We start from the raw sequence: 56,832 nt of genomic DNA on the forward strand, positions 1-56,832 counted from the left end.
CGTCCTTGTCAGCCTGCTTTGCCGCATGATAATCACGGAGGGGGGATGGACGCCATCTATTTAAAACTGGACGGTATTGAAGGCGAAAGCCGGATCAAAGGTTTTGAAAACCAAATAAAACTTATTGCTTACAACCACAACCCGACGAAACGGGAGTCCGGCGAAGCGAGAGGGACATATATTGGAGGGTTGACGCTGACAAAGCCTGTCGATCTTGCTACGCCTGGCCTCTATGAGCACTATTGTAACGGGAAAACGGTGAAAGAAGGCGTGCTGACATTATGCCGTCGTGATAAGGGCGCAATGCTGCCATTTATTATTTATACGCTCACCAATGTGCGAATTTCACGCATGAGCAATCATGGCGACGCCGAAGGCAGCGCCACGGAGACCGTGGATTTGGTTTATAGCCATATTCGCTGGGATATTCCCGCATTAGCGTCGAAAAGCAAAACACGGCGGCCCCTTCACCGACAGGCGCTGTGGCGATGAGAACAAAACAAGCTTGCGGACTCGCAGTGGGCGATGCTGTATAGCGAAATGGCATTTAGCGGCTTGCGAAGGCTGATGAGCGCTCATGTAACCAATCGATTGCCTGAAAAGGCGATAACGCATGGCCCTTACACCCGTTATGATTTTTACGCATAGCCGCTAATAAAACGGCATTTTTTATATACACATCAAGTTGATAGTGTGTTTCTGACCTTGACGTAAATAAGCGGGAAAAGCGATGAAACACACCATTGGGATACTGGGGGGGATGGGACCTGCGGCAACGGCGGATATGTTGGAAAAATTTGTTGAATTGCGACATGCCAGTTGTGATCAACAACACATCCCGCTCATTGTCAGCTCTATCCCTGATATTCCCGATCGTACAGCATGTCTGTTATCCGGCGGGCCTTCGCCATACCGTTATCTGGAGCGTTATCTGCATATGCTGGAAGACGCCGGGGCGGAGTGTATCGTTATCCCATGCAACACTGCGCATTATTGGTTTGATGATTTACAGAACGTCGCGAAAGCGCGAATGATCAGCATCCTGGACGCTACCCTGGGGGATATTCCGCCATCGGCGCGGCACGTTGGTCTGCTGGCGACCAATGCGACGCTGGCAACCGGGTTATATCAAAAGAAAGCGCTGGCGCGGGGGCTGACGTTAATTCAGCCAGAAGAAGCGGGGCAGGCGTTGGTAATGCAGGCTATTTATACGCTTAAACGTGGCGATAAAACTGCGGCGCAAGCGCTGCTGCTGCCGCAAATCGATAGCCTTATTGCCCGTGGCGCTCAGGCAATTATTATGGGGTGTACCGAAATTCCGCTTATTGTGGCCGGACATGAACGCGCGATAGCGTGCCCGATGATTGATTCCACCGCGTCGCTGGTGCGCGCGGCGATTCGTTGGTATGAGTCCTGGCCAGACACCCGCGCCTCTTTGACCGGGGAACAACGCCTTACCGCCTGAGGTGTTTACAGCGCGGCCTGAAGCCCACGCAGGTCGCGCCAAAATGTTTCGGCTACCTGACTCATGCGGGTATTCATGCGATAAGCATAAGCCTGGATCGGAATAACCAGTTCGTCGGCATCAAGCACTATCAGGCGTCCGTCGGTAATCTCCTGACGGATAGCATACTCGGGCAACCAGGCGATTCCGCAGCCGTCCATCGCAACCTGTTTTAACAATTCACTCATCGAAGAGACGAAAAATGTACTGAAACTCAGTTCAGCATGGCGAGTCAGAGTACGATTTATCAGCCGGCCCATATAGGAGTTCTGACTGTAATTAAGCAGGGGAAAGTGCGGCTGCTCAAGCGTATAGCGTGGCTCGCCCCGGCCATTGTTGGCGCAAACCGGAAACAGTCTCGACTCAAACAGGCGGATATTATCAAACGGCGCTTGTTGCAGGTTTTCATCGTGATAGGAAAAGATAAAATCGCTTTGCCCCTCACGTAACATATCCACCGCCTGGTCGACATCTATCGCCTCAACGGCGTAGGTAAACTGCGTCGGCATCTGCTTAACGATGGTCGGCAACAGGCCGAGGGAGAGCGAGTGGGCGGCGGCAATCTTGATTTTACGCAGCGTATAATCGCTGCCGCCGCGCAGTTCGGTCAGATTACTTTCCAGCTGCTGTAACAGGTGGCGAACCTGGGAGTGAAAGATTTTACCCTGTTCGGAAAGCTGTAGCGGCGAGACCTGTCGGTTAAACAGTTCAACGCCCACGGCATGTTCCAGGGCGCGAATCCGCCGGCTAAAAGCGGGTTGCGATACGTTGCGGATAATGGCGGCCTGAGAGAAATTGCGGCACTTTTCCAGTGTCAGAAAATCATATAGCCATTTTGTCTCAATATTGTGCAAACCTGCTCCAGTTACATCCATTTACCGTTATCCTGTCAGCCGCCCGAAGGGGCATTCTACGTCCATTCGGGCGGCTGACAACCGCTTATCCCGTCCTCTTTCAGGATGCCGCGATGGGGCAGCCTGAAACTAGCGGGAATTACGCCGGTTCAAAGGTACCTTTTACGCAGGCTTTCCCCTCATTGACCATGCGTTTGCCGCGCGCATACACCTGCTCAATACGTAAATCTGCGCTAAAGACGAGCAGATCCGCATCGTTACCGGGACGGATTTCGCCTTTGCCGTCCAGACTGAGGAAGGCGGCTACGCTGGTCGTCAGCGGACGCAGAGCATCGGTCAGGCTGAATCCGTAGTGATTAACCAGCGTCTGCAACGTCTCCAGCAAACTTTCGAAGCCCGCGACGCCGATGCCCGTCAGATTTCCGGCAGCGTCAAATAGCGGCTGGCTGCCGTTACCGTCTGAACTGAGCGTCACCCGGGAAAGCGGGACGCCGGCTTTTACCGCTCTGGCAATGCCCTCCGCCGGCGCGACGGGATCCGGGATACTGGTGGTAATGTCGATCACGCCGCCTTTAAGCGCAAACGCCAGCGCCTGCTCGAAAAGTGATTCGCTACGGTTGACGTGGGTAGGCAGCAGTTTACCGATCGGCACGTCGCTGTTTTCCAGGATGTCATACAGCGGCTGTAACCCTTTTTTGCTGCTGCCCATATGAAAAACGCTGACACCGGGTTTGCCGCCCAGCAGGCCGCCAACGCGTGATTCAGCGGCCATGCTGGCGAGTTGATTCCCGCTGGGCGCGGCGGAACGGTGGTCGGAGACTGCGCATTTCACGCCAATGACGCGATCGATCAGCGCGACGTCTTTTTCTACCGAGCCAGTAATGGTCGGCGACGGAACGTGATAAGCGCCCGTGAGCATCCAGGCGGTGATCCCCTCCTCATTTAGCGCTCGCGTTTTGGCTAACAGCGACGCGGGATGACGGCTGACGGAGTCGGTGCCAAGCAGGCCGACGACCGTTGTTATCCCGGCTTCCGTCAGGCGGCTCAGGGAGACTTCCGGCGTCCGCGTCGTCGGCCCCGCTTCGCCGCCGCCGCCGATCAGATGAACGTGTTGGTCGATAAAGCCCGGGCACAGCATACGACCGCTAAGATTAATCACCGCACAGTCCGGTACGATATCGCTGGGGATGTCAGCGCCGACGGCAATAATTTTGCCATTCGCGAGCAGAACATCGCAGATGCCCCGGTCTTCTGGCGCAAACAGGTGCGCACCCTGTAATAAGGTAAACTCCGCGGCGGATAAATCAGGCATGATAACTCCTTATTAAACAATAAGCTGCATGACCCAGATCGACAGCAGCGCATTGATGGCGCAGACTGCGATAATATGCGGGTAATATTTGGCGTTGACTTCGGCAGTACCGAGACAGCGGCCGACATTCTGTACCGGGTTTCCCATCAGGTAAATGGCTGGCAGTAGTACGGTAACATCGTGGCCGCTTAGCGCGCCGGCGGTAGCCAGACTGGCCGCCACGCCAACGGCGCCGCCCATACTCATCAGCGAAGCCAGAAGCACCGTAGCCGCTTCGCCAGGAAGCCCCCACAACGCCATCACGGGCTGGCAGATATGGCCTACCCAGTCGAGCAGACCGGTAATTTTCAGCGCCTGAATAATGACAAATGCCATGACCACATTGGGTAACAGGTTGGTCGTGGCGATGGTAAAACCGCGGCGTGCGCCATCGATAAACATATCCATGACATTCTTACGTACCTGAGTCGTCATGATTGGGCTCCTTGAGCAGGGTGACGGCGTTCTTCGATGTTAATCCAGACGCGCAAAAGGTTTGCGCCGATAAATTTGAATAGCAGAATGACCACCAGCGGAATGATGACTGACGTCCCCAGAAAGGCGAATACCGCAACGCCGGAGGAGAAATAGTTGGTGATAATAGCGCTGCCGCTGGTCTGCCAGGCGGCAAAAATCACTTTATCGCGTTCGGTGATTTCGCCTTCCTGCGCCAGTTCTTTGGTCATACCCGCCGCGGCGTCGGTATTTTGCAGGTTGGCGATCAGCGCCAGTGAGCAAATACCGGGAATGCCAAGCAACGGTTTCAGGATGGGCGTCATCAGTTGCTGTGCCGCCCGCAGACCGCCCAGTCCATCCGTAATCGCGATGATACCCAGAGAAAGGATAACCGACGGTGCCAGCTCCAGCGCAAAAAGGAAGCCATCTTTCGCGCCCGTTCCGCCCGCGCCGCGAAAGGTCTGCGTACCGGTCACATGACCGAATGACCCGTTGAGTACGGTAAAATCAAAAACGCGCCACCAGCCTTCGCTTCCGGAAAATACGCCGGAAAAGAAAATAATGGTGAGAAAAAACGCCAGGTATCCCTTTATCCCGACCTTTTCTGTATCAAGCGGCATGGCCGCCCCGTCCACTTGTTGCGCCATAGCGATCCCCGAATTTTTTTGATGATGTGTTGGTTGTAGCCACAGGCCAAAAAGCCCGAAACAGAAAGACCTTATCAGTCATGAGGGTAAGGGCAAAATGCAAGTATGTATCGTGCTATGCGTTTCTTGCATAGCAGCGCGAAAAATCACCATCTTCGCTACTGCCGGAGGCGCGGGGAACCGTGGACGGTATAACGCGAGGTAAAAAAGCAAAGAAACAGGTGTTGGCGCAGGCCGGAGTCGGGAGCAGGAAAAAGGGGAAATAAATTTGACGTTAGTCAATTTCACGCCACTTAATTATCGTTGTTAAAAAATAGAATTTTTTAACCTAAATTTTACTTTTTACTGTAATTTTTCACGCCTTAAGAGGAATTGTCACGGTCAGGTCAGTGGCCGCTGATGGGTCAGCTTGCGCCCTAAGAATCCTACGGGCAGGTAATAAAAAACGAATAATCGAATTAATTTCTTGATGTGATTTATTTATAATTGTGATGATTTGAGAGGAAGCGATAATCATCATAATGGAATATATAGCCAAAATAATTCGAGTTGCTTAAAGGCGGCAAGGGAGTGAGTCCCCAGGAGCATAGATAACGATGTGACTGGGGTGAGCAACGGCCCGTCAGGGCGAGGCCCATGGATGGGCCGGGTAATCCGTAGCCAACACATAATCCACTTGAAGTATGAAGGGTATATAAAATAATAGGCAGATTGATAACACTAAAAACCATAGAATAAGTATGGTTTTTAGTGGCATCTTTACCGTGAAATAACGTGTTGAGGATGTGCTATTAAAAACAGATCCGCATTGCGCCGCGAATAGCATTAAAGATACAACCCGGTGCGGATAGCGTGGATTTACTCTACCGCTTATTCACGTATCACAAACCGTTTTTGTTTTATCTGCTGCGCGGCGCTGATCAGCGCGGCAAAAAAGAGCGCCGCGGCGCCGCAAAGCGTGGCGTTGATAATTGTCGACGCGCCATTGCCTGACAGACTGGCGGCGAGCGGACCGAGAATTTGCCCAATACCATACGTTAGCGTCACCAGGCCTAACAAATTAATATTACCCGGCGCGCTGAGTTGTCGGGCAAGCGGCATCACCAGCGAGGTTGTGCCCATAAACGTGGCGCCAAAACCAATACTGCTCAGTATTAACAGCAACAATGAGTCGCTGGCGAGAGACAGCAGCACGCAGGCGCTCTGGATCAACAGGTTCGCGGTCAGGCATGGCAGGACGCCCCAATGTTTTGCCGCCCACAGCCAGCCGAAGCAGCCGGGAATGATCGCTAGGCCGACCAACGACCAAAGGTGCGCCGTGAGTAGTGGAGAGCCCGCGCTTTTCGCCATCAGCGGCAAATAGGTAGCGACAATGATGTAGCCGAATCCGGCGAAACCGTACAACAGCGCCAGTTGCCACCAGGGCATAGGCTGATTTTCGATTCTTGCTAAGGGCGCAGGCGGCAGCGCATGAGCGCGGGGGGGAATCAACATTGCCACGATTAATAGCAATATACCGGCGAGCGCTCCGGCCCCCAGCCATAGCGAATGGGCCGAAAGCGCATAATGTAAACCGCCAATGACATATTCGTTGCCCAGTGCAATCCCGGCCCCGACGCCGGAAAAGAGCGCGGCGATCACAAACGGATGGCGGGTATGATGCAACACAATCATTGATCCAAAAATCATCATTCCCGCGCTCGCGACACCTGCCAGTAAGCGCACCAACATGACGACCGCGGGCTGAGTAAATATCGCCATAGACAGAATAAGAATACCGGTGGCGACCGCCGAAGCCAGCAGCATGGGGCGTAGACGAGAGGGAAGATGAAAAAGGCCAAAGGAAAACAGTAAGCTTCCCGCCAGGTACCCTGCATAATTGGCGCTGGCAATCCAGGAGAGTTGGTTAAACGTTAGCTGCTTTTCCGCCAGCATTACTGGCAGCATGGGCGTATACAGAAAGCGGCCAACTCCCATCCCCAGCGTCAATACCATCATACCGAAAAGCGCCGTAAAAATGGGATGGCGAGGTGAAGCGCTCTGAGCATGAACCATGGTTTTTCTCTTTGCTAAAGTAAGGCAGGAATGCCGGATTGTTGTTGTAAATGATAATAAAAAGTAAAATTAATGTTTCAAATTTGCAAGAAAAGAAAGTGAAGCGCAGGCGAATAACGGATTGAGAAGAGGGGCATCGGTGGGAAATGGCATTAAATTAATGCCTCCCGCGTGCGGGGTTTGGCAGTTAATCTGAACGAGAATTGCGCCTTCCCCTTCTTAGATACTGAGCAGTGCCGGTATTTGCGACAGTAAATATAACACCAGACCGATAGCGCCGCCGACCAGCGTGCCGTTCACGCGGATAAACTGCAAATCTTTACCGATATTAAGCTCAATCTGCTGCGACATATCGCGCGCATCCCAGCCTTTTACGGTATCGCTGATGTGGCGCGTCAGGAAGGCGGCGAATTCCGGCGCGACGCGGTGCGCGGCCTGTTCCAGATGACCGTTAAGCGAAGCGCGTAATGCGTCGTCGGCGATAAGCGTCTCGCCAAACCATTGTCCGGCATGAGCGATGCGCTGCTTCACCTTCGAGTCTTCGGCGTTGATATCTGTTTTTAACCACTGGCGTAGATCCGCCCAGATCTCGCCGAGATAACGGTTAAACGCCTCATCTTCCTTCAGGTAACTTTTAATGTTTTCTGCCCGGGCAGCCATTTCCGGATCATGTTTAAGTTTATCGATCAGCTTATACGTCGCGCGATCGAAGGCATGACGAATCTGATGCGCGCGGTCGTGACTGATATCATCCAGCAGAGAATTTACCGCGTCGGAGACCAGTTCAGCGCTGTGTTCTCCCAGCCATTCGGTCGGCAGAATCTTCGCTTTTAACGGATGTTCGGTCTCTAGCCAGCGTATGATCTGTCTGGCGATAAATGTTCGGGAGCTGTCACGCTGTAACAGGGCGATAAGCTGGGCGATCAGCGTATCGAGTAACTCCTGGTGACGATCGTTTTTGGTCATGCTTTCCAGCATCAGGGCGCTGGTGCCGGAAAGATCCACTTTATCAATCGCCTTATGCACCGCTCGCTTGAGCAGCCGCTGAATACGGGCGTCATCGGTCAGTTCCAGAAAGCCGCTCATAATTTGCAGCAGATGCTGCCCGACCCGGCTGGCGTTGTCCGGCTGGCTGAACCAGTTTCCGATAAGCAGCGCGGGTTCATGGCGGCGGATTAGCGCGATCAGCGACTGCGTATCAAGGAACTTCTCCTGCACAAATTGCCCAAGATTTTCGCCGATTCGGTCTTTATTACGGGGAATAATCGCCGTATGTCGTGAAATAAACGGAATGGGAATGCGGCGAAACAGCGCCACCACGGCAAACCAGTCCGCCAGCGCGCCAACCATCGCCGCTTCGGCAATTGCTTTTACGCCCAGCACCCAAAAACTGGGCGGCAGGAAAAGCGTGGTCACAAACGTCGCGGCGGCTATCAGCAACAGTGAGAGCGCCAGGCGTTTGGCGCGTTTGAGTTCGGCGATTTTATTCATAGGGTTAAGGATAGAGCCAGACGGCAGGAACGTGCAAAAAACATCAGATTATCCTGTGCCGGATAAGCCTCTATCCGGCAGAGTATTTACTTCTCAGCGGCCAGTTCTGCCGCCTCATGCTGGCGCACGCGCTGTAATAGTGTCGCCAGAGTGAAGACCACAATCACCCCGGCCACCGCTGCCAGCAGGTGAAACGGCAGTCTCCCGCCGTGAAACCACAGCCAGCGGCCAACTTCGACCGACACCGCCATCACCGTCAGAATCACCATGTTCAGCGAGGCTGAAACCGTCCCTTTTGGCAAGTTGTTGGAGAAAAGCGTGAAGCGAAACAGCGTCGGGAAAATCATGCCAATGCCGAACGCGTACAGGCTGGTGCCCAGCACAGACCAAAGCCAGACGTGCGGCAGAAGAAGATTACCGAGAAGCAATGTTGCCAGCCCGCTTAACTGGATTGGTACGGCGCGCCAGATAAAACGCGGTCGGGTCGGATCTTTCACCAGGCGCACAACGATCATATTGGCCACGATCACCGCGCCGAATACGGGCACCTGCGCCCAGGCGAATTGCGAAGTACTCATCCCGCCGGCATCGATCAGGATCACCGGTGACACCGCCACCCAGCTCATCATCGGGATGTAGCTCAACGACAGCGTCGCCGCCCCGGTGAGAAAAATCGGGTTGCGAAACACATTACGAAAATCGCGCAGTACGCTCACCGCGCTGAACGGCACCGCGCCGCGTTGCACCGTTTCTGGCATCGCCAGCAGCAGGCCGCACAACGCCAACAGCCCCATCACCGCAATAATACCGAACAGTACCTTCCAGTGAACGAAGTGCATCAGCGCGGCGCCGGAGAGCGGGCCGATAACCGGAGCGACCAGCACAATGGAGGTAATAATCGCCATCAGCTTAATGGCTTTGGTTTGACCGAAGGCCTCCTGTACCGTGACGTAGCCGACCGTTGCGATAAAGCAAATGCTGGTGCCCTGCACAAAACGGGCAACCAGAAACTGCGTCATTGAGGTCGTCAACAGCGTTGCCGCGCAGGCGAGAGTAAAAATTAATGCCCCTGCAATCAGCACTGGCCGGCGGCCAATCCTGTCGGATAGCGGCCCCAGAAGCCATTGCAACGCCATTCCGCCCGCCAGATAGAGACTGACCGAGGCCGGCGCAAGACTGACGTCAGCATTAAAATCGCGCACGACGTTAATGATGCCAGGCTGAATCAGATCCGTCGTCAGATAGGCGGCAAAATCGTACAAAATCAGCGCCATCGGGAAAAATAACGTTGTGGCGCGTTGGGAGAAAAACTGAATAATCCGTTGCATAAAAAATGCGCTCCATGTCGGAGAACCCCATGATGGGACAGCGAAACTCAATACCGTCATCGTGACGTCAGGCAGGCGATGGAAACAGCGGCTGCGGATGTACTGAATTTCATGTAATCAAAAACGCTGCCGGTGAAAACACAGACAGGAAGAGACGCGTTCTGAATCTCGTCAGAACGTGTGGCGATTACAGATAACAATCAGCACATCACACCTCGGGAAATTTACGTTGCACGGAAAATATACACATTAAGTGTAATTAAATTTTGATGTTAATCAAAAGAGTTTGTCTGGTTTATAAAGATAAAGGCAGGGCGCGCAGGCTGGTATTTTGCGTGTTCAGTTCCGAAAATGCATGTGCATTACAGATAACAGGATTTATCTTTCGTCGCGCCTCGCAATGCTGAAAAGGTACGGATGAGAAAGGAATTTTCAGGAGGTAGAGTCGCAGCATCCTGGTTTGGGATGACGGAGCGCCATGAAAAAATCGACGACCTCAACACCGCATGATGCGGTGTTTAAAACCTTTTTGCGCCACCCGGAAACCGCCCGCGATTTTATGGAGATTCATCTGCCGGTGTCGTTACGCCAGCTTTGCGACCTGCGGACGCTAAAGCTGGAGCCCGGCAGTTTTATTGAAAAAAATCTGCGAGCCTATTATTCCGATGTGCTTTGGTCGCTGAAAACGCGCGAGGGCGACGGTTATATTTATGTCGTGATTGAACATCAGAGCACGCCGGATGCGCATATGGCGTTTCGGCTGATGCGGTATGCGATGGCGGCAATGCAACAGCATCTGGATGCGGGGCATAAGCATCTTCCGCTGGTGGTGCCGATGCTGTTTTATCACGGTGTTGATAGCCCGTATCCTTTTTCGCTGTGCTGGCTGGATGAGTTTGCGAACCCGGAAGTGGCAAGAAGACTCTATGCCGCTGCCTTTCCGCTGGTCGACATTACGGTGGTATCGGATGATGACATTATGCAGCACCGCCGCATTGCGCTGCTGGAGCTCATCCAAAAACATATCCGCCAGCGCGACCTGCTGGGACTGGTTGAACGAATTGCTTCGCTGTTAGTTACTGGTTGCGCTAATGACAGGCAGCTTAAAGCGCTGTTTAATTATCTTATGATTCAGCACGGACATACGCCTCGTTTCACCACGTTTATTCGTGATGTGGTAGGGCATGTCCCGCACACTAAGGAGAGACTGATGACGCTGATAGAGAGGATCCGCGCAGCGGATCGCAGAAAAGGGGAACGGCAAGGGAGACAGGTCGGTCTGGAGGAAGGATTAGAAAAAGGGCTGGAAAAAGGTCAGCATGTTGCCGCATTGCGTATCGCCAGACAGATGCTGGCGGACGGACTTGACCGCGAGACTGTCCAGCGGTTCACCGGCCTTACTGCTGAAGAGCTTCAGGATGTTAGTCACTAACGCGGCTCCAGTCTGAATGTTGCAGGCCCGGTGCCCGCCGGGCAACGCTCTCTATAATTATCGTTGATAACCGCACGAATATACCGAACTTTACCGATAGCGCCAGCCATCTCTACTACCCTTATTGTTCTGAGCGGCATTTACGGCTGCCTTAATGACGATAACAAGGAGACATGTGATATGGCTTACCAGACAGTGAATCCTGCCAATAATCAGCTCATTAAAGAGTACCCCCCGCACACGGACGCGGATATTGAAGCCGCGCTGCAAAAAGCTGACGCGCTCTATCACTCCGACTGGTCCAAAGGAGAGATTGACCAACGTCTGCCGGTACTGCATAAGCTGGTTGACTTGATCGACAGCCGTGTTGAAGAACTGGCAAAAATCGCCAGCCAGGAGATGGGCAAGCTCATCGAGCAGAGCCGTGGCGAAGTCAAACTGTGTGCGCAGATCGCTCGCTATTATGCGGATAACGCGAAGCAGTTTCTTGCCCCGGTGCCTTATAAAACCGAGTTTGGCGACGCGTGGGTAGAACATCATCCGATTGGCGTCATCATGGCCGTTGAGCCGTGGAACTTCCCGTACTATCAGTTGATGCGTGTGCTGGCGCCGAACTTGGCCGCTGGTAACCCGGTGCTGGCGAAACATGCCAGCATCGTACCGCACTGCGCCGAGACGTTTGCCCATCTGGTGCGTGAAGCCGGCGCGCCGGAAGGCGCATGGACCAACCTGTTTATTTCCTCCGATCAGGTGGCGAACATCATCGCCGACCCGCGCGTGCAGGGTGCGGCGCTGACCGGATCTGAAAAAGCGGGGAGCGCCGTGGCGGCACAGGCGGCGAAGCACATTAAAAAATCGACGCTGGAACTGGGCGGGAACGATGTGTTCGTCGTGCTGGACGATGCCGATCTTGAGAAAGCGGTGAAAATTGGCGTGCAGGCACGGCTCACTAATGCAGGACAGGTATGTACGGCGGCGAAGCGCTTTATCCTGCATGAGAAAATCGCCGATCAATTCCTCAGCCAGTTCACCGAGGCGTTCAGGAAGGTGAAGGTGGGGGATCAGATGGACGCTTCTACCGAACTGGGGCCGCTGTCGTCGAAAGATGCTCTGGATACACTGACCAGACAGGTCGAGGAAGCGGTGAAAAATGGCGCGACGCTGCACGTTGGCGGCACGCCGCTGGAAAGCAAAGGCAACTTCTTTGAGCCGACCATTCTGACCAATATTACGCGTGACAACCCGGCGTACTTTGAAGAGTTCTTCGGCCCGGTGGCGCAGATGTATGTGGTGAAAGACGATGATGAGGCGGTAAAACTCGCCAACGATTCCCACTACGGCCTGGGCGGCGCGGTGTTTAGTCAGGATATTGAGCGTGCTAAACGCATGGCCTCCCGGATTGAAACCGGGATGGTTTATATCAACTGGCTGACCGACACCGCAGCGGAGCTGCCTTTCGGCGGCGTTAAGCGTTCGGGCTTCGGACGCGAGCTATCGGATCTGGGGATTAAGGAGTTTGTGAACCAGAAGCTGGTAGTGGTGCGCCGCTAATCCCTGTTGCCCCTCTGAAAACGGGAGGGGCCTGGCTTTTTGCAGCGAAGGACGCGGATCTTAAATCAGAACGAAATAAGCGAACAAAACACCCTCAATTGCCCTCCTTATTTATCCACGTTGCACTAACCGTGCTTTTTATCCCGGTATTGTTTGTACAGACATTCATGATGCCCGCATTTTCTGTTCTATGCGGAGGCTGGTATGGAATTTTACGAGAACCGCCCCAGACAACCATTCATTGGCTTTGTGCAGCTCAGACGGGCACTAAAAAGGTGGTGGCTGCGTAAGCGGGCCTGTCAGGCGCTGCGACGAATGAGTGACGAGCAGTTAAGGGATATCGGGTTGGAAAGGAAGGATGTGGAATAACAGATAAGAGTCAGTAAAACTGGAAAGGCTGGATAATCTTATCTTAACCTCTCCAGTAGGCGGGTATCCTGGAACGCTAATTTTCCTGCCAGGCTTTCTCGATCAGCAGTTTGGCTTTATCCAGATCGTGTTCGTTACGCACAATCAATTCGACGTCGCCGGTTCCCCAGTGGCCAATATGCGTGACGTCCCGGCTAAATCCTTCTTCAAGCTGGATATGCTGTGGATTAATTTTCAGCCACAGGCGTAGGTGTGGGTCGGTCACGGGATAAACGGCTACGCACAGAAAGTTGCGAATGAGGCGGAAGGCGTCATAGAGCTTAAGCTCTTTAAACTGAACCTCATCACTGAGTGACAGCACATAACTTTTTAGCTGTTCATATAATGAAAGCAGCGCGGGAGAGGCCAAAGAGAGCTGTTCGCGCTGCGTGCGGGTATGGCGTTTACCGCTGCTGACGGAACCGTTCGCGATGATGTACTGAGGGCTATTTTCGACCACGGCGTTAACCAGTTCCAGCATTAACAGGTCGTCGGCAAAAAGCTTGTAGCGAATCAGGTTGATATTGCGGTTGATTTGCTGAACGGCATGTTCGTCGTATTTATTAAAATCGGCGGCAATACAGATTAACCGTGTGCCGGACCAGTCAATGGCTTTGGCCGCGGTTTTACTTATTTTTTCCATCACCAGCAACTGAAATTCCGCTTTATGATCGAGTAGCCAGTCGAGATAAAAGAGCCCCTGGTTAATGACGTTTTCATTGCTGTGGCGTTTATATTCAATAATCACCGGGCAGTTATTTTCGTCGAGGCCGAGGGAATCAATTCGCCCACGATGGGTTTTACCCGTGCGGTATTCGGTCTCGAGAAAGCGGACGCCAAGGAACGTTTCCATATGGGATTCGATCAGCATTTGCAGATCTTTTTCAATGGCTGCAGCTTTGCCCGGCAGTTCTTGTACTTTCCCGCCACCGAGGCGGAAAAGCTGGATATCGCTCATGGATCCCTCCTGAATTTCATATTACCGGGTATGATACTGCACAGAGTAGAATCAGAAAGCATAAAATTGAGTCTGAGGATATGTTATTTGTGGTAATTTATTAATTTGAAAAGAGAAAATGGCAGGAGCGCCAGAATGAGTACGTTTGACACGACGAAAATTGCTTTAAAAGATATCCTGGGGCAGATTACTGATGGACGGGTACAGTTGCCTGATTTCCAGAGAGGGTGGGTATGGGATGATGAGCATGTCCGGTCTTTGCTGGTCAGTATTGCCCGTTCTTTTCCCGTTGGTGCGGTTATGCTGCTGGAGACTGGGGGAGAAGTTCGCTTCCAGGTGCGTCCAGTTGAAAATGTAGAATTGCAGAAAACCGAGCCTGAGATGTTGATTCTGGATGGCCAGCAACGTTTAACGTCCTTGACTCAAGTCCTGATGCTGGATACGCCCGTTAAGACTTTTAACGAGAAAGGAAAGCAGATAGACCGTTTTTATTATATTGATATTGAGGCCGCTCTGGACAATAGGCTTGATGAAGCTTTTATTTCTGTTGAAAAGTCTAAAAAAGTAACGATGAATTTTGGTCGTGATATAAAAACTTTTGTTAACTCCTTTGGAGAAACGGTTGAAATGGATTTTTCTACCGTGCAAAAAGAGTGCGAAGCATTATTTTTCCCTTGTAACCAAATTATCAACTCTGATGCATGGGAAAGTCATTTATATAAGTGCTCACAAGAAAAGTTTTTCACTTATATGCAGTTCCGTGAAAAAATTCTGAATGCCTTTAGGAACTATTTGCTGCCTGTTATTAAATTGGGTAAATCAACTAGCAAAGAGGCCGTTTGCCTGGTGTTTGAAAAGGTTAATACCGGTGGTGTTCCACTATCCGTATTTGAACTGGTGACCGCCAGTTTTGCGGCTGATGGGTTTAATCTTCGGGATGACTGGTTTGGCAGTAATTTGCGTCAAAAATTTGGCCGCCGAAATGTACTGAATAAAGAAGCTATCCTACAGGGCGTAGAGCCGACTGACTTTTTACAGGCTATCAGCATATTGAATACGCTAAAAAAACGGCGTGCCGATCTGGCCGAAGGGAAGACAGGGAAATCAGTTACTGCAGTAAGTGCTAAACGAGTTTCAGTATTAGCCCTTTCTCTTGAAGATTATCATTGCTGGGCCGACGATGTGGAAAAAGGCTTCTTACTTGCCGCTAAATTTCTCCATCATGAATGTTTTATGCACTCATGGGATCTTCCTTATCGTACGCAGCTTGTGCCGCTGGCGGCAGTATTATCGAAATTACAAGGCAATTGGCTGGAGCCCAAAATTTATGACAAACTGGCGCGCTGGTTCTGGTGCGGTGTCCTGGGGGAACTGTACGGCGGCGCGGTAGAAACACGTATCGCAAACGATGTGGAAGAGTTACTAAACTGGATTGAGGGGGAAGGTGAAGAGCCCCGGACGATTTATGAAGCCTCATTCCAGCCAGGGCGTTTATTGACGTTACGTTCCCGATTGAGCGCCGCGTATAAAGCGTTAAGCGTGTTGATCCTACGCAATGGTGCTCAAGACTTTTTCTGGAAGTCGACGATCCAAAAGTTAGATTATGGTGAGATTGCACTCGATATTCACCATATTTTCCCAAAGATATGGTGCGAGAATAATAATATTAGTCCAGCAGTGTATAACTCTATCATTAATAAAACATCAATCTCCTATAAGGCCAACCGAATGATTGGTGGGAGATCTCCGGCTGAGTATCTGTCGCAGATCCAGACGCATCAGCAGGTCGGTCTGGAGGATGCCGAGATGGATGCGATCCTGCGTAGCCATTTTATTGAGCCTTCGTTGTTACGGCAGGATAGTTTTGAGGCATTTTTTGCCGATCGAAAAAAACAATTGCTGAAATTGATCGAAGCGGCAATGGGGAAAAATATTAGTCAGGATGATGTTGCTGAATTAGAGACAGCAACAGACGAGATTGATGTCTGATACTGCAACCCAGGTACGAATTAAATCGCACCTGGGTTTCCTGCCTATTTAGAAGAAATCACGCGGATAAACGTTTGAACTTGCTTTTGTTTACGTACTGACAGCTTGCTTACTTGCCGTAAAGACTCAACCAGCTCAGGCTCTGGTGGTTTCACGGTCAGTACGATGCAGCCTTCCATCACCTTAATATCTATTTTGCTGCCGGTGGTAAAACCGGCGGCTTCCAGCCACTGGCCTTTCAGGGTAATGGCGGGAATACGGGTGTAATCCGGGTAGCGGCTCGCATAACTGACGGTGGCGGCGCGGTTATTTGTTGGGGAGACTTCTGGATCGGAGAATTCTGCAATAGAATGCGGGGTAGTCATGATGGCTATTTCCATTGAATAGTGATTGTGATTAGCGAGGCGCTCGTGTTGCAGCACGGGCGTCTTGCGTTAAATACCTGTATATATCATCAGGGAATAGAAGGAAAGTCCAGCTGAAAATGAATGAAAATAACGGCGCGGATGAAGGGAAGGATTATTACTGGTGATGGGAATAAAGCGGCTATTTAGCCGCTTTATTGGTTTCTGGGGGCAGGTTAATTGATGGCGGCGTCGGTAAGGGCGTCGGCCAGGTGGAGCTGGGTTTGTTGGGCGGATTTAATCCTGAATTTTATATCTTCGATAAGAAAATTTAATTTATATAAGTTTTCCATTATCCTTTTTTGTTCTTCGAATGGAGGAAGCATAATTAATGGCTCCATCACATCTTCTCGTGATATTCCAGGTATAGCTATACCAACCCCTTTAGATTGAAAATAACCATACATGCTATCAAGTATAATTTTAAGATATTCTGAATTCATCCTAATGACATTAATAGCCATTAGTTGACGACTAATGGCTATATTGGTATCAGCGACGTTAAGCTTTCCAAGCCCTGCGCCTTTACATGTAATTAGAATGTCGCCCTTAGCAGCAATAGCCCTTTTTTCATTTGTATATTTGGAATAAGTTGGGCTGATTAGTCCAAATTCGGCCGGTCCAGTAATATAAGGAAGCATTTCACCATGGCACTCTTCTTCATATTCATCTGGTTTCAGGTGCTGTCCAGAAATTAGGTTGATGCATTCACCTAAACGACACCATTCCCAACCTATTGGCAATTCAAACGGTTTTTCCTCATCGCTAATCGGTGGCAACGGTTTTTGTTTTTTCATTTTCCCGTCTTTTACCAACTGCGCTTTTTCCTGCGCAATACGTTTGAGCAGTTCAGAGGCCGGTTCATCGTTCGGATCCTGCGGCACTAGTTTGCCCATCACCGCCAGTTGCAGAATGGTCTGTTTTAAGGCGGCAATACTGGCTTCGGTGGTAAACAGCGTGTCGAAATGCTCGCTGATACGCGCCCAGTTTTCGGCCAGTTCATCGGCGTTCTGGCTGTCGGTCAGCGTGGTTAGCAGGGTTTCTACCAGCTGTTGATGGGCATCCAGACTGGTCAGGGAGTGCTGTTCCAGTTGATCGCAGAGGGACATGAGTTTATCAACACGTGAAACAATTCGCAGTTGCTCCTGGATAGGAGCTAATTCGATGACAGCCTGCTGAGCTTTTTCTGTACCAAGCCTTGGCAAGTTCATTCCATGTGTAGAGCTATTTGCATAAATAATGAAATTTGGTGCTTTCAGCAATAGACGTAAGAACTCTGGGTAAATATTACCATAGCTTGTTATTGGGATAATTTCAGTAGTACATACACCCGGTTCATTAGCAACGATCACTTTATCCAGGTACGGACGTAATTTTCCATAAAGTACATCACCTTGTGAGAATCGATTCTTAGAGCTTTTAAACGGTCTTTCTGCAAAAGTTACCTTATTGATAAGCTTTGATGTGACTTTCTCTATATCCTCTAATTCAAGGATCCATGTTTCAGGTGTTACGTCTTCAGGTTCTGCTTTATCACAAAAACCATAGTTTGAAATAGATCCTAACCTCGTCCATTCCCACCCCATCGGCAGCTCAAACGGTTTCTCCTCCTCGCTAATCTCCGGCAGCGGCTTTTGCTTTTTAATTTTCCCCTGCTTCACCAGCTCGGCTTTTTCCGCCGCAATGCGTTTCAGCAGCACCGACGCCGGTTCATCGTTCGGATCCTGCGGCACCAGCTTGCCGCGCACCGCCAGCTCCAGAATCAGCTCGCGCAGCTTCTTAATGCCGTACAGGTCAATCTTACCCGAGCTACCGCGCCCCGCCGTGGAACGGGTTTGCAGCGCCGTGGTCCAGGTGTCGATATGGTCAACAATCAGTTTTTCCACCGCCATCAGTTGGCCTCCTTGCCGGAGAGCGCCGCGCCGAGAATATCGCGCAGCTGGTGGCGCAGGGTCTGGATTTCTTCCTGCTGCTTCGCGTACTGCGCCAGCAGTTCGTCCGGATCGTGGCTGACGGTCTCCGCCTGGTGCGGGTTTTTGATATCGAGGTTAAAGTTGCGGGCAATCACCTCGTCGATGCTGACCTTCCACGCCTGTTCGTTCTCGACGCGGCTGGCGAAGCCGTCGGCTTCGTTGCCCCACCAGTCGATCTCGGCCTGGAACTCTTCAAACTTCATCGGCTTGGTTTTGCTGTAGTTCTTCACGCCCGCCGGGTGCGGGTGCTCGTAGAACCAGATCTCTTTGGTCGGCTGACCTTTGGTAAAGAACAGCAGGTTAGTTTTGATCCCGGTGTACGGGTTAAACACGCCGTTCGGCAGACGCACGATGGTGTGCAGGTTGCACTCCTCGGTGAGCAGCTTTTTGATCTTGGTTTTCACGCCTTCGCCAAACAGCGTGCCGTCCGGCAGCACCACCGCCGCGCGGCCGTTTTTCGCCAGCACTTCAATGATCAGTTGCAGGAACAGATCCGCCGTTTCGCGGGTCTGCATATCGGAAGGGAAGTTCTTCTCGATGCCGTCTTCTTCGGTGCCGCCGAACGGCGGGTTGGTGATAATCACATCCATCTGCTCGTCCCAGGAGGAGAGCGGTTTGTTCAGCGTGTTATCGTGGCGGATCTGTACTGGCACTTCGATACCGTGCAGCAGCATATTGGTGGTGCAAAGCAGATGCGGTAGCTGTTTCTTCTCCACGCCGTGGATCTGTTTTTGCAGGATCTGGTGGTCGGTGACCGTGTGCGCATAATGATTTTTAACATGATCAAACGCGCAGGCGAGGAAGCCGCCGGTGCCGCAGGCCGGATCCATAATCGATTCGCCGAGTTTCGGATCGACGCGCTCGACCATAAAACGGGTCACGGCGCGTGGGGTGTAGAATTCACCCGCGTTGCCTGCGGCCTGTAAATCCCGGAGGATCTGTTCGTAGATATCGCCGAACAGATGACGTTCGCTGGCGCGGGTAAAATCGATCTCGTTCAGCTTGTTGATCACCTGACGCAGCAGGGTACCGTTTTTCATGTAGTTATAGGCATCGCTGAATGCCTGCTTAACCACATAGCCGCGCGGGTTGATATCGATCTGCGCGGGCAGATCTTTTAGCGTCGGAAACAGGTCGTCGTTGACGAACGCCAGCAGTTTATCGCCGGTGATCCCTTCGTTATCGGCCGCCCAGTTGCGCCACAGGTAGCGCTCCGGCATCGGCAGCCTGTATTTTTCCTGCTCGATTTCCAGCGCCTGTTCCTGGGCGTCGAAGATCTTCAGGAACAGTAACCAGGAGAGCTGACCCAGACGCTGTGCGTCGCCATCGACGCCTGCATCTTTGCGCATGATGTCTTGTAATGATTTGATAGCCGAGCTGATTGACATGGGGTCGTCCCTTTATAAAAAAACAAAGCCACCTGCGGCAGACGGGCCGCAGGTGGCGTAATCAGGATGTTCAGGCGGAGCGGGGAGGAAGCTGGTAAATTTCGCTTTCCAGGTCACTCACTGCCTGCATATAGGTGCCTTTGTCACCAAAGCCGTCGGTGATGATCTCCTGCAGAGTGCCCATCTGGTCGAACGGTTTGAGCTTCAGCACCTGAATATTCTCGATTTCTTCCACGCCCGCATCGGCATATTTGTCCAGCAAATTGCTGAGTACAGTCTGCGCGGCATCGGAATATTTGGTGAAATAATTACGCTTGCGAACATTGTCTGCGCGCTCTTTGCGCGTGAGCGGCGGCTGACCATACACCACATGACAGAGCATGTCGAACGGGTCAAGATCTTTGCCCACCTCTTCCGCCAGAACATCCCAAAGGATGCCCTGTAATTCGAGCTCTTTGATCACCGCCGCTTTGCGGTCAGCATCTTGCCATTTCCGGACAAAATCATCCAGTGAGGCGCACTCTTTGAGCACGGTTTTGCGGGTGTAATCTTTGAAGGATTCGGTGACCAGCCTGCCGTCGGCGTCGTAATACTGGACGCGTTGCGAGACCACACCAACGGTGACGCCGTTAATGTGAAATTTACGGACCCGGTTGTCTTCCTCTTCCGGTAACGGGCCGGAGCCGCCCATCGTGCTGGTGGTGTAGGTGGCCGGATCTTCGTCTGCCCCGTTGATATCCTCGTCGGCAAAGACGTCAGGCGTTTCTTCCTCCAGCGTTTCGTTGAAGCCGGAGTCCGGGTCCGAAATGTCATCTGGCGTGGCTTCCATCACTTTTTCCGGGATACCGTCAAAGCGCTCGTCGGCAAACAGTTCAGTGGCCTTTTTGAAATCAAGAATGGTGAACCACAGTTTGCCGTAGTCTTGTTCGATGCGGGTACCCCGGCCAATGATCTGTTTAAATTTAGTCATTGAGCGGATGGTTTGGTCCAGCACGATCAGTTTGCAGGTCTTAACGTTTACGCCAGTAGTCATGAGTTCTGAGGTGGTCACAATCACCGGCCATTCTTTTTTCTTGTCGCTGAAATTCTGCAGCTGGCCTTTCCCTTCTTCGTCATCCCCGGTGATTTTCATCACATATTTATCGTTACGTTTTACCATCTCCGGGTTGAGGTTGATCAGCGCCCGGCGCATACGTTCAGCATGCGGAATGTCTTCGCAAAACACGATGGTTTTATCCATCGGATTGGTGCGTTTGAGGTAATCGGTAATGGTTTTCGCCACCAGTTCAGTCCGCTCGTCGATGACCATCGTGCGGTCGAAATCTTTCTGGTTATAGATTCTGTCATCGATCAGTTCACCGTTGAGGTCGCTCTGGCCGCGCACGGGTCGCCAGCCTTGTAAATCAACATCAATATCGACACGAACCACTTTGTAAGGAGCGAGGAATCCGTCCTCGATCCCTTCTTTCAACGAATAAGTGTAAATAGGATCGCCAAAGTAGTCGCTATTGGAGACCTCGTGAGTTTCCTTCGGCGTGGCGGTCATACCAATCTGTGTGGCGGAGCTGAAATAATCCAGAATTTCACGCCAGGCGCTGTCTTCAGAGGCGCTGCCTCGGTGGCATTCGTCGATGATAATCAGATCAAAGAAATCCGGCGAAACCTGCTTAAACGCTTTTTGATGCTCTTCATTGCCGGTTAACGCCTGATAGAGCGCAAGATGGATTTCGAAAGCGGGGTCGAGAGTGCGCCCGGTGATTTTGGTCATTGCGGAGCCGAAAGGCTGAAAGTCATCAAGTCGGGTCTGGTCAACAAGGACGTTTCGGTCTGCCAGGAACAGGATGCGTTTTTTAACGCCTGACCGCCATAAACGCCAGATGATGTGAAACGCCGTCAGCGTTTTACCGGTTCCTGTCGCCATGACCAGTAATAATCTGTTTTGCCCGTTAGACACAGCCTCCAGCGTTTTGTTGATGGCCTGAAGCTGGTAGTAGCGCAGCCGCTTTTCGCTGCCGTCGTTGTAATAATCCTGGGTGACGATCGGCATTTGCGCGGCGGTGTACCCTTTCCACTGGCAGTATTTTTGCCACAATTCATCAGGCGTTGGGAATTCGTCGAGGGTAATTTCTCGCTCAATCGCGCCGGTTGCCGTTTTATCATGGAAGATAAAGCCATCGCCATTGGTAGCGAAGACGAAAGGAACGTCCAGCAGGTGCGCATAACCCAGCGCCTGCTGCATACCTTTGCCGATTTCATGTTTATTGGCTTTAGCTTCGATCACCGCCAGCGGCATGTTTAATTTGTGGTACAGCACGATATCGGCAGATTTCACCGTTCTACGCGCCGCGACTTTGCCGCGCACGATGACCTTACCGTCCCGGAGTTTGACTTCCTGTCGGATTTGAGTTGTGTTATCCCAGCCAGCTTTCAGGATGGCGGGCATAACGCGTTTGGTGATGATGTCTGCTTCCGTCAGGGTACTCAGGTTCAGGTCAGCCATTGGGGATTCTCATCGAATAGCGATGCGCAAATTCTACACACAAAATCAGATGAAATCATTACACTCTGTGTGCATTATTGGTGTTAAGTCTCTGTTTTAGATGAATTCGTGAATTCTGTACCCAACATATAAGGTTTTAATATGGAAGTTATTAAGATTTGGAGATCCTTTCTTAAACATTTTAAACAGAAAAAATTAGATTCTGCGGTGATTGTCTATGGCGTGATCGCAATCTATTTAATCCCCTATAAAGTTCCTTTAAAAAGTTACCTGGTTGCATTTCTCTTTGTATCTATTCTAATATTCTCTTGCACTCAAGAAAATCGAATTAGGGAATATATCAGTTTCTTTGTACGCACAGACAATGATCATTTATTGACTCGGTTTGCTGGTATTCTATCGCTAACTGCATGGTCAATTTTTTTGCTTTTGTTGTTGTCTGCTAATGTGTTTGTCAACACCATAACGTATTGGTTAGCTATTTTATTTTCAGTCTCTATCCTCATTAGTAGTATTTTGACTATTTTAGATTTTGCCAGAAATAATACAGTAAAAACCTTTAAGGTAATCGGCTTGGCGGTTACCGCATTTTCAGGTGTTTTTGTTTTTACTAGTAGTTACTCTGCCAGTATTTTCTGGCAAATCAGTAATCTGGAGCTATCCTCTTCTCCATGGTTAGAATATTGTTGGAAAGCCACCGCATTTCTTATGTTTTTCCTGTGGTTATCACAACCTATTTGCTATGGGCTATTTCTGCGTTACGGTGATAAAGCAAAAGGGTATCGAATCTTTACATTAACAGGTGCTTTTATTATGTCTATGTTTTTGTTTCTGCTTGTTCCTATGTTGATTGGTGATGTCGCTTATTTTGTGCTAAAAAAGACCATCAACCATGAATGGCGCAATGAAGCAAAGTGCGGTGAATTGGAAGTGAAGAATAAAAACGAAAAATATTTTGGTTTTAATACTGATAAATATACTGTGTTTTATTCGGATAAAAATGATAAGTGGGGTTTCTATGAGATCACCTGCAAAAAAGGGAGCGACAGGAGAGATACTTATAGTGTGGAGCCTTTGCCGGAGTATAATATCCCCTCGTGGTTAAGGTAGTTTGTATTTATCATTATGTAGTGGTGCGCTGGTGGAAGATATAATATGCTAACGGTGAATAGAGAGTGCCATATCTGCTCTGAAGGCCATCATTCTGTGATGGCCTTGATGCGGGTTACTTCCTTAACCCCGCAAACGCCGCTCTGATCTCGTCTTCCGGCAACTGGATCCCGATAAACACTAGCGTGCTGTGCGGCGTTTCGTCGCCCCACGGTCTGTCCCAGTCGGCGCTGTAGAGACGCTGCACGCCCTGGAACAGCAGACGGTTGGGTTCGCCGTCGATCCACAGCATCCCTTTGTAACGCAGCAGTTTATCCGCTGATTCCAGAAGCAGGTTTTCCATCACCCGCGAAACCTCGCTGATATCCACCGGGTAATCCAGCTCCACCACAATTGACGACACATCGTTCTGTTTATCGGCAATAAAGTGGAAACGCGGTTGGCTTGCCAGCACGTTCTCTTCCAGCATAAAGCCGCTGGTATTAAACAACTGACTCAGGTCAATATCGCCGTGTACCACGGTATAAACCGGGGCGCGGGCGTTGATACGCGCCAGCCGCTCGCGCAGTTTCTCGCTGTCGCCTGCCACGTCGGTTTTGGTCAGCAGGATACGGTCGGCGTAGCCTATCTGCGACTGAGCGATGGTGAACTGGTTCATCTGCTCGTTAGCGTGCACCGCGTCGACCAGCGCAATCACGCCGTCTAACAGGTAGCGTTTGCATAATACGTCATGGGAGAAAAAGGTCTGAATAATCGGGCCGGGGTCAGCCATGCCGGTACATTCAATCACCAGGCGGTCGAAAGCAATATCGCCGCGGTCGCGGCTGTCGAGCAGGTCTAATAGCGCATCTTCCAGCTCGTTGGAGCGGGTACAGCAGATGCAGCCGTTAGTCAGGGTTTTGATCTGTGTGGCGCGATCGCCAATCAGTTGATCGTCAACGGAGACTTCGCCAAATTCGTTTTCGATAACAGCAATTTTAAAACCATGTTGTTCGTTGAGGATATGGCGTAGTAGGGTGGTTTTGCCGGCACCAAGAAAACCGGTAAGTAGGGTAACTGCAATCGGGATCATAGTCTCTCCATTAACAACAGCGCATACCGCCTTTGCCATCGCCGCCGTAACGTGCTTGCTGACGTTCGCGGAAGAACTCTTCATAGGTCATGTACGGCTTGTCGGGATGGTTGGTTTTCATGTGCTCGACATAGTTGTCGTAGTCCGGAATACCAATCAACATTTTTGCCGCCTGGCCGAGATATTTTTTTGCCTGACCTAAAGTATCAAACATTCTGCCGTCCTGTTAATGAATAAAGCCGGATGGCGGCTTGCGCCTTATCCGGCCTACACTAGCCGGGAGCGCTGTGCGCTACCCGGCATCAGTTTTAGTGGTGTGAAGAGATCTTCACGCCGCCTTCCGGCACGGGCACATACGGGGTTTCTTTGTCGGTACGTTTATCGCTGTTGCGTACCTTCATCCAGGTGGTGAAACCGTAGAAGATAATACTGTACACCACCACCAGGAACAGAATACTCAAACCAGCGTTAGTGTAGTTGTTCACCACGATATGGTTCATGTTGGCAATCTGCTGCTCGGTCAGGTTGGTGCCGTTGGCAATCTTCTCTTTATACAGGTTTGCCATGTAGAAGAAACCTTCCATCTGTGGGTTGGCGCTGAACAGTTTCAGGCCCAGCGCCCAGGTGGTGCAGATCAGCAGCCATACCGCCGGGATCACCGTCACCCAGATGTACTTGGTGCGCTGCATTTTGATCAGTACCACGGTGCTCAACACCAGCGCCACGGCGGCCAGCATCTGGTTAGAGATACCGAACAGCGGCCACAGGCTCTTCACGCCGCCCAGCGGGTCGACCACGCCCTGATACAGCAGATAGCCCCACAAACCGACGCAGCCTGCGGTACCGATGATACCCGCGACCAGAGAATCGGTTTTTTTCAGGAACGGGACGAAGTTACCCAGCAAATCCTGCAACATAAAGCGGCCGGAACGGGTACCCGCATCCAGTGCGGTCAGGATAAACAGCGCTTCGAACAGAATACCGAAGTGATACCAGAAGCCCATATCCGCCATCGGCAGGACTTTGTGGAACACATGCGCGATACCTACTGCCAGCGTTGGCGCGCCGCCTGCGCGGTTCAATACTGACGGTTCACCGATATCTTTCGCAGTTTGCAGGATTTGTTCCGGGGAAATCACAAAGCCCCAAGAGCTGACGGTCGCCGCTGCATGTGCAGTAACGTCTTTCAACTGCGCCATAATCAGCGGCGCGTTCTCGCCGCCCATCTCGTGCAGGTTTGGCATGGTAATGCCCAGACCTGCCGGCGGGGTGTTCATCGCGAAGTAGAGACCCGGTTCAATGATCGAGGCCGCCACCAGCGCCATCACCGCAACAAAGGACTCCATCAGCATCGCGCCGTAGCCGATAAAACGCGCATCGGTCTCACAGGCCAGCAGTTTCGGTGTGGTGCCGGAAGAGATGAGCGCGTGGAAGCCAGAGACGGCGCCACAGGCGATGGTGATGAACAGGAACGGGAACAGAGCGCCTTTCCAAAGCGGGCCGGTACCGTCGACATACTGCGTCAATGCCGGCATTTTCAGTTCCGGGTTGAGGATCACAATCCCCAGCGCCAGACCGACGATCACGCCGATTTTCAGGAAGGTAGCGAGATAGTCGCGCGGGGCGAGGATCAGCCATACCGGCAGCAGCGCGGAAACAAAGGCGTAGCCGATCAGCGCGAAGGTAATGGTGGTGTCTTTAAAGGTCAGCGCCGGGCCCCAGTACGGGTCGTGGGCAATTACGCCGCCGAAGTAAATAGACGCCACCAGCAGCACGATACCAATAACGGAGACTTCGCCTACGCGTCCCGGACGCAGGAAGCGCATGTAGATGCCCATAAACAGCGCAATCGGCACCGTTGAGCAGACGGTGAAGACGCCCCACGGGCTTTCGGCCAGCGCTTTCACCACGATTAATGCCAGCACCGCGAGGATGATGATCATGATTAAGAAGCAGCCGAACAGCGCGATGGTGCCTGGAACGGTACCCATCTCTTCTTTGATCATCTCGCCAAGAGAGGCGCCGTTACGGCGGGAAGAGATGAACAGCACCATAAAGTCCTGCACTGCGCCCGCGAGCACCACGCCCGCCAGCAACCACAGTGTCCCCGGCAGATAGCCCATCTGCGCGGCCAATACCGGCCCGACCAGCGGACCTGCGCCGGCGATGGCGGCGAAGTGGTGACCAAACAGTACGTAGCGGTTAGTCGGCACGTAGTTCAGGCCGTCGTTATTGATGACCGCCGGCGTCGCGCGCGTCGGGTCGAGTTTCATGACCTTCTGGGCGATATACAGGCTGTAGTAGCGGTAAGCCACCAGATAGACGGAAACGGAAGCGACCACGATCCACAGGGCGCTCACGTGTTCACCCCGACGTAGGGCAACAACCGAGAGGCAGAAAGCACCGATGATTCCGAGAATCACCCAGGGTATGTGCTTGAATATCTTTTTCGTATCCATAGTAAAACCTGGTTGTAAGTTTAATTATCAGCCGAAGCTGGGTGGACATTGAGTTCGTGTTTGAGGAGGTAGATTGACTGCTATGCTGAGAGGATCTTGCCAGATCATCGCGCGCGTAAAGTTAGGTAAATCAGTGAGTGGTTGTATGGCGGTTTAAGCGGTCGGACGTACCGGTAAGCGGTTTCGCAGAGGAGGGCGTGGGCTATTTTATGTGATTGAGATCACGATATAAAATGGGATGATCCTTGTTGCGCGGGGCGTCATAACGACTTCACTGAGCTAATCGTGATATTAATGGCGCGCATCCCATAAAGTTTTCCCTTTCCAGGCCGAAAATTCTGTATCTGTCTAGCGGAAAGAGAAAACATGTTAAAGCGAATTAAAATTGTTACCAGCTTACTGCTGGTATTGGCGCTATTTGGCCTTTTACAACTGACATCCGGCGGGCTGTTCTTCAACTCGCTGAAGAATGACAAAGAAAACTTCACCGTATTGCAAACCATTCGTCAGCAGCAGTCTGCCCTGAATGCAACCTGGGTGGAGCTGTTGCAAACGCGTAATACCCTGAATCGCGCGGGTATCCGCTGGATGATGGACCAGAGCAATATTGGCAGCGGCGCAACTGTCGCTGAACTGATGCAGGGGGCGACCAATACGCTGAAGCTGACCGAAAAAAACTGGGAGCAGTATGAGGCGTTACCGCGCGATCCACGTCAGAGTGAAGCGGCTTTCCTTGAGATCAAACGAACCTATGATATCTACCACGGCGCGTTGGCGGAGCTTATTCAGCTTCTTGGCGCGGGTAAGATTAACGAGTTTTTTGATCAACCGACTCAAAGCTATCAGGACGCTTTTGAGAAGCAGTACATGGCCTATATGCAGCAAAACGATCGTCTGTACGATATTGCTGTTGAGGATAACAACAGTTCCTACAACCAGGCGATGTGGGTACTGGTCAGTGTGCTGATTGCCGTTCTGGTGGTCATTATCGCCGTCTGGTTCGGCATCAAACTGTCGCTTATCGCCCCGATGAATCGTCTGATTGAAAGCATTCGTCATATCGCCAGCGGCGATCTGGTGAAGCGTATCGACGTGGAAGGCTCCAACGAAATGGGGCAGTTGGCTGAAAACCTGCGTCATATGCAAAGTGAACTGATGCGTACCGTTGGCGATGTACGTAACGGCGCGAATGCGATCTATAGCGGCGCCAGCGAGATTGCGATGGGCAACAACGATCTCTCTTCCCGTACTGAGCAGCAGGCAGCGTCTCTGGAAGAGACTGCCGCCAGTATGGAACAACTGACCGCCACCGTGAAACAGAACGCCGAAAACGCCCGTCAGGCCAGTCACCTGGCATTGAGCGCCTCTGAAACAGCGCAAAAAGGCGGCAAAGTGGTGGATAACGTCGTACAAACAATGCGCGATATCGCCTCCAGTTCGCAGAAAATCGCCGATATTATCAGCGTAATCGACGGTATTGCTTTCCAGACCAATATCCTGGCGCTGAATGCGGCGGTAGAAGCGGCGCGCGCAGGCGAGCAGGGACGCGGGTTCGCGGTGGTAGCCGGTGAAGTCCGTAATCTGGCCCAGCGTAGCGCGCAGGCGGCACGAGAGATCAAGAGTCTGATTGAGGATTCCGTGAGCCGTGTTGATGTGGGGTCGACGCTGGTCGAAAGCGCCGGTGAAACCATGGATGAGATCGTCAATGCAGTGACCCGCGTGACCGATATCATGGGCGAGATTGCCTCGGCGTCCGACGAGCAAAGCCGTGGTATCGACCAGGTGGGCCTGGCGGTAGCGGAGATGGATCGCGTAACGCAGCAGAACGCCTCGCTGGTGGAAGAGTCCGCCGCCGCGGCTGCGGCGCTGGAAGAGCAAGCCAGCCGTCTGACCCAGGCCGTCGCGGTGTTCCGTATTCACCAGCAACAGCAGCGTGCGCGTGAAGTGGCTGCGGTAAAAACCCCGGCAGCCGTGTCGTCACCAAAGGCCGCTGTGGCCGACGGCAGCGATAATTGGGAAACGTTTTAAGGGCGTAGTGGTGAACAGTCGGCCTACAGACGACCGTAGGCCGGATGAGATGTTCACACTTTTGCCTGATGGCGTAGCGCTTACCAGGCCTGGCAGTCCGCGCAGGCCGATTTTAAACCAGCATCAGGCGCATGGTGCAGCGTGATTCATACGCCAGGCCGTGCGCCGCTTCCTCCTCTCTTTTCTGGCGTCGCGCGTTAATCCAACGTTGAGTGAAGGTGTGCGGTGATCCACAAAAAATGAATAAAGCGAGAGAACGCACGGCAGGAGAGCCTTGTTTCGCGGCATCATAATTGCTGATGTGATAATCGTGAGAGGATACGATGCGCAAAGATGCCCTGCTTGCTTTCCTGATGAACCAAACGGATTTTTTTGATCCGGAAAATGTCAGTGAGGTGTTTACCGCGCGCTATCTGGCGCAGCGTTTTAATATGCAGCGCAATACCGCCAGCCATTATCTGAACCAACTGGTGGCGCAGGGCGTGCTCTGCAAAATCAATACCCGTCCCGTCTATTTCCTGCATAAGCAGGCATTTAGCCAACAGTTTTTTACCCTTTCGCGTAATGAATACGCCAGCGTCGCGGAGCTGTTAGCGCACGGGGAACAGGAGTGCGCGCCGGACGATCACTTTTCTCTGTTGATTGGTCATAACGAAAGCCTGAAGCGGCCGATTGAGCAACTGAAAACCGCGCTGTTTTATCCCGACGGCGGACTGCCGCTACTGATGACCGGCGAAAGCGGCACCGGGAAAAGTTATCTGGCGCAGCTCATGCACGAATATGCCATCGCCCAGGCGCTTCTGTCGCCGGATGCGCCATTTATCAGTTTTAATTGCGCCCAGTATGCGAGCAATCCCGAACTGCTCGCGGCGAATCTTTTTGGCTATGTGAAGGGCGCGTTTACCGGCGCGCAGAGCGACAGACCGGGCGCGTTCGAGGCGGCTGACGGCGGCATGTTATTCCTGGATGAAGTCCACCGGCTGAGCGCCGAAGGGCAGGAGAAGCTCTTTACCTGGCTCGATCGTGGTGAAATTTATCGGGTAGGCGACACCGCGCAGGGGCATCCGGTTTCGGTACGTCTGGTATTTGCGACGACCGAAGAGATACACAGTACCTTTCTGACGACATTTTTGCGACGCATCCCGATTCAGGTCAACCTGCCGGATCTCCAGCACCGCAGCCGCCAGGAAAAAGAGGCGCTGATCTTACTGTTTTTCTGGACGGAGGCGAAAAAACTTTCGGCCACGCTTATCCTCAAACCGCGTTTGTTGCAGATCCTCAATCAATATGTTTATCGCGGCAACGTCGGCGAGCTGAAAAATGTGGTGAAGTATGCGGTGGCGACGGCATGGGCGAAAAAGCCTGGGCAGGAAACCGTTACCGTGTCGCTGCACGATCTGCCGGATGCCATGCTGTCGGCATTGCCGTCACTGAATGAACCGCTGGCGGACGACACGCCGGTGAGCATCTCGCCCGACACGAACCTTACCTGGCTGCTGCGCGCCCGCGACGAGATGCAGGGCATGATCCATGATACGCAGTGTCATGTGCTGGCGCTGTACGAGCTGGTACGTAGCGGGAAAGAGGGGTGGGAGACGGTACAAAAAAGAATGGGCGATGAAATTGAGACCCTCTTCGATCGCCTGATTTTTACCGGCGACGATAATGTGCACTCACAGCGGTTGCTGTTAATTACAAGCCAGGTGCGGGAAGAGTTTTATCGTCTGGAGAAGCGCTTCAATATGCAGCTTAACGGCAACTGTATTTACGCGCTTAGCCACTATTTAATCCATCGTACCGCACTGGCGCCTTCTCGTCTCAACAGCGAGCAGATCCGCCAACTGGACGCCTTCCTCGCCCAGAAATATCCGCTGCTGTACAGCTTCTGTTTACAAATTCTGGAGACGCTGGGCCAGAAGCTGGATCTGGAGCCGAGACGCATTGATATGCTGCTGCTGGCGCTTTGGCTGCATAAACAGGGGGCTAACAACCAAAAACAGGTGACGCATGCGGTGATTCTGGCGCATGGCTATGCCACCGCCAGCAGTATCGCCAACGTCGCCAACCGGTTACTGAAAAATACGATTTTTGAATCGTTCGATATGCCGCTGGACGTCACGCCGGAGGCGATAGCGCAACAGGTGATGCGCTATCTGGAAGAGCATCCGCTCGCCTCCGGCCTGATGATTCTGGTGGATATGGGATCGCTCAAAGCCATTCATCGTCATTTTGATCGCGCGCTTTCCACGCCGGTGACGATTATCAACAACGTCTCGACCAGCATGGCCCTGTATGTAGGGGAGCGTATTTTACAGGGGCATTTTATTGAAGAGATCGCCCGCGATATCGCCCGGGATGTGCCGGTCGAGTATCAGCTCTACTGGCCGAAAAGCAACAAACCGCGCGCCATACTGACCACCTGCGCGACCGGTATCGGGGTGGCGACGAATCTTTGCGCATTACTGAGCGCCAGTATTCCGCAGGCGTTGGAGATTGACGTCGTCGCCTGCGATTATGCGATGCTGGCGAGCAATAAAACCCAGGAGCCGGTGTTTATGCGCTACGACGTACTGGCGATAGTCGGCACGCTGGACCCGCACATCGCCAGCGTGCCGTGGATTTCGCTCGACTCGCTGATCTCCGGCGAGGGGAATCACTATCTGATGCGGCTGTTTGGTTCGCTGACCACGCCGGAGCAGGTGGCGGAGATCAACAACCTGCTGCTGAAAAACTTCTCGCTCCGACGAGTGATCGAATCCGTCACCATCCTCGACACCAGCAAAGTCATCAACCATGTTGAGCAGTTTCTGCTGCGTTATGAGCATCTGGCGGGCGTTACCGTCTCGAATGAAAGAAAGGTGGCGCTCTATGTGCATATTAGTTGCCTGATTGAGCGTCTGATCCGCCATGCGGGCATTACTGCTTATAGTGGACAACAGTGTCCGGAACAGGAACTGAATCGGCTACGGGAAGCGTTTAGTGTCATTGAGAGTAACTACAGTGTCAAAATCCCCACCGCCGAGCTTGGCTATATCCATAATATCCTGACCTTCGAAACAGAACTTATCGAGCAAGATCAACAGTTTTAACTATTTCCCTCTGTTAACCCGCATCTTTTTTCGGCGCGCCACTTTTTCTGGCACGCCGCTTGCTCTCTTTTATCACAGTGGAATGTGTTTTAGAGGTCAGGATGAAGAGACATTATATTTTCGCCAGCCACGGCACGCTGGCCAGCGGGGTTTTAAACTCCGTGGAGCTGATTTTAGGCAAACGGTCAAATGTCTGGACGCTGTGCGCTTACGTTGAAGAGAGCGTAGATTTAAGCCAGCAGGTAGATACGCTAATTGCCCGGATCCCGCCGGAAGATGAAATTATTGCGCTGACCGATATTTTTGCCGGCAGCGTGAATAATGAATTTGTCCGTTATTTATCACGGGAAAATTTTCATCTGCTGGCAGGGATTAACCTGCCGCTGGTTATCGATCTCTTTATGTCGGAAAACGATGGCAATACCACGCATACCATAATGACGGCGTTAGCGGATTCAAAAGAAAATATTCAGTATTGCAATCAAACTATCACCAGCGCCATGCAAAGCGATAAAGATTTTTAAGGGGAGGAAGCGTCATGATTGTTTTTTTACGGGTGGATCATCGTTTATTACATGGACAGGTCGCCTTTTCCTGGACGCAGTACGTTGGCGCCGACTGTATTTTAATTGCCAACGACAGCGTACCTAATGATGACCTGCGTAAAACCACCATTAAGATGGCGAAGCCGCCCGCGGTGAAGCTGGTTATTAAAAATATTGCCGATTCAATTGAAGCGATAAAAAGCGGCGTTACCGATAAATATAAACTTTTTATTGTTGTTGAATCCGTGGCGGATGCGTACCGGCTGGCGCGCGAATTACCCGACATTAAAAGCATTAATTTAGGCGGCACGAAGGTACGTGAAGGGAGCCAGAATATTGCTAAAGCCATCAATCTGTTAGCGGATGAAATGACTCAACTTCGGGAGCTGGCGGCTGGCGGAGTAGAGATAGAAATTCGGCTGGTGCCTAACGATCGTAAACAACTTTTTGCCTGAGCGGATTAACGCCTGAGGATATTTTATGATAGAGGCACTTTTACTGGGACTGGTGGCGTTTATCGCCCAGTCTGAATATGCATTAGGGACGTCGCTGATTTCCAGACCTATCGTGACCGGACTTTTAACCGGACTGGTGCTGGGCGACATGGAAACCGGAATTGTGATGGGCGCGACGCTGGAGTTGGCGTTTATCGGTTCCTTTTCGGTGGGCGCGTCGCTGCCGCCGGATGTGGTCACTGGCGGTATTTTAGGTGTGGCCTTTGCGATTAATTCTGGCGCTGGGGCGGAAACCGCGCTGTTATTAGGTTTGCCTATCGCGACACTGGCGTTAATTGTGAAAAATATCTATAACGGAATGTTTATTCCGTTGCTCTGTCATAAAGCCGATGCTTACGCTGAGATGGGGGATACCCGGGGCATTGAGCGTATGCATTTAATCTCCGGCATTGGGCTGTCGCTGACGCTGGGGATTATCGTCACGGTCTCTTATTTAGCGGGCGTGAATATGGTTAAAGGTTTTCTGGATGCCATTCCAGAATTTATTAAACATGGATTAAGCGTTGCCACCGGTATTATTCCCGCGCTGGGTTTTGCCATGCTGGCGCGCTTATTAATTAATAAAAAGGTCGCCCCCTATTTTTTCCTCGGTTTTGTTTTAATGGCGTATTTAAAAATTCCGGTGACGGGTATTGCAATTCTCGGCGCGATCGTCGCCGTCGTGATGGTCAATATGCCGAAATTTGCGGCCTCGCAACCGGCACCTGCGCAAGGAGCGTCTCATGACGATGAAGATGATTTCTGATAAAGACCGCCAGCAGGCGGAAACCACTGGTCTGGTCACCGCGCGTGATTTACGCCGCGTCTTCTGGCGGTCATTCCAGATGGAGTTTTCCTGGAACTATGAACGACAAATGAACCTAGCGTTCGTCTATACGCTCATTCCGGTATTAAAGAAACTGTATAGCCGAAAAGAAGATCTTGCCGAAGCGCTAAAACGCCATCTGGCTTTCTTTAATACCACGCCGCACATTGTGACGTTGATCCTCGGTATTACCGTGGCGATGGAGGAGAAAAATAGCCAGCAGAAAGAGATGGACGCCAGTTCTATCGATAACGTCAAAGCGTCGTTAATGGGGCCGCTGGCGGGTATTGGCGACTCTTTTTTCTGGGGAACATTGCGTCTTATCGCCACTGGCATCGGTACCAGTCTGGCGCTGAAAGGCAATATTCTGGGGCCGATTTTATTTCTGCTGGTGTTTAACGTACCGCATATTCTGGCCCGCTGGTTCTTTACCCGCTGGGGCTATGTGCTGGGAACCGGCGTACTGCAACGCATTCAGCAAAGCGGAATGATGGAAAGCCTAACCTATGGCGCCTCGATTATCGGTCTGATGGTGGTTGGCGCGATGACGGCCTCCATGATTGATATCACCATTCCCATTACGTTTGGTACGGGAGAGGCGAAAACCCATGTTCAGGACATTATTAACGACATCATGCCTTGTCTGCTGCCGTTAATTAGCTTCGCCATTGTGTACTGGCTGTTAGGGAAAAAAGTGAAACCGTTAACCATCATTGGCGGTATAGCGCTGGTGGGAATTTTCGGTTCCTGGATAGGGTTATTTTAAGAGGGATACACAATGTCACCAACCATGCTGACCTATATTAACGAAGAGTCTGACGTCCTGGCGAATATTATTCGCCGCCATCGCCAGTCGCTGGAAGATGTATCGCGGTTCGCCAGCCAAAAAACGTTACGACGAATCCTGATATTAGCCACCGGATCGTCATTGAATGCCGCCTTTTGCGCCCGTTATTTCTTTGAGCGCTGCGGTATCTCTATCGATATTAAAGAGCCGTACACCTTTAGCCAGTATGAGAATAGCGATCCGCAAGCCGATATGGTTATTGCTATTTCCCAGAGCGGGAAAAGCGCTTCTACCCTGGAGGCGATGCGTAAAGTTCAGGCGCAGGGACGTCCGGTATTCGCTCTGACCGCCGATCCGCAAAGCCCTCTTGGCAAGGCCAGTGATTATCCACTGGATATTCTGACCGGGATTGAGTCCGTCGGCTTTGTTACCCGTGGATTTAGCGCGACGGTACTGAATCTGTTGCTTATCGCGTTGTTAGTTGCCCGTCAGCAGCAGCGACTGACGGAATCGCAGGTCGAGGAGTATGTGGCGCAGCTTCAACGCATCGCGGCAACCCTGCCGTTGGTTATCGTGCGTACGGAAGCGTTTATTCACCAGCACCAGTCCGTTTTACGAAACGGGACGCGTTTTGTGGCGATAGGCTACGGCGCGCTGGTTGGGGTGGCAAAAGAGTTGGAAACTAAATTTACCGAGACGGTACGTGTTCCCTCAAGCGGGTTTGAGCTGGAAGCCTATATGCACGGCCCGTATCTGGAAGCCAATGCGGAACACGTGATGTTCTTCTTTGAGGACCGGCCCGACGCGCGCTCCAGGGCGCTACGGGAGTATATGACGCCTGCGGTCGCCAAAACCTTTACTCTCACGCTGGCGAAGGCGGCGCAGGATGACCAGACGCTTGCGCTGGATGTAGCGGTTGATCACCATTTCTCGCCATTGCTGTTGATTGTGCCGGTACAACTCATGGCGTTTCATATCGCCTCACTGAAAGGCATCGACCTTTCGGTACGCATTTTTGACGATTTCGATCGCGTTTTAAAAAGTAAAATCTGAACAATCAGGAGAAAAATATGTTGGGTTTTAATCAGGACGAGTACCTGACGAGTGCTCGTGAGATCATCGCTGCGCGCCAGAAGGCAGAACAGGTTGCTGACGAGATTTATCAGGCCGGGTTCAGTTCTTTATTTTTCGCCTCTGTTGGCGGTTCACTGGCGCCAATGATGGCAATTAATGAATTTGCCAAAGAATTAACAACGTTGCCGGTTTATGTTGAGCAGGCGGCAGAATTAATTCATAAAGGAAATAAGCGGCTGAATAAAGACTCTGTGGTTATTACGCTGTCTAAATCCGGTGATACCAAAGAATCGGTGGCGATCGCCGAGTGGTGTAAAGCGCAGGGAATACGCGTAGTCGCTATTACCAAAAATGCGGACTCTCCGCTGGCGCAGGCGGCGACATGGCATATTCCGATGCGTCACAAAAATGGCGTGGAATATGAATATATGTTGCTGTACTGGCTGTTTTTCCGCGTGCTGTCGCGCAATAACGAATTCGCCAGTTACGATCGCTTCGCCAGCCAACTGGAAATTCTGCCGGCGAATCTGCTGAAAGCGAAACAAAAATTTGATCCGCAGGCGGACGCTATCGCCAGCCGTTATCATAACAGCGATTATATGATGTGGGTCGGCGGCGCGGAGATGTGGGGCGAGGTCTATCTGTTCTCCATGTGTATCCTGGAAGAGATGCAGTGGAAGCGCACGCGCCCCGTCAGCTCTGCGGAATTTTTCCACGGCGCTCTGGAGCTGCTGGAAAAAGACGTTCCGCTCATTCTGGTGAAAGGGGAAGGGAAATGCCGCGCGCTGGATGAACGCGTTGAGCGTTTTGCCAGTAAAATTACCGATAACCTGGTGGTGATTGATCCGAAAGCGTATGCGCTGGACGGCATTGATGATGAGTTCCGCTGGATCATGGCGCCCTGCGTCGTCTCGACACTGCTGGTTGATCGGCTGGCGGCGCACTTCGAGAAATATACCGGACACAGTCTGGATATTCGTCGCTACTACCGTCAGTTCGATTATTAACAGAAAGGGGCGTGTAGCATATACAGTGCCTGATGGCGTTTCGCTTATCAGTCCTGTGCGCCAGTTTATTGATAAAGATGATGTGTAGGCCGGGTAAGGCGCAGCCGCACCCGGCATATATGACATTCTCTTTTAACCCTCAACATTCACCACTTTGATCTCCACCATGCCAATCCCCAATTTGCGCGGCGAATGGCCCAAAATATTACCTTCGTTGGTGGAGACGGGAGCGGGCGGCGCAATGACTAAGGTATTCGCGTCCGTCGGGTTGTTGAAATGCAGCGTGATAGTGGACACATCGTGACCCAGCACCAGCGTCTGTTCTTCGTTGCCTACGCGTACCGGAATCGGCCGATTCGCGTTGTCGCCGAAGGCTTTGGCGGTGATCACCAGATCAAACTTTTTCGGCAGCGGCGCTTTATATTCGATTTTAACCTCATCGCCCAACTGCGCATTTGACCAGCGCCCCCAGGACTCCGGCCGGGAAATGCCGCTAAACTGCTTCACCTCCTCCGGCGCGCCCGCCACATTAAAGATAAAGCTATCGGCTTTATAACGAATATCGTTATCGACAATCTTTAAGGTATCGACGTTGCCTTTGTAGCGTTCCATATCGATCATCGTGTCTTTAAACGCCGTCTTACCCTGCCACTGCGCTTTATCGACATGCTGTACGGTTTGCTGCCCGCCAAGCTGCCCCTGCGAGACGCACCAGTCGGTGGAGAGCGCCAGCGCCGGCGCCCATAGCTGTGCCATTTTGTAGCAGCGATCGATCCAAACGAAATTATCGCGCGGGGCGAAGTCGGCCAACTGGAACCGTAGCGGAGCGGAGTATTCACTTTCCGGTAACGGTTCAACACGCTTATCCGATACGCGCAGTAGTAACGGCAGGCGGAAGTGGCTGCCGGAAAACGCGATCGTGTTTTTGTCCCGATCGATAGTGAACGCTTTTATCTCTTTCGGGAAATTCCACAGGCGAATGATATCCGGCTTCATCGCCAGCACTTTCTCTTTTACATTCAGGAACACTTCCGACAGCGACTGCCCGGAAAGGCTGCTACGTCCCAGACCGATAAAATTATCGCCGCCGAGAATATCCAGCACCGTTGCGCCGTTGTCCATCGTGTTGCGTTTGACCGCCAGCGTCTCCTGCTGTGGTTTATCGCCGCGCAGAATGAAAAACAGATTGTTGCGATCTTGCTTATTCAGGTATTTCCAGGCCGTATTGTTCATCGCCAGATGGTCGGAAGAGACGACGATAACGGTATCTTTAAACCACGGTGACGCTTTGATTTTGTTGATAAACTCGGCGATGTTTTCCTGGCTGCAACTTACGGCGCTAAAGGACTGGTTGGGCTTGCCGTCGTAATCGTAGCGTTTGCGGTTGCAGGTGCGTGAGATAAACCCGTCCGGGTGGTGAGTATCTACGGTCAGCGTAAACAGCGAAAAACGCTGGCCTGAGCGGGAAAGCGCTTCAAATTTCTTCCATGCCTCATCGAGCACCGTATCGTCGTAGAAGCCCCAGTCGTTACGATAAGACGGGTCCGCCACCACCGTTTTTAGCTCTTCAGCGCCGTACAGATGATCAAATCCGTGTGATTTCAGGAACACGTCTTTCCCGGCAAAACGCAGGTTAGCGCCCTGCACGAAATAGTTCTGGTAGCCGGAGTTTTTCAGAATATCACCGAGGCAGATATTCTGCGGGAAGAAGCTGGAAACCGACGCTGAGGCATTGCCCTCAAACGGCGCAAACAGCGGAATACCGCACTGGGAAGCCACCATCCCGGCGATGGTGTAATCCGTTCCCGGCAGTTGCATGGTATGGCTGAAATCCAGCCCCTCATTTTTCAGCGCGCCTAACTCTGGCGTGAGATTGGGGAACGCGTCATTATCAAAATAGGTCCGTTCCAGGCTCTCGCCGTAGATATAGACCAGATTGAGCTTCGGATTAGGAATGGTTTTTGCTGGTTCTTTATAATAAACGGCAAAATCCGGATCGCCATCGCGCATTTGTGATTTTACCAGTTCGGTGATCTGGCGAAACGCCGGGCTGGCGTCGACCGAACCTAACGCCAGCAGTAACGCCAGCAGGCTGTAACCGACATGATGAGGATGGTGACGGCGGCGGCGTAGTATCCATCCCAGCGCGCCAAATACCGCCACTAACGCCAGGGCAATGCCGATTCCCGGCAGAATATATTTGCCGACTCCCGCTCCCGTCAGACTATTCGTGAGCGTATAAAGCACTGCGTCGTTGATCCCGTCGCCGGTAAAATAGTCGCTGGCATACAGGGTAATATTCAGAATGACAAAAAGTCCCAGCACCGTGAGAGTGGCGGCAAACCACCAGGTGTTACGGCCCGCCTTCCAGGCATATATCAGCACAGAGGCGAGAAACAGAGCGACAGAGAGCAACTCGGACAACTGACGATCCTCAATAAACCAGGCTTATCGCTGGCAGGAAAAAATTTCTAACAATGTAATAGCGATGTCACATTGCTGCAATTCTAATAACTTTACACGGCGCTGTTATTTAGAATGAGTTTAGAAAGTTGGTTTTTTGATCGGCATCACTTCCTGCCATAGCGGTTAATAACAGGAAAAGACGAAGAGAAAAATCGGGTTAATGCCGTGTTGGCGGGTAAAGGGCCAAAACACGGCTTTTATCAGGGCGTCCCGGCGTGGCGCACGGTCAGAAAAACGCAGTCAGGAGAGGAAATTCAGCCCTTGCTGCAACACCAGATCGCAAGCTTTGGTTTTCACCTTTTCCGCCAGCGGCGTACTGCCGATATTATTGAGGTTCAACTGCTGGCCGTCCTTCGTCTTGAGCAACCCTTGCAGGCCGTTCAGGTAGTTAGTGTCCTGCTCCTGCTGTGTGGTATCCAACCCCAACTTGTTCAGAATCTGATTTTTAACGTTTTCCACGTTGGTAGCGGATGCCAGTTTCTGTTTGGCGCAGTACTGCAAAATACCGGCGGCATTATTCATATTATCGGCGCTGAGCGACTGGGCACCTCTGCTGAGCAGACCGGTTAGCGCAGAAAGCGACATCCCGCCCTGCTGTGCGTTCGCGCCCTGAGCGCTTAACTGACTGGCGGCAATACCGCTGGTGGAAATCAGTACGCTGGCGATCGCCGCGCAGCACAGAACATGTTTCGCTGTATTCATGGTAATCACCTGTGTTATGCCAGTCAGGCGTCGTATCGCCCTGGCGCACGTTGCAATTTAATACTCTTTACCCGTCACCCGGCTGCGGTAACTGTCCCAGGTAAAATTAACCCATAAACTGTTGCCGAGACGCATACGGTCCATGACGCGTTCGCCAAGCATTTTCGTCATCTCTTCCATATTGCTGTTCGTCAACATGCCGGTGGGACGTTTTGACGAGGAACGACGATCGACAATTTGATTGATGATCACTTTTTCATAGCGAGATTCGGTCTGCACGCCGATCTCGTCGATCACCAACAGATCAACGTTACTCAGATCGTTAAGCAACTGCTCTTCGCTGGTTTCCCGATTGCTGAACGTGTCTTTCATCGCTGACATAATATCCGCTACGGTGATAATCAGTACCGACTTTCCGCGCAGCAGCAGCTCGTTACAAATAGCCGCGGCGAGATGGTTTTTACCGGTTCCCGGCTTGCCGGAAAAGACAAAGCTGGCGATATTGCCGTCAAACTCATCAACGTACTGTCGGGCTTTGCTTAACGCGTTCATTTGTCCGTCGCACTCAACCCGATAGTTATCAAACGAACAGTTCTGATGCAGCGGTCGAATGCCGGAACGGTTAAAGGTGCGCTGCATTTTCATCGCCCGGTTTTCCCGCGCCAGCGCTGCCGCCCGGATCTCGCCCTGCTCTTTCTGCCAGGCCAGCAGTTCTTCGCCCGTTTTAAACGCCGGCGTAATATGCGCAGGCATCATTTTTTGTAGACGCTGCATCAGGTCGCCAACATTTTTCATCGTTACCCCCTAAAACCTGGTGGAATATGATTGTCAGGTTCGCTGACGCTATTGATGTCGCGCTGCGGCATTCCGCCATTGCTGGAACGGCTGATTTGCACGCTGCGCGCCAGCTTTTGCTGCCACTGGATATGGTGAAAAACCTTACCTTCCGCCTGCCAGTAGGCGATAAACGCCGCCAGCTCTTCTGCGGTGACCGGCTCCCGAAGCGCCACGCCCCAAAGGGCAGCCTGACGCTGAAAATCCGCATCCGGTTGCCAGGCGGGATACATGGCGAATTTTCCGCAGGGAATCGCAACGGGGGCGGCTTCGGGTTCTTCGTAAAATTGCGCGTCTAACGCCACATCGCTTCCCGGACGTGATAACTTTTCTTCAAGCGCCAGCAGTTCAGCCATGCGTGCAGGCGTCACGGCATAAAAGGCAGGCGCATTATTAGCGAATACCGCCACTGCGCCGCCCGTTGACTTCGCCAGCACAGCATGATGATCGTGTAAAAGGACGTCAATACCGATGACGTCCGACGTTAAAATTCTGGAAGACATAATGTTTCTCAATATGGAACAACAACCGAGAAGGGCGACTGTTTTTATAGTACCACACAGACCTGTAAGAACAGCAGGAGGCGTTCCACCAATCACACGCGGGGGCGTTTGCGGTACAGCCATAATCCCGGTACAGAGAGGCCAATTGAGAGTGCGCCAACAATGGAAGAGGCTTTCAGAAAATTGGTCAGCAGCGTGATCATCATCGGTTCGCTATAGCCCAGATGGCTAATTTTTACTGCGGAAATCATCGCGGTATAGGCGGAAATCCCCGGAAACATCGGGATCACGGCCGCGACGGTAAACACTTTAGGGTGAGCGAGATACCAGCGTGACCACTGAATACCAATACTGCCGACCAGCAGCGAAGCCATAAACGTCGACCATTCGATATTAAAGCCAGCGCTCATCATCAGCATACGCGAGCCATGACCCAGCGCCCCCAGTAGCGCGCACCACGGAAGCGCCCGGTGGGGAACATTAAAGACCATCGCAAACCCGACGGCGGGGATCGCAGACAAGATCATGTCCTGCATTAGCGCCAGTAAAAAGTCGATTATACCCATCCTCGTAGCCCCCATACTGTCATTGACATCACTACGCCCACACAGGTGGCCAGTGTCAACAGGCTGGCGATAGCCCAGCGCGCCAGCCCGGTATTAATATGTCCTTTAAACATATCTGCGACGGAATTAATCAGCGGAAAGCCCGGCACCAGTAGCAGTACGCTCGCCGCCATGGCGATAGTGGGCGTCTGGCTAAAGGCGGGAAGGGTGAGCATCAGCCCGGAAATCGTGGTAGCGACAAAGGCGGTAATGCAAAAATTGATCTGCGGATGTAAATGCCGCTGCGCCAGCATCTGGCGAATATACATGGCTATCATACTGGCGAAAAAGGTGATAACCGCGCCATCCCAGCCGCCATTATTCAGCTTACAAAAGCAGGAGCAGGAAAGACCGACCATAAACGCCACCAGCCAGCGCGGATAACGCAGCGGGCGGAGCTGGCTAAAGCGTTTTTCCACGCCTTGGTAATCCAGCAGACGATGTTCCGCGAGGATAACGATATGCTGCACCTCCGTGACGACGTGCATATTAATGCCGCGATCCTGGTTTTTACGTGTCGATGTCAGACATTGTCCGTCTTTAATGGTCGTCAGGACAATGGCGTTAGAGGAGATCGCGCTTTCGACGCTATCCATACCGAGCGCCAAACCGAGGCGGGTGGAAAGCTCATCAACCAGTGCGCTTTCCGCCCCGTGCTGCAATAAAAGCAGCCCGCATTGAATACATAACCGTGTTACTGCTCGTTGAATTGATTGCTCTTCTTGCATGACTCGTCCTGTCCGAAAAGACATTCTATGCGCCGCCACTATGACAGAGGCTTTCTTTTTAACACGAAGCGCAGGCATGATGGCGTTGGTTAAGATCAATTTCTTGTTGATAAAAACGTCAGCCGCCAGACGCAACGCATAAGCTTCCTGAGACGTGCGCTTCGTCACAGGCAGGATATCCTTATGGGCGACGGTTCTCGTATGTCCGTTTCCAGAATAGAGGCATTATGCCAGCCTGGCCGCTCATTTTTGAATCAATGACGTGGTGAATTTTATCAACGATATGCATTAATGGTTTAACCACAATGGCGTGAGCAGCGGGCGTAAAATTAGGCATGACTTAGTGTAATTCGCAGATATTACATGGGTTTTATGGATTGTAGACAGTATTGTTGGGCTTTTGTTTTAGGACTCAGCAATATGAATGAAGGGCGAACTCATATTTTAAATTTATTAATATGATGCGTTTTTGTTAGAATTGCTAATGTGCAAATTTAGTTAATTTAATTGTCTTGCTTCTGGTTTTATGAGTAACTATGCGATAGTGATTTCATGTTTTTGTGCTATGTGGATTGTAGCGCAATCAATGTTATATTTTTAAAAATAAAACAAGGATAATTAATCCACTCGGCTTATATTTCTTTGCGCTCATTGTTAATAGTGTTTTTATTAATGGGGCAATGAAAAGTGGCGGCGTGGGTGCGGAGGAATTATGCTGCCAGGATGCTGCAAAAATGGACTTATTATCAGTAAAACCCCTCTTATACAGGAAGGCCTTAAAGGGGCTATAACAGGTAATTTCCCCGATTATAAACTGGCGTATTGTCGTACGATAGAAGAGCTAACGCTGCTACAGCTACGCCGGAGTAATTTAGTTATTGCTGATTTAGCAGTTAACAATGCCTCTTCCCGCGCTATCTGCGAATATTTTTATAGCTTAATCTCGCAATATCGCGACATACATTGGGTATTTCTGGTTCCTAAATCCTGCTATCCACATGCGGTTGATCTCCTGATGGGCCCCGTCAGCACCTTGCTTTCAGACGAAGAGCCAATCGAGAATCTTATTAGCGTTATCCATGCGGGAAACGCTCGCTCAGAAAGAATAAGTAAAACGTTATTATCGCCTCAGGTACCGTCTGAAATTCAGCAGTCCCACGACAGGCCGATTGTCCTTACGCTGTCTGAACGAAAAGTATTACGCCTTTTAGGAAAAGGGTGGGGCATTAACCAAATTGCGGCGTTACTTAAAAAAAGTAATAAAACAATTAGCGCCCAAAAAAATAGCGCCATGCGACGCTTATCAATACACAGTAATGCAGAGATGTATGCATGGATAAACAGTTCTCAGGGAGCCAGAGAATTGAACCTACCTTCGGTATATGGAGAAACCATGGAATGGAAAACAGAATCAGCAAGAGAAATGTTGCGCTCGTAGAAAAATGCGTGATGAGCACCATTGGTATTAAAGGGCTATTTGATGCAATGCCGGATTGCCGACATACGCTTCATATTTTTTCAAAACCATCCGCGTTTTATAAGGCTGCGCTAAAGACGCCGTTTTCTGCCGTTATTTTTTCTCTTTCTGCGTTAAGAACTGAACGCCGGACAGGATTATCCAGCCTGACGGAACTGGCGATAAATTATCCCCATATGCGGCGTCTGGTGATTGCCGATGATGATGCTGAAGCCCGCTTAATCAGCGCATTATCCCCGCTGCCGCTGGATGGGGTCATCAGCAAAGCGTCGCCGTTGGATGTTTTACAGGATGCCTTATTTACATCGCTTAATAGCGCCCGGCGGACAACGGAGCGTACAGACAATCTTTGGGAACTTCACCAGAATTGTATGCTTAGTCCAACCGAGCGGGAGATTCTGCGTTTCATGTCGAACGGCTACTCAATGCCGCAAATTGCCGTCCAGTTAGAACGTAACATTAAGACTATCCGGGCGCATAAGTTTAATGTGATGTCCAAGCTGGGCGTGAGTTCTGATGCCGGGTTACTCGATGCGGCGGATATTCTGTTATATCTGCGCGCCGGAGATGCTACCGCGCTCCAGCATCGGGTATAGCCCGCGCCGGATGCGCCGTGCTTGTTCGGGGAATCCGGGTGTCAGGCACGTTATTGGCACACGTCTACCCAGGTCGCCGATGTCAGTTCAGCCATTCTTTCCGGCGTGATGCGTACCGCGCTGTGCGTGGCGCCTGCGGCAGGCAATACTTCGTTATACCCCTTCAGAGAGATGTCGCAATAAACGGGCAGCGGGTGCTCCAGCCCAAAGGGACATACGCCGCCGACAGGATGTCCGGTTGCATTGACCACTTCATCGCTGCTCAACATACGGGCTTTTGCGCCGAAAGTGGTTTTAAGCTTCTTATTATCCAGGCGGGCATCGCCTTTCGCGACCACCAGGATAATGGTGTCTTTTACTTTAAGCGAGAGCGTCTTAGCTATCTGCCCTGGCTCTACGTTGTGCGCTTTGGCTGCCAGCTCGACAGTCGCTGTGCTTTGATTTAATTCGATAATTTCAATATCGGGAGCATGATCGGCCAGAAATTGCCGTACAGATTGCAGACTCATTCTTCTCTCCTGAGACCTTACCAATAGCCACGGTAGACCCAAAAATGGCAAAACGTAATTTGGCATACGGAGAGCGCCGCTGTAAATATAATAATGTGACAGGCCAGCAGCAGTAAGCCGTGACGATAACTGAAGGCAACGTAACGCGGTTTACTTTAACGTGCAGTCGCCGCACTGTTGTACGTCAGGTAAGCGGTAACGTTGGCAGCAGGTTCTGCGTACCAGAAGACCGTCGCGCATTACGACGGTCCGCCACAGCGGGTTATCCTGACCGTCGGATAGCTGCTTTTCAAAAAAACAGCGCTGGCGTAGCGTTGCCAGTAGGGCTTCGCCAAGCAGCGGTTTCATCTCAGTCAGATACCAGTTGATTAAATAACCGGTATTGCTCCAGATAAGTTTCGCGTTGATGTCGCCAGTCGCCTCCAGCGCCTGAATGACCGGCTGTAGTGCGGAGACTACCAGCGTTTCCATTCGTTCTTCCGGGGAACGCCCCGTTGCCAGGTTATCCTGATGCACATCAAGCCAGAAACACGCGGCGCGCCCGGTTTCATGAAATTCAACGTGAATATGTTCTGCCGAGACATTGATAGCGCGCGCTTGCGTCAGTAATGCCAGCATCAGCGGCGGCGCCATCAGCCCGATATACCATTGCGCCCACAGGGAGAGTAACGGCTTATTTTCACGTGGCAGGCCTGGCGTGTGCCGATAGATGTGATCGGAATAGGCGGCCAGCAATGAACGAAACGTCGCGGGGCGCGTCCACTGGGCAAGAGTCATCGCCGTTGGCGGCGGCGTTTCATCCAGCCGGATGAAGTCCAACAGGTGCTCACGGGTAGAGGCGATCGTCTCGCGTACTGCGTCCGCCAGCGAGGCGTCTTCCGGCTGGGGAGCGGCTCGCCAGATAATATCGTCAGCAATCGGTGCGGAACGGTAGGCCATAGCGCAGTTTAATGATGTTAATCTAAATGATAATGATTGCTAATCCTATCGATAGCGATAAACGATGGCAAGCGGTTTATGGTTAACGCTGCTGGCGTAGCACGATTACGCCAACAGGATTCATAGGGCGCGCATGTCGTCGCTGACCAGAATGTGGTTACGTCCAAGATGCTTGGCTTCGTAGAGCGCTTTATCCGCTTTTTCGATAGCGTCTCCGATATTGCGATCCGTCAGGGGCGCAATGCCGATACTGACAGTGACATTGGTGGCGACGCTTTCGTTAAACATATGCGGGATTTTAAGATCGTATACTTCCTGTCGGATACGTTCTGCGGTAGCGCGGGCTTGCTGTGGTTCGGCGGTGGTCAGCAACACCAGAAATTCTTCCCCGCCAAAACGGCAGACGACATCGCGCGATCGCACGGCGTCCCGAATTGCCGCTGAGACGCGAATTAACGCCTGATCGCCCATCATATGACCGTAGTGATCGTTATACGCTTTGAAATGATCGATATCCAATAGCAGGACGTAGTGTTCATGGCTGCCCGGCGCCTGTAACGTATCCAGCCGATTTTGCAGGCCACGGCGGTTATATAAGCCGGTTAATGGATCAAGCATACTCAGGCCATTGAGGGTTTCCCGCTCGGCCAGCAGCTTAAACATGAGCTGTTGGGCAAAATTATCGTAGCGTTTCTGGATAACATGTTGAATAGCGATTCCCACCATTGGCAGGGCCAGCAAATAGAGAATTCGCAAACCTTGTTCATTACCGTTCAGCCACAGGCAGACCGCGACTGGCGGTAGCGAATAGAGCGTAAACGCGACGATATTCGCGGCAAAGGCTATCGAGCCGATAAACAGAACGCTAAGCAGGGAAATCAGTAAAAAAGAGAAATCATAATGGCCTAACGCTGGATACTTTAGCGCAATATGCGCCGCCCATATTCCCCCAAAGAGTAGGGAGATAAAGGGGAGATTAATTCTTTTTTGTCCATATTTCCCATGCCATATCAACAGTAATACGCTCAGGACCACTATCCCGATCATTGGCGTGCAAAATACATTGATCTGATAAAGGGGGAAAACGAGAGTAAATAGCGCCGACACGGCGTTGAGAAACAAGAAAAGACGTAAAGAAAACTGATACTTCTTAATACGAAGCGACCGCCAGGATGGTGTTGTCATGGGTAATTGTCGTTATTTATCGGTGATATACACGGAATCGGGCGCCAACATGAAAATAACGTATGAGAAAAGGTCGCCTAAAGCGAGGTGTTGTTGTTTTTACGTTAACAGTCGGACAATTTATCACCTTACTGAATACGTGTCATCAACCGTTAAGTAAAACTCATCTCTTTAGCTTTCTCCCTGGCTGACAAATGAGAAAATATATCATATGATATTGGTTATCATTATCAATTCCAGAGGTGAAACCATGTTGCAGCGGACGTTAGGCAGCGGATGGGGCGTGTTATTGCCTGGAGTGATTATCGTTGGACTGGCGTTTATCGGCCTGTCAGCTGATGCGCTGAAGCTGTTGATTGTATCAGGATTGCTACTGTCTGCGCTGATGTTGTATCACAAACAATTACGGCATTTTGTACTGCTGCCATCGTGTATGGCGCTTATTGGCGGCATGATGTTGGCAATGATGAACTGGAATCAGGGATGAAAATGAAGAGACAAAGGAAGGATAAGATAATTGGTGCGAGGGGGGGGACTTGAACCCCCACGTCCGTAAGGACACTAACACCTGAAGCTAGCGCGTCTACCAATTCCGCCACCTTCGCATACCATCGATTCTTGAAAAGAATCACTACCACGGAGGCGCATTCTAGTGGTTTTCAGCTATTCGTCAATAGTTAATTGCATGGGATAGATTGATTGCTGCAAAAATGGACGCGAGACGTAGGTTGGATAAGACGCCTGGCGTCGCCATCCGGCACATGCAACCAGATGGCGCTGCGCTTATCAGGCCAACTATTTCTTCGCCTGACGGGTCATCACGGTACGATAAACCTTAAAGCGCCCGGTCTGCGCGATGACTTCATGGAAGCCAAAAGTCTCATCCAGAATCTTAGGATAGGGCAGAAAGGCGTTCGCCACGATGCGTAACTCTCCGCCGCTGTTCAGATGGCGCACTGCGCCGCGAATGAGCGTTTGCGCCGCATCGAGGCTGGTTTGCATTCCGTCGTGGAACGGCGGGTTGGAGATGATCATGTCAAAACGTCCTTTGACTTCCGAAAAGACGTTGCTGGCGAATACCTCGCCTTCAAGACCATTAGCGGCAAGCGTAGCGCGGCTGGCTTCCACCGCCGGAGCGCTGACGTCACACAGCGTCAGGCGCACTTTCGGCGAATGGCTGGCCAGCGCGGCGGAAAGCACGCCAGCGCCGCAGCCGACATCCAGCACTTTACCTTTGGTGTGCGGCGTCAGCGTAGACAGCAGCAGTTGGCTACCAACATCCAGTCCGTCGCGGCTGAATACGCCCGGCAATGTTTTGATGGTCAGCCCGTCGATGTTGTACTCGGCCCACCAGGATTCGAGACTAAACTGCGGCTGCTTTTCCAGACGACCATGGTAAAGGCCGCAACGTCGCGCGCTATCTACTTTGTTCAGCGGCGCATAGTCCGCCAGCATCTGTTCGGCGCTACGCACGCCGCTGCGGTTTTCCCCCACGACGAAAACATCGCTGCCCGACGGCATCAGCGACAAAATATTCATCAACTGGAACTGCGCTTCGGGTTTATTTTTCGGCCAGTAGTAGATCAGCGTATCGCAGTCAGCGACATCGCTGGCTTGCGCGACCAGGCTAAAACGGACGTTATCGCCCATCTGGCGGCTTAATACCTGCCAGTGGTGAAACTGTTGCGTATGCGCGCGGCTGGCGGCGCATTCAAAGCGCGCGGGCAGGTCATCCTGCAAATCTCCGGCAAAAAGAATACGGCTTTGTTCGAAATCATCACTGTGGCGCAGCAAGACTTCACTTGCCGGGGTAAAAGCAGACATGGAATGCTCCTTAATTCAGACTGGCGGCGATTATAGTAGTTTGATGGCGCAGATTCGACAGATTTGCTATATTTGCGCCCCTGATTACAGGAGCGTTTCGCTATGACATCCCGACGAGACTGGCAGTTACAGCAACTGGGTATTACGCAGTGGGCGCTGCGACGTCCTGGCGCGCTACAGGGCGAGATTGCGATTTCCCTTCCCGCGCACGTTCGTCTGATCGTGGTTGCAGAGGAATTACCCGCGCTGAACGAGCCGCTAATGCGCGATATTTTACGCGCGTTGACCGTGAGTCCCGATCAGGTTTTACCCCTGGCGCCTGAGCGCGTCGCCATGCTGCCGCAGGGCAGCCGTTGTAATAGCTGGCGGTTAGGAACTGACGCGCCGCTCCAACTCGAAGGCGCTCAGGTCACGACGCCGGCGTTTAATGAACTCCGGGCAAACCCGGCGGCACGCGCCGCACTATGGCAACAAATCTGCGAACATGAACACGATTTCTATCCTCAGCACGACCGATCTCCCCGCAGCCTGGCAGATTGAGCAACGCGCTCATGCGTTTCCGTGGAGCGAAAAAACGTTTTTCGGCAACCAGGGCGAACGGTATCTCAACCTTAAGCTGACCGCTGATGACAGAATGGCCGCGTTTGCCATTACACAGGTGGTGCTGGACGAAGCGACGCTGTTCAATATTGCCGTCGATCCGGATTTTCAGCGTCGGGGGCTGGGGCGTATGCTGCTTGAGCATCTGATTGATGAACTGGAAAAACGTGGGGTTGTAACGCTATGGCTGGAGGTACGCGCCTCTAACGCTGCCGCCATCGCGCTGTATGAAAGTCTGGGGTTTAACGAGGCGACGATTCGCCGCAATTACTATCCCACGGCACAAGGGCATGAGGACGCCATCATCATGGCGTTACCGATAAGCATGTAATAAAAGAGGCAAGGTGTAATGATGAAGTGGGACTGGATTTTCTTTGATGCCGATGAAACGCTGTTTACGTTTGATTCTTTCACCGGCTTACAGCGGATGTTCCTTGACTATAGCGTCACCTTTACCGCTGAGGATTTCCAGGATTACCAGGCCGTGAATAAGCCGCTATGGGTGGATTATCAGAACGGCGCGATTACCTCATTACAATTGCAGCACGCGCGCTTTCAAAGTTGGGCTGAACGGCTAAACGTTGCGCCGGGGCTGCTGAATGACGCTTTTATTAGTGCGATGGCGGAGATCTGTTCTCCTTTGCCGGGCGCCGTTTCGCTACTTAATGCGATTCGCGGGCAGGCTAAAATCGGTATTATTACTAACGGTTTTACCGCGCTACAACAAACTCGTCTGGAGCGCACCGGGCTGCGTGAGTATTTCGATCTGCTGGTGATTTCCGAGCAGGTTGGCGTCGCGAAGCCCGATCCGAAAATCTTTAACTACGCCCTGGAGCAGGCGGGGAATCCTGACCGCTCGCGCGTATTAATGGTTGGCGATACCGCGGAATCCGATATTCTTGGCGGCATTAACGCCGGGCTGTCGACCTGCTGGCTTAACGCGCATCATCGCGAGCAGCCCGCGGGTATTCATCCAACCTGGACTGTGGCGTCATTAAGCGAACTGGAGCAGCTCCTGTGTAAACACTGATTGCCTCCCCCAGGTTGATGGGTAAAATAGCCGCATTTTTCGTATTCAACATGCGTGGTCAAACGCCGCGCTTACTCAAGAAGATTTGACTATGACGTTGTCTCCTTATTTGCAAGAGGTGGCCAAACGCCGCACTTTTGCCATCATTTCTCACCCGGATGCCGGTAAAACCACCATTACCGAAAAAGTGTTGCTGTTCGGACAGGCGATTCAGACCGCCGGTACGGTAAAAGGCCGTGGCTCCAGCCAACATGCAAAATCTGACTGGATGGAGATGGAAAAACAGCGTGGTATCTCCATCACCACCTCGGTGATGCAGTTCCCGTATCACGACTGTCTGGTGAATCTGCTGGATACCCCGGGGCACGAAGACTTCTCCGAAGATACCTACCGTACTCTGACGGCGGTGGACTGTTGTCTGATGGTGATCGACGCCGCGAAAGGCGTTGAGGACAGGACCCGTAAGCTGATGGAAGTTACCCGTCTGCGCGATACGCCGATCCTGACCTTTATGAACAAACTCGACCGTGACATCCGCGACCCGATGGAGCTGCTGGATGAAGTCGAGAACGAGCTGAAAATCGGCTGCGCGCCGATCACCTGGCCGATTGGCTGCGGCAAGCTGTTTAAGGGCGTTTATCACCTTTATAAAGATGAAACTTATCTGTATCAGACCGGTAAGGGCCACACCATTCAGGAAGTGCGCATCGTTAAAGGGCTGAATAACCCGGATCTGGACGCCGCCGTCGGTGAAGATCTGGCGCAGCAGCTGCGCGACGAGCTGGAACTGGTGCAGGGCGCGTCTAACGAGTTTGATGAAGAGCTGTTCCTGGCAGGGGAAATTACCCCGGTATTTTTCGGTACCGCGCTGGGTAACTTTGGCGTTGACCATATGCTGGATGGTTTAGTGGCGTGGGCGCCCGCGCCGATGCCGCGTCAAACCGATACCCGCACAGTGGAAGCCTCGGAAGAGAAGTTCACCGGTTTTGTCTTTAAAATTCAGGCCAATATGGACCCGAAACACCGCGACCGCGTGGCGTTTATGCGCGTGGTTTCCGGTAAGTATGAGAAGGGCATGAAGCTACGCCAGGTCCGTACCGGCAAAGAGGTGGTGATTTCCGACGCGTTAACTTTTATGGCGGGCGACCGTTCGCACGTTGAAGAAGCGTACCCGGGCGATATTTTGGGTCTGCATAACCACGGCACCATTCAGATCGGCGATACCTTCACCCAGGGCGAGATGATGAAGTTTACCGGTATCCCGAACTTTGCGCCGGAACTGTTCCGTCGTATTCGCCTGAAAGATCCGCTCAAGCAGAAGCAGTTACTGAAAGGGCTGGTGCAGCTTTCTGAAGAGGGGGCGGTGCAGGTATTCCGTCCCATCTCCAACAACGATCTGATTGTCGGCGCCGTGGGCGTTTTGCAGTTTGACGTTGTTGTCGCGCGCCTGAAAAGCGAATACAACGTTGAGGCGATTTATGAATCCGTCAACGTGGCGACGGCGCGCTGGGTGGAAAGCGCCGATGCGAAGAAATTCGAAGAGTTCAAGCGTAAGAATGAAACACAACTGGCGCTGGATGGCGGCGACAACCTCACCTATATCGCCCCCACGATGGTTAACCTGAACCTGACCCAGGAACGTTACCCTGACGTTCAGTTCCGTAAAACGCGCGAACACTGATCCCTTTCCGGGCGCGGCATCCGCCGCGCCTTCGTACTTTCCCTGCCTTTTTAACCGCTTACGGAATGTTCTTAAATCCCGCGTTTTTTCTCCGATCTGCCTGTTTTTTATACGCATCGACAAGCGATTTTAAAATTGTGATCTATATTTAACAAAGTGATGACATAAATGTCGGCTTTAATGCCTGTTCAATGCGTGAATATGAGAGCTTAAAGCTGAGATTTGTTTCAGTCACGATATTAATAACTGAAACGGAAGGGTGGCAGGCGACGCGTCGTTACAAATTCACGAATGTGATGCCAGTCATTGACTTCAGAAACCGGTGAGTTTCACCGCATTCAGCAATGCAACCTCGTGTTGCCTGAGCTCAAATTACGAGCAAACTATACAGGACAAAATCGATGACTATGACAAGACTGAAGATTTCTAAAACTCTGCTGGCCGTAATGTTGACCTCTGCTGTTGCGACAGGTTCTGCCTTTGCAGAAAACGCAACAACGGACAAGGCGCAAAGCGGAACCGAAACCGCAGGGCAAAAAGTCGATAGCTCTATGAATAAAGTCGGTAACTTCATGGATGACAGCGCCATCACTGCGAAAGTAAAAGCTGCGCTGGTAGACCATGACAATATTAAAAGCACCGATATTTCTGTCGAAACCAATCAGAAAGTCGTCACCCTGAGCGGCTTTGTAGAAAGCCAGGCGCAGGCTGAAGCCGCCGTGAAAGTGGCGAAAGGCGTAGAAGGCGTGACCTCCGTTAGCGACAAACTTCACGTTCGCGACAATAAAGAAGGTTCCGTGAAAGGTTATGCCGGCGATACGGCCACGACCAGTGAAGTCAAAGCCAAGTTGCTGGCGGACGATCTCGTCCCTTCCCGTAAAGTAAAAGTGGAAACGACCGATGGCGTCGTACAGCTCTCCGGTACCGTTGAAACTCAGGAACAAAGCGACCGCGCTGAAAGCATCGCGAAAGCCGTTGATGGCGTAAAAAGTGTTAAAAACGATCTGAAAGTTCAGTAATTCGTCGTAATTCGTCCTCCCGACGTTTGTCGGGAGGCGTAATGTGCACCACACTAAAAATATCGCGAATGAGTAGCCTGAGCGCTCATATTTAGCGGTCGACATTAACTATGGTAAAGGAGAGGCTTATGTTTCGTTGGGGCATTATATTTCTGGTTATCGCGTTAATTGCCGCCGCATTGGGTTTTGGTGGACTGGCTGGTACGGCTGCCGGCGCGGCGAAAATCGTCTTCGTCGTCGGGATCGTGCTCTTCCTGGTCAGCCTGTTCATGGGCCGTAAACGACCCTAGCAGGCATCTGTAAAGATATATTGCTATCAAGCCAGTCCAGCGGACTGGCTTTTACGGTTTTAGCCGTTAACGTTTTGCGTTACCTTGTCAGCCTGGAAAAAAATGAAAAACAGGAAGGCAGAGGTGGGCCAGCGAATACCGGTTACGCTCGGCAATATTGCGCCGTTATCATTAACACCGTTCCGGCCAGGCCGTATGGCGCTGGTCTGTGAGGGCGGGGGGCAGCGGGGCATCTTTACCGCAGGCGTGCTGGATGAGTTTATGCGTGCGCAGTTTAATCCTTTCCATCTCTACTTCGGCACATCAGCCGGTGCGCAAAATCTCTCGGCGTATCTCTGCAACCAGCCCGGCTACGGGCGTAAAGTCATTATGCGCTATACCACCAGGCGCGAATTTTTTGATCCGCTACGATTTGTACGCGGAGGAAACCTTATTGACCTCGACTGGCTGGTGGAATCCACCGCCGCCCGGATGCCGCTGCAAATGGATACCGCAGCGCGCCTGTTTGACAGCGGAAAATCCTTTTATATGTGCGCCTGCCGGGGGGATGATTACACGCCGGGCTATTTCTCGCCGACAAAACAAAACTGGCTTGATATCATTCGCGCCTCCAGCGCCATACCGGGTTTCTACCGTACCGGCGTTACGTTAGAGGGCATCAACTATCTGGACGGTGGCATTAGCGACGCCATTCCGGTTCAGGAGGCGGCAAAGCGGGGGGCGAAAACCATTGTGGTGATCCGCACCGTACCCTCGCAAATGTATTACACGCCGCAGTGGTTTAAGCGTATGGAGCGCTGGCTGGGAGAGAGCAGTCTACAGCCGTTGGTCAACCTGGTGCAGCATCATGAAACGTCCTACAGCGCGATCCAACAATTTATTGAAAAGCCGCCGGGTAAGCTGCGGATCATTGAAATTTATCCGCCGAAACCGCTGCACAGCATGGCGCTGGGCAGCCGTATCCCGGCGCTGCGTGAGGATTACAAAACCGGGCAATTATGCGGGCGTTATTTCCTTGCCACCGTTGGTAAATTGCTCGCCGCAACGCCGCCTCTCTTGCGCCATTCGTCGCGGATTGCCGTGCCGGAAACGGTGGTCGTGCCTCCGGCGCCGGTGGCCAATGATACGCATGTGGCGGAGGTCATTAGCGCGCCGCAGGCAAACGACACCACATTTACCGACGAGGATCTGGCGTGAGCTGGCGCTTTATCGATACGCATTGCCATTTTGATTTCCCGCCCTTTACGGGCGATGAGCGTGCCAGTATTCAGCGTGCCTGTGAGGCGGGCGTTGAAAAAATCATCGTGCCGGCGACCGAGGCGGCTCACTTTCCCCGCGTGCTGGCGCTGGCGGCGCGTTTCCCGTCGCTTTATGCTGCGCTGGGATTACACCCCATTGTGATTGAGCGTCATGCCGATGACGATCCTGATAAGCTGCAACAAGCGCTGGCGCAACAACAGAACGTCGTGGCGGTAGGCGAGATCGGGCTCGATCTTTATCGCGACGATCCGCAGTTTGCCAGGCAAGAGCGATTTTTAGACGCGCAACTGCAACTGGCAAAACGCTACGATCTGCCGGTGATCCTGCACTCGCGGCGCACGCATGACAAACTGGCGATGCACTTAAAGCGCCAGGATCTACCGCGAACCGGCGTGGTGCATGGTTTTGCCGGCAGTCTGCAACAGGCCGAACGTTTTGTGCAACTGGGCTATAAAATCGGCGTCGGCGGCACCATCACCTACCCGCGCGCCAGTAAAACCCGTGATGTTATGGCGCGGTTGCCGCTGGACGCGCTGTTGCTGGAGACCGATGCGCCGGATATGCCGCTAAAAGGGTTTCAGGGGCAGCCGAATCGCCCGGAGCAGGCGGCGCGCGTATTTGATGCGCTCTGCGAATTACGTCCGGAGCCCGCAGAGGTGATAGCCGATACGCTGTATCGCAATACCATTACCTTGTTTCGGCTCTGATGGCATCGCAGCCGCCGTCCGGCAGGCGACGGTTACAAATATAGCGCCGGCAAAATCAGCTTCGCCACCCCACGCGCGCGCAATCCGTCTGCCAGCCGTTCCACCTCTTGCGGCGTCGCGCCTGGCCAGGCTTTCGCTTCGCCATAGACGCCATGCGCATGAAAGGCATTCAGGCGCACCGGAACCTCGCCCAGCGAAGTAATAAACGCCGCCAGTGAATCGATATGCGCCGCATAGTCCACCTGACCCGGGATAACCAGCAACCGCAGCTCCGCCAGTTTTCCCCGCGCAGCAAGAAAGCGGATACTGTGCTTAATATGCGTGTTATCACGTCCGGTCAGACGGTGATGACACTCGCTCTTCCAGGCTTTCAGATCGAGCATTACGCCGTCGCAAACCGGCAGTAGTTTTTGCCAGCCGGTCTCGCTTAACTGACCATTACTGTCCACCAGACAGGTCAGCCGTTGTAACTGCGGATCGGCTTTGATCGCCGTAAATAGCGCCACAATAAACGGTAATTGCGTGGTCGCCTCTCCGCCGCTGACGGTAATACCTTCAATAAACAGCGATGCTTTACGAATATGACGCAGCACATCGTCAACGCTCATGGTCTGCGCCATTGGCGTTGCCTGCTGTGGGCACATTTTCAGGCAGGTATCGCACTGCTCGCAGACGTCCGACCGCCATACCACTTTCCCGCCATCAACGCTGAGGGCGTGATGCGGACACTGCGATACGCATTCCCCGCAGTCGTTACAGCGTCCCATCGTCCACGGGTTATGGCAATTCTTGCAGCGCAAATTGCAGCCCTGTAAGAATAATGCCAGGCGGCTGCCTGGCCCATCGACGCAGGAAAACGCAATGATCTTACTGACTAAAGCGCATCTGTTGTTCATGGCTGACTACGCGTGGCTGTCGTTCCAGGATGCGGGTATTACGTGCGGCTTCTTCTCCCAGCCAGGTGGTATTCGTGCGCGAGCCTTCGGCGCGAAATTTCGCCAGATCCGACAGGCGCACCATATAACCGGTGACGCGCACCAGATCGTTGCCGCTGACATTGGCGGTAAATTCCCGCATCCCGGCTTTGAACGCGCCAA

The 56,832-nt window shown here is 52.1% G+C and carries 55 protein-coding genes, 1 tRNA gene and 1 pseudogene (2 of these 57 running past the window's edge); 26 read left to right on the forward strand and 31 right to left on the reverse strand.

Translation table 11 applies throughout. The features are described from left to right. A protein-coding gene (locus ACLJRS_RS15580) for an Hcp family type VI secretion system effector (RefSeq protein ID WP_000907671.1) crosses the window boundary here: on the forward strand, positions 1-492 show its 3' portion. The gene continues 39 nt to the left of window position 1, outside the view; only the last 492 of its 531 coding nucleotides appear in the window; its start codon lies off the left edge, out of view; the stop codon is at positions 490-492. A 238-nt stretch (positions 493-730) separates the two neighbouring features. Beyond that, positions 731-1,465, forward strand: coding sequence for an aspartate/glutamate racemase family protein (locus tag ACLJRS_RS15585; protein ID WP_000683251.1), 735 nt, complete (start codon positions 731-733; stop codon positions 1,463-1,465). Positions 1,466-1,470: 5 nt separating this feature from the next. On the opposite strand, the gene hypT is transcribed toward ACLJRS_RS15585, so the two are convergent. The 7 genes from hypT to mdtM form a co-directional block, all read right to left on the reverse strand. Next, positions 1,471-2,379, reverse strand: coding sequence for a hypochlorite stress DNA-binding transcriptional regulator HypT (hypT, locus tag ACLJRS_RS15590; protein WP_000383509.1), 909 nt, complete (start codon positions 2,377-2,379; stop codon positions 1,471-1,473). Between the two features lie 118 nt (positions 2,380-2,497). Next, positions 2,498-3,670, reverse strand: coding sequence for a beta-aspartyl-peptidase (iadA, locus tag ACLJRS_RS15595; RefSeq protein WP_001113067.1), 1,173 nt, complete (start codon positions 3,668-3,670; stop codon positions 2,498-2,500). A gap of 12 nt (positions 3,671-3,682) precedes the next feature. Next, on the reverse strand, positions 3,683-4,144 hold the full coding sequence (locus tag ACLJRS_RS15600) for a YjiG family protein (RefSeq protein ID WP_000211979.1): 462 nt from the start codon (positions 4,142-4,144) through the stop codon (positions 3,683-3,685). Further along, positions 4,141-4,812, reverse strand: a complete 672-nt coding sequence (locus tag ACLJRS_RS15605) for a nucleoside recognition domain-containing protein (RefSeq protein WP_000068752.1) — start codon at positions 4,810-4,812, stop codon at positions 4,141-4,143. The genes ACLJRS_RS15600 and ACLJRS_RS15605 overlap by 4 nt, the downstream gene beginning before the upstream one ends. A gap of 870 nt (positions 4,813-5,682) precedes the next feature. Then, a complete protein-coding gene (locus ACLJRS_RS15610; RefSeq protein ID WP_000233273.1) occupies positions 5,683-6,867 on the reverse strand; it encodes an MFS transporter in 1,185 nt (394 codons plus the stop codon). Positions 6,868-7,086: 219 nt separating this feature from the next. Beyond that, complete coding sequence (locus ACLJRS_RS15615; RefSeq protein WP_001033028.1) at positions 7,087-8,358, reverse strand: DUF445 domain-containing protein; 1,272 nt, start codon at positions 8,356-8,358, stop codon at positions 7,087-7,089. Between the two features lie 86 nt (positions 8,359-8,444). Then, positions 8,445-9,686 carry a multidrug efflux MFS transporter MdtM gene (gene mdtM / locus ACLJRS_RS15620; protein WP_001188918.1) on the reverse strand — a complete coding sequence of 414 codons (1,242 nt, stop codon included), beginning with the start codon at positions 9,684-9,686 and terminating at the stop codon, positions 8,445-8,447. Positions 9,687-10,164: 478 nt separating this feature from the next. Here mdtM and ACLJRS_RS15625 point away from each other — a divergent pair, with 478 nt between their 5' ends. Next, positions 10,165-11,118, forward strand: a complete 954-nt coding sequence (locus ACLJRS_RS15625; RefSeq protein ID WP_000749994.1) for an Rpn family recombination-promoting nuclease/putative transposase — start codon at positions 10,165-10,167, stop codon at positions 11,116-11,118. Here the strand turns inward: ACLJRS_RS15625 and ACLJRS_RS15630 are convergent. Beyond that, a complete protein-coding gene (locus tag ACLJRS_RS15630) occupies positions 11,115-11,258 on the reverse strand; it encodes a hypothetical protein (RefSeq protein ID WP_157782637.1) in 144 nt (47 codons plus the stop codon). The genes ACLJRS_RS15625 and ACLJRS_RS15630 overlap by 4 nt on opposite strands. A 40-nt stretch (positions 11,259-11,298) precedes the next feature. On the opposite strand from ACLJRS_RS15630, the gene ACLJRS_RS15635 reads away from it, so the two are divergent. After that, positions 11,299-12,669: an NAD-dependent succinate-semialdehyde dehydrogenase gene (locus ACLJRS_RS15635; protein WP_410957857.1), complete on the forward strand. Its 1,371-nt coding sequence runs from the start codon at positions 11,299-11,301 to the stop codon at positions 12,667-12,669. A 94-nt stretch (positions 12,670-12,763) separates the two neighbouring features. Here the strand turns inward: ACLJRS_RS15635 and ACLJRS_RS15640 are convergent, their stop codons facing one another. Beyond that, positions 12,764-12,907 (reverse strand): hypothetical protein, encoded by a 144-nt coding sequence (locus ACLJRS_RS15640; protein WP_001622104.1) that lies wholly within the window; start codon positions 12,905-12,907, stop codon positions 12,764-12,766. On the opposite strand from ACLJRS_RS15640, the gene yjiS reads away from it, so the two are divergent. Then, the gene (gene yjiS / locus ACLJRS_RS15645; RefSeq protein ID WP_000397917.1) at positions 12,874-13,038 is read left to right on the forward strand and encodes a DUF1127 domain-containing protein YjiS; all 165 of its coding nucleotides are present in this window, start codon (positions 12,874-12,876) and stop codon (positions 13,036-13,038) included. The genes ACLJRS_RS15640 and yjiS overlap by 34 nt on opposite strands. A 76-nt stretch (positions 13,039-13,114) precedes the next feature. Here yjiS and ACLJRS_RS15650 read toward each other — a convergent pair whose 3' ends face one another. Next, positions 13,115-14,035 (reverse strand): DUF5655 domain-containing protein, encoded by a 921-nt coding sequence (locus ACLJRS_RS15650; protein ID WP_001280246.1) that lies wholly within the window; start codon positions 14,033-14,035, stop codon positions 13,115-13,117. 135 nt (positions 14,036-14,170) lie between these two features. Here ACLJRS_RS15650 and ACLJRS_RS15655 point away from each other — a divergent pair, with 135 nt between their 5' ends. Beyond that, entirely contained in the window at positions 14,171-16,024 is a 1,854-nt protein-coding gene (locus ACLJRS_RS15655) for a DUF262 domain-containing protein (RefSeq protein ID WP_000102841.1), read from the forward strand. A 44-nt stretch (positions 16,025-16,068) separates the two neighbouring features. On the opposite strand, the gene symE is transcribed toward ACLJRS_RS15655, so the two are convergent. The 4 genes from symE to hsdR all read right to left on the reverse strand — a co-directional run bounded on the left by symE (position 16,069) and on the right by hsdR (position 22,289). Beyond that, complete coding sequence (gene symE / locus ACLJRS_RS15660) at positions 16,069-16,389, reverse strand: endoribonuclease SymE (protein WP_001669145.1); 321 nt, start codon at positions 16,387-16,389, stop codon at positions 16,069-16,071. 215 nt (positions 16,390-16,604) lie between these two features. Continuing rightward, entirely contained in the window at positions 16,605-18,320 is a 1,716-nt protein-coding gene (locus ACLJRS_RS15665; RefSeq protein WP_000257593.1) for a restriction endonuclease subunit S, read from the reverse strand. After that, positions 18,320-19,789: an N-6 DNA methylase gene (locus ACLJRS_RS15670; protein ID WP_000028345.1), complete on the reverse strand. Its 1,470-nt coding sequence runs from the start codon at positions 19,787-19,789 to the stop codon at positions 18,320-18,322. Before ACLJRS_RS15670 ends, ACLJRS_RS15665 begins: the two co-directional genes overlap by 1 nt. A gap of 70 nt (positions 19,790-19,859) precedes the next feature. After that, positions 19,860-22,289: an EcoAI/FtnUII family type I restriction enzme subunit R gene (gene hsdR / locus ACLJRS_RS15675; RefSeq protein WP_000774451.1), complete on the reverse strand. Its 2,430-nt coding sequence runs from the start codon at positions 22,287-22,289 to the stop codon at positions 19,860-19,862. Positions 22,290-22,430: 141 nt separating this feature from the next. On the opposite strand from hsdR, the gene ACLJRS_RS15680 reads away from it, so the two are divergent. Then, a complete protein-coding gene (locus tag ACLJRS_RS15680; protein WP_000452025.1) occupies positions 22,431-23,399 on the forward strand; it encodes a hypothetical protein in 969 nt (322 codons plus the stop codon). 115 nt (positions 23,400-23,514) lie between these two features. Here the strand turns inward: ACLJRS_RS15680 and yjiA are convergent, their stop codons facing one another. The 3 genes from yjiA to btsT all read right to left on the reverse strand — a co-directional run bounded on the left by yjiA (position 23,515) and on the right by btsT (position 26,930). Then, entirely contained in the window at positions 23,515-24,471 is a 957-nt protein-coding gene (gene yjiA, locus ACLJRS_RS15685) for a GTPase (RefSeq protein ID WP_000612225.1), read from the reverse strand. Positions 24,472-24,481: 10 nt separating this feature from the next. After that, entirely contained in the window at positions 24,482-24,685 is a 204-nt protein-coding gene (locus tag ACLJRS_RS15690; RefSeq protein ID WP_000460616.1) for a YbdD/YjiX family protein, read from the reverse strand. Between the two features lie 94 nt (positions 24,686-24,779). Continuing rightward, positions 24,780-26,930: a pyruvate/proton symporter BtsT gene (btsT, locus tag ACLJRS_RS15695; protein ID WP_000379929.1), complete on the reverse strand. Its 2,151-nt coding sequence runs from the start codon at positions 26,928-26,930 to the stop codon at positions 24,780-24,782. Between the two features lie 366 nt (positions 26,931-27,296). On the opposite strand from btsT, the gene tsr reads away from it, so the two are divergent. Continuing rightward, positions 27,297-28,958, forward strand: coding sequence for a methyl-accepting chemotaxis protein (gene tsr, locus ACLJRS_RS15700; protein ID WP_000919519.1), 1,662 nt, complete (start codon positions 27,297-27,299; stop codon positions 28,956-28,958). A gap of 112 nt (positions 28,959-29,070) precedes the next feature. Here the strand turns inward: tsr and ACLJRS_RS15705 are convergent. After that, a pseudogene (locus ACLJRS_RS15705) lies at positions 29,071-29,148 on the reverse strand (GNAT family N-acetyltransferase); the annotation flags it as partial. 133 nt (positions 29,149-29,281) lie between these two features. On the opposite strand from ACLJRS_RS15705, the gene ACLJRS_RS15710 reads away from it, so the two are divergent. From ACLJRS_RS15710 to ACLJRS_RS15740, 7 genes are all read left to right on the forward strand, one after another. Then, a complete protein-coding gene (locus tag ACLJRS_RS15710) occupies positions 29,282-32,047 on the forward strand; it encodes a sigma 54-interacting transcriptional regulator (protein ID WP_001224212.1) in 2,766 nt (921 codons plus the stop codon). Positions 32,048-32,148: 101 nt separating this feature from the next. Next, positions 32,149-32,571: a PTS sugar transporter subunit IIA gene (locus ACLJRS_RS15715; protein ID WP_000820693.1), complete on the forward strand. Its 423-nt coding sequence runs from the start codon at positions 32,149-32,151 to the stop codon at positions 32,569-32,571. Positions 32,572-32,585: 14 nt separating this feature from the next. Continuing rightward, the gene (locus ACLJRS_RS15720; protein WP_000634729.1) at positions 32,586-33,047 is read left to right on the forward strand and encodes a PTS sugar transporter subunit IIB; all 462 of its coding nucleotides are present in this window, start codon (positions 32,586-32,588) and stop codon (positions 33,045-33,047) included. Between the two features lie 25 nt (positions 33,048-33,072). Further along, entirely contained in the window at positions 33,073-33,852 is a 780-nt protein-coding gene (locus ACLJRS_RS15725) for a PTS mannose/fructose/sorbose/N-acetylgalactosamine transporter subunit IIC (RefSeq protein ID WP_000568567.1), read from the forward strand. Beyond that, complete coding sequence (locus ACLJRS_RS15730) at positions 33,830-34,678, forward strand: PTS system mannose/fructose/sorbose family transporter subunit IID (protein ID WP_000178065.1); 849 nt, start codon at positions 33,830-33,832, stop codon at positions 34,676-34,678. The genes ACLJRS_RS15725 and ACLJRS_RS15730 overlap by 23 nt, the downstream gene beginning before the upstream one ends. Positions 34,679-34,690: 12 nt before the next feature. Next, positions 34,691-35,752 (forward strand): SIS domain-containing protein, encoded by a 1,062-nt coding sequence (locus ACLJRS_RS15735; RefSeq protein WP_000075423.1) that lies wholly within the window; start codon positions 34,691-34,693, stop codon positions 35,750-35,752. Positions 35,753-35,769: 17 nt separating this feature from the next. Beyond that, positions 35,770-36,780 carry an SIS domain-containing protein gene (locus tag ACLJRS_RS15740; protein WP_000900307.1) on the forward strand — a complete coding sequence of 337 codons (1,011 nt, stop codon included), beginning with the start codon at positions 35,770-35,772 and terminating at the stop codon, positions 36,778-36,780. A 132-nt stretch (positions 36,781-36,912) separates the two neighbouring features. On the opposite strand, the gene opgB is transcribed toward ACLJRS_RS15740, so the two are convergent. The 6 genes from opgB to ACLJRS_RS15770 all read right to left on the reverse strand — a co-directional run bounded on the left by opgB (position 36,913) and on the right by ACLJRS_RS15770 (position 42,618). Next, a complete protein-coding gene (gene opgB / locus ACLJRS_RS15745; RefSeq protein ID WP_001292707.1) occupies positions 36,913-39,204 on the reverse strand; it encodes a phosphatidylglycerol--membrane-oligosaccharide glycerophosphotransferase in 2,292 nt (763 codons plus the stop codon). Between the two features lie 282 nt (positions 39,205-39,486). Then, entirely contained in the window at positions 39,487-39,948 is a 462-nt protein-coding gene (locus tag ACLJRS_RS15750; RefSeq protein WP_001090314.1) for a DUF2501 domain-containing protein, read from the reverse strand. 57 nt (positions 39,949-40,005) lie between these two features. Next, positions 40,006-40,743, reverse strand: coding sequence for a DNA replication protein DnaC (dnaC, locus tag ACLJRS_RS15755; protein ID WP_000799924.1), 738 nt, complete (start codon positions 40,741-40,743; stop codon positions 40,006-40,008). Positions 40,744-40,745: 2 nt separating this feature from the next. Beyond that, positions 40,746-41,285 carry a primosomal protein DnaT gene (gene dnaT / locus ACLJRS_RS15760; protein ID WP_000098578.1) on the reverse strand — a complete coding sequence of 180 codons (540 nt, stop codon included), beginning with the start codon at positions 41,283-41,285 and terminating at the stop codon, positions 40,746-40,748. Positions 41,286-41,377: 92 nt separating this feature from the next. Further along, positions 41,378-41,851: a threonine/serine exporter gene (locus ACLJRS_RS15765; protein WP_000511329.1), complete on the reverse strand. Its 474-nt coding sequence runs from the start codon at positions 41,849-41,851 to the stop codon at positions 41,378-41,380. Beyond that, a complete protein-coding gene (locus ACLJRS_RS15770) occupies positions 41,842-42,618 on the reverse strand; it encodes a threonine/serine exporter ThrE family protein (protein WP_001670711.1) in 777 nt (258 codons plus the stop codon). Before ACLJRS_RS15770 ends, ACLJRS_RS15765 begins: the two co-directional genes overlap by 10 nt. A gap of 712 nt (positions 42,619-43,330) precedes the next feature. Here ACLJRS_RS15770 and ACLJRS_RS15775 point away from each other — a divergent pair. Both ACLJRS_RS15775 and bglJ read left to right on the forward strand, forming a co-directional pair. Next, positions 43,331-44,056, forward strand: a complete 726-nt coding sequence (locus tag ACLJRS_RS15775) for a LuxR C-terminal-related transcriptional regulator (protein ID WP_000936666.1) — start codon at positions 43,331-43,333, stop codon at positions 44,054-44,056. After that, the gene (bglJ, locus tag ACLJRS_RS15780; RefSeq protein WP_000431546.1) at positions 44,017-44,691 is read left to right on the forward strand and encodes a DNA-binding transcriptional activator BglJ; all 675 of its coding nucleotides are present in this window, start codon (positions 44,017-44,019) and stop codon (positions 44,689-44,691) included. Before ACLJRS_RS15775 ends, bglJ begins: the two co-directional genes overlap by 40 nt. Before the next feature lie 50 nt (positions 44,692-44,741). Here bglJ and ACLJRS_RS15785 read toward each other — a convergent pair whose 3' ends face one another. The 3 genes from ACLJRS_RS15785 to ACLJRS_RS15795 form a co-directional block, all read right to left on the reverse strand. After that, on the reverse strand, positions 44,742-45,200 hold the full coding sequence (locus ACLJRS_RS15785) for a YbaK/EbsC family protein (protein ID WP_000058276.1): 459 nt from the start codon (positions 45,198-45,200) through the stop codon (positions 44,742-44,744). Positions 45,201-45,350: 150 nt separating this feature from the next. Next, positions 45,351-46,139 carry a siderophore-iron reductase FhuF gene (gene fhuF / locus ACLJRS_RS15790; RefSeq protein ID WP_000331532.1) on the reverse strand — a complete coding sequence of 263 codons (789 nt, stop codon included), beginning with the start codon at positions 46,137-46,139 and terminating at the stop codon, positions 45,351-45,353. Between the two features lie 120 nt (positions 46,140-46,259). Continuing rightward, positions 46,260-47,324: a GGDEF domain-containing protein gene (locus ACLJRS_RS15795; RefSeq protein WP_000211207.1), complete on the reverse strand. Its 1,065-nt coding sequence runs from the start codon at positions 47,322-47,324 to the stop codon at positions 46,260-46,262. A gap of 250 nt (positions 47,325-47,574) precedes the next feature. Between ACLJRS_RS15795 and ACLJRS_RS15800 the strand changes: the two genes are divergently transcribed. Continuing rightward, a complete protein-coding gene (locus ACLJRS_RS15800) occupies positions 47,575-47,811 on the forward strand; it encodes a DUF1435 domain-containing protein (protein WP_000941877.1) in 237 nt (78 codons plus the stop codon). 31 nt (positions 47,812-47,842) lie between these two features. Here ACLJRS_RS15800 and ACLJRS_RS15805 read toward each other — a convergent pair. Continuing rightward, positions 47,843-47,929 (reverse strand) — tRNA-Leu (locus ACLJRS_RS15805). A 190-nt stretch (positions 47,930-48,119) separates the two neighbouring features. Further along, complete coding sequence (rsmC, locus tag ACLJRS_RS15810) at positions 48,120-49,148, reverse strand: 16S rRNA (guanine(1207)-N(2))-methyltransferase RsmC (protein ID WP_001272273.1); 1,029 nt, start codon at positions 49,146-49,148, stop codon at positions 48,120-48,122. A gap of 102 nt (positions 49,149-49,250) precedes the next feature. Here rsmC and ACLJRS_RS15815 point away from each other — a divergent pair, with 102 nt between their 5' ends. The 8 genes from ACLJRS_RS15815 (at position 49,251) to ACLJRS_RS15850 (ending at position 55,735) form a co-directional block, all read left to right on the forward strand. Further along, the gene (locus ACLJRS_RS15815) at positions 49,251-49,688 is read left to right on the forward strand and encodes a DNA polymerase III subunit psi (protein ID WP_000203996.1); all 438 of its coding nucleotides are present in this window, start codon (positions 49,251-49,253) and stop codon (positions 49,686-49,688) included. Then, the gene (rimI, locus tag ACLJRS_RS15820) at positions 49,633-50,079 is read left to right on the forward strand and encodes a ribosomal protein S18-alanine N-acetyltransferase (protein WP_001092435.1); all 447 of its coding nucleotides are present in this window, start codon (positions 49,633-49,635) and stop codon (positions 50,077-50,079) included. Before ACLJRS_RS15815 ends, rimI begins: the two co-directional genes overlap by 56 nt. Before the next feature lie 21 nt (positions 50,080-50,100). After that, on the forward strand, positions 50,101-50,778 hold the full coding sequence (yjjG, locus tag ACLJRS_RS15825) for a pyrimidine 5'-nucleotidase (RefSeq protein WP_000870686.1): 678 nt from the start codon (positions 50,101-50,103) through the stop codon (positions 50,776-50,778). Between the two features lie 91 nt (positions 50,779-50,869). Then, on the forward strand, positions 50,870-52,459 hold the full coding sequence (gene prfC / locus ACLJRS_RS15830) for a peptide chain release factor 3 (protein ID WP_000175967.1): 1,590 nt from the start codon (positions 50,870-50,872) through the stop codon (positions 52,457-52,459). A gap of 401 nt (positions 52,460-52,860) precedes the next feature. Then, complete coding sequence (gene osmY / locus ACLJRS_RS15835; RefSeq protein ID WP_000178963.1) at positions 52,861-53,478, forward strand: molecular chaperone OsmY; 618 nt, start codon at positions 52,861-52,863, stop codon at positions 53,476-53,478. Positions 53,479-53,606: 128 nt separating this feature from the next. Beyond that, positions 53,607-53,768 carry a DUF1328 domain-containing protein gene (locus ACLJRS_RS15840; protein WP_000490276.1) on the forward strand — a complete coding sequence of 54 codons (162 nt, stop codon included), beginning with the start codon at positions 53,607-53,609 and terminating at the stop codon, positions 53,766-53,768. A gap of 123 nt (positions 53,769-53,891) precedes the next feature. After that, complete coding sequence (locus ACLJRS_RS15845; RefSeq protein WP_000531538.1) at positions 53,892-54,965, forward strand: patatin family protein; 1,074 nt, start codon at positions 53,892-53,894, stop codon at positions 54,963-54,965. Next, positions 54,962-55,735 carry a metal-dependent hydrolase gene (locus ACLJRS_RS15850; RefSeq protein ID WP_000119001.1) on the forward strand — a complete coding sequence of 258 codons (774 nt, stop codon included), beginning with the start codon at positions 54,962-54,964 and terminating at the stop codon, positions 55,733-55,735. The genes ACLJRS_RS15845 and ACLJRS_RS15850 overlap by 4 nt, the downstream gene beginning before the upstream one ends. A 32-nt stretch (positions 55,736-55,767) precedes the next feature. Here ACLJRS_RS15850 and ACLJRS_RS15855 read toward each other — a convergent pair whose 3' ends face one another. After that, on the reverse strand, positions 55,768-56,631 hold the full coding sequence (locus ACLJRS_RS15855) for a YjjW family glycine radical enzyme activase (RefSeq protein WP_001064945.1): 864 nt from the start codon (positions 56,629-56,631) through the stop codon (positions 55,768-55,770). After that, positions 56,603-56,832, reverse strand: partial view of a YjjI family glycine radical enzyme gene (locus ACLJRS_RS15860; protein WP_001111672.1) — the end only. Its footprint extends 1,321 nt past the window's final position; the window shows 230 of its 1,551 coding nt (coding positions 1,322-1,551); its start codon lies beyond the right edge, outside the window; the stop codon is at positions 56,603-56,605. Before ACLJRS_RS15860 ends, ACLJRS_RS15855 begins: the two co-directional genes overlap by 29 nt.

Source organism: Salmonella sp. SAL00670, from assembly GCF_046552235.1.
Classification (GTDB): Bacteria; Pseudomonadota; Gammaproteobacteria; order Enterobacterales; family Enterobacteriaceae; genus Salmonella; species Salmonella enterica.

Bases quoted from the DNA above. Each gene is read 5' to 3' on its own strand.
- ACLJRS_RS15585 (WP_000683251.1), top strand. From the start codon at position 731: ATGAAACACACCATTGGGATACTGGGGGGGATGGGACCTGCGGCAACG.
- hypT (WP_000383509.1), bottom strand. From the start codon at position 2,379: ATGGATGTAACTGGAGCAGGTTTGCACAATATTGAGACAAAATGGCTA.
- iadA (WP_001113067.1), bottom strand. From the start codon at position 3,670: ATGCCTGATTTATCCGCCGCGGAGTTTACCTTATTACAGGGTGCGCAC.
- ACLJRS_RS15600 (WP_000211979.1), bottom strand. From the start codon at position 4,144: ATGACGACTCAGGTACGTAAGAATGTCATGGATATGTTTATCGATGGC.
- ACLJRS_RS15605 (WP_000068752.1), bottom strand. From the start codon at position 4,812: ATGGCGCAACAAGTGGACGGGGCGGCCATGCCGCTTGATACAGAAAAG.
- ACLJRS_RS15610 (WP_000233273.1), bottom strand. From the start codon at position 6,867: ATGGTTCATGCTCAGAGCGCTTCACCTCGCCATCCCATTTTTACGGCG.
- ACLJRS_RS15615 (WP_001033028.1), bottom strand. From the start codon at position 8,358: ATGAATAAAATCGCCGAACTCAAACGCGCCAAACGCCTGGCGCTCTCA.
- mdtM (WP_001188918.1), bottom strand. From the start codon at position 9,686: ATGCAACGGATTATTCAGTTTTTCTCCCAACGCGCCACAACGTTATTT.
- ACLJRS_RS15625 (WP_000749994.1), top strand. From the start codon at position 10,165: ATGAAAAAATCGACGACCTCAACACCGCATGATGCGGTGTTTAAAACC.
- ACLJRS_RS15630 (WP_157782637.1), bottom strand. From the start codon at position 11,258: ATGCCGCTCAGAACAATAAGGGTAGTAGAGATGGCTGGCGCTATCGGT.
- ACLJRS_RS15635 (WP_410957857.1), top strand. From the start codon at position 11,299: ATGGCTTACCAGACAGTGAATCCTGCCAATAATCAGCTCATTAAAGAG.
- yjiS (WP_000397917.1), top strand. From the start codon at position 12,874: ATGGAATTTTACGAGAACCGCCCCAGACAACCATTCATTGGCTTTGTG.
- ACLJRS_RS15640 (WP_001622104.1), bottom strand. From the start codon at position 12,907: ATGGTTGTCTGGGGCGGTTCTCGTAAAATTCCATACCAGCCTCCGCAT.
- ACLJRS_RS15650 (WP_001280246.1), bottom strand. From the start codon at position 14,035: ATGAGCGATATCCAGCTTTTCCGCCTCGGTGGCGGGAAAGTACAAGAA.
- ACLJRS_RS15655 (WP_000102841.1), top strand. From the start codon at position 14,171: ATGAGTACGTTTGACACGACGAAAATTGCTTTAAAAGATATCCTGGGG.
- symE (WP_001669145.1), bottom strand. From the start codon at position 16,389: ATGACTACCCCGCATTCTATTGCAGAATTCTCCGATCCAGAAGTCTCC.
- ACLJRS_RS15665 (WP_000257593.1), bottom strand. From the start codon at position 18,320: ATGGCGGTGGAAAAACTGATTGTTGACCATATCGACACCTGGACCACG.
- ACLJRS_RS15670 (WP_000028345.1), bottom strand. From the start codon at position 19,789: ATGTCAATCAGCTCGGCTATCAAATCATTACAAGACATCATGCGCAAA.
- hsdR (WP_000774451.1), bottom strand. From the start codon at position 22,289: ATGGCTGACCTGAACCTGAGTACCCTGACGGAAGCAGACATCATCACC.
- ACLJRS_RS15680 (WP_000452025.1), top strand. From the start codon at position 22,431: ATGGAAGTTATTAAGATTTGGAGATCCTTTCTTAAACATTTTAAACAG.
- yjiA (WP_000612225.1), bottom strand. From the start codon at position 24,471: ATGATCCCGATTGCAGTTACCCTACTTACCGGTTTTCTTGGTGCCGGC.
- ACLJRS_RS15690 (WP_000460616.1), bottom strand. From the start codon at position 24,685: ATGTTTGATACTTTAGGTCAGGCAAAAAAATATCTCGGCCAGGCGGCA.
- btsT (WP_000379929.1), bottom strand. From the start codon at position 26,930: ATGGATACGAAAAAGATATTCAAGCACATACCCTGGGTGATTCTCGGA.
- tsr (WP_000919519.1), top strand. From the start codon at position 27,297: ATGTTAAAGCGAATTAAAATTGTTACCAGCTTACTGCTGGTATTGGCG.
- ACLJRS_RS15710 (WP_001224212.1), top strand. From the start codon at position 29,282: ATGCGCAAAGATGCCCTGCTTGCTTTCCTGATGAACCAAACGGATTTT.
- ACLJRS_RS15715 (WP_000820693.1), top strand. From the start codon at position 32,149: ATGAAGAGACATTATATTTTCGCCAGCCACGGCACGCTGGCCAGCGGG.
- ACLJRS_RS15720 (WP_000634729.1), top strand. From the start codon at position 32,586: ATGATTGTTTTTTTACGGGTGGATCATCGTTTATTACATGGACAGGTC.
- ACLJRS_RS15725 (WP_000568567.1), top strand. From the start codon at position 33,073: ATGATAGAGGCACTTTTACTGGGACTGGTGGCGTTTATCGCCCAGTCT.
- ACLJRS_RS15730 (WP_000178065.1), top strand. From the start codon at position 33,830: ATGACGATGAAGATGATTTCTGATAAAGACCGCCAGCAGGCGGAAACC.
- ACLJRS_RS15735 (WP_000075423.1), top strand. From the start codon at position 34,691: ATGTCACCAACCATGCTGACCTATATTAACGAAGAGTCTGACGTCCTG.
- ACLJRS_RS15740 (WP_000900307.1), top strand. From the start codon at position 35,770: ATGTTGGGTTTTAATCAGGACGAGTACCTGACGAGTGCTCGTGAGATC.
- ACLJRS_RS15750 (WP_001090314.1), bottom strand. From the start codon at position 39,948: ATGAATACAGCGAAACATGTTCTGTGCTGCGCGGCGATCGCCAGCGTA.
- dnaC (WP_000799924.1), bottom strand. From the start codon at position 40,743: ATGAAAAATGTTGGCGACCTGATGCAGCGTCTACAAAAAATGATGCCT.
- dnaT (WP_000098578.1), bottom strand. From the start codon at position 41,285: ATGTCTTCCAGAATTTTAACGTCGGACGTCATCGGTATTGACGTCCTT.
- ACLJRS_RS15765 (WP_000511329.1), bottom strand. From the start codon at position 41,851: ATGGGTATAATCGACTTTTTACTGGCGCTAATGCAGGACATGATCTTG.
- ACLJRS_RS15770 (WP_001670711.1), bottom strand. From the start codon at position 42,618: ATGCAAGAAGAGCAATCAATTCAACGAGCAGTAACACGGTTATGTATT.
- ACLJRS_RS15775 (WP_000936666.1), top strand. From the start codon at position 43,331: ATGCTGCCAGGATGCTGCAAAAATGGACTTATTATCAGTAAAACCCCT.
- bglJ (WP_000431546.1), top strand. From the start codon at position 44,017: ATGGAAAACAGAATCAGCAAGAGAAATGTTGCGCTCGTAGAAAAATGC.
- ACLJRS_RS15785 (WP_000058276.1), bottom strand. From the start codon at position 45,200: ATGAGTCTGCAATCTGTACGGCAATTTCTGGCCGATCATGCTCCCGAT.
- fhuF (WP_000331532.1), bottom strand. From the start codon at position 46,139: ATGGCCTACCGTTCCGCACCGATTGCTGACGATATTATCTGGCGAGCC.
- ACLJRS_RS15795 (WP_000211207.1), bottom strand. From the start codon at position 47,324: ATGACAACACCATCCTGGCGGTCGCTTCGTATTAAGAAGTATCAGTTT.
- ACLJRS_RS15800 (WP_000941877.1), top strand. From the start codon at position 47,575: ATGTTGCAGCGGACGTTAGGCAGCGGATGGGGCGTGTTATTGCCTGGA.
- rsmC (WP_001272273.1), bottom strand. From the start codon at position 49,148: ATGTCTGCTTTTACCCCGGCAAGTGAAGTCTTGCTGCGCCACAGTGAT.
- ACLJRS_RS15815 (WP_000203996.1), top strand. From the start codon at position 49,251: ATGACATCCCGACGAGACTGGCAGTTACAGCAACTGGGTATTACGCAG.
- rimI (WP_001092435.1), top strand. From the start codon at position 49,633: ATGAACACGATTTCTATCCTCAGCACGACCGATCTCCCCGCAGCCTGG.
- yjjG (WP_000870686.1), top strand. From the start codon at position 50,101: ATGAAGTGGGACTGGATTTTCTTTGATGCCGATGAAACGCTGTTTACG.
- prfC (WP_000175967.1), top strand. From the start codon at position 50,870: ATGACGTTGTCTCCTTATTTGCAAGAGGTGGCCAAACGCCGCACTTTT.
- osmY (WP_000178963.1), top strand. From the start codon at position 52,861: ATGACTATGACAAGACTGAAGATTTCTAAAACTCTGCTGGCCGTAATG.
- ACLJRS_RS15840 (WP_000490276.1), top strand. From the start codon at position 53,607: ATGTTTCGTTGGGGCATTATATTTCTGGTTATCGCGTTAATTGCCGCC.
- ACLJRS_RS15855 (WP_001064945.1), bottom strand. From the start codon at position 56,631: ATGAACAACAGATGCGCTTTAGTCAGTAAGATCATTGCGTTTTCCTGC.